Annotated in this window: 54 protein-coding genes and 3 pseudogenes (1 of these 57 running past the window's edge); 3 read left to right on the top strand and 54 right to left on the bottom strand. The window is 44.4% G+C overall.

The window, feature by feature from the left end; translation table 11 throughout:
• From ACERC7_RS02810 to ACERC7_RS02625, 38 genes and pseudogenes are all read right to left on the bottom strand, one after another.
• On the bottom strand, positions 1 to 23 hold the start of the coding sequence (locus ACERC7_RS02810; protein ID WP_373666077.1) for a YjjG family noncanonical pyrimidine nucleotidase. Its footprint begins 667 nt before the window's first position; only the first 23 of its 690 coding nucleotides appear in the window; the start codon lies at positions 21 to 23; the stop codon falls past the left edge of the window.
• Complete coding sequence (locus ACERC7_RS02805; RefSeq protein ID WP_373659427.1) at positions 23 to 397, bottom strand: CvfD/Ygs/GSP13 family RNA-binding post-transcriptional regulator; 375 nt, start codon at positions 395 to 397, stop codon at positions 23 to 25. Before ACERC7_RS02805 ends, ACERC7_RS02810 begins: the two co-directional genes overlap by 1 nt.
• Positions 397 to 1,797 (bottom strand): Cof-type HAD-IIB family hydrolase, encoded by a 1,401-nt coding sequence (locus ACERC7_RS02800; protein ID WP_373666076.1) that lies wholly within the window; start codon positions 1,795 to 1,797, stop codon positions 397 to 399. The genes ACERC7_RS02805 and ACERC7_RS02800 overlap by 1 nt, the downstream gene beginning before the upstream one ends.
• A 129-nt stretch (positions 1,798 to 1,926) precedes the next feature.
• Positions 1,927 to 2,568, bottom strand: coding sequence for a response regulator (locus ACERC7_RS02795; protein WP_373659425.1), 642 nt, complete (start codon positions 2,566 to 2,568; stop codon positions 1,927 to 1,929).
• Positions 2,552 to 3,562 carry a sensor histidine kinase gene (locus ACERC7_RS02790; protein WP_373659424.1) on the bottom strand — a complete coding sequence of 337 codons (1,011 nt, stop codon included), beginning with the start codon at positions 3,560 to 3,562 and terminating at the stop codon, positions 2,552 to 2,554. Before ACERC7_RS02790 ends, ACERC7_RS02795 begins: the two co-directional genes overlap by 17 nt.
• The gene (gene liaF, locus ACERC7_RS02785; RefSeq protein ID WP_018368469.1) at positions 3,559 to 4,257 is read right to left on the bottom strand and encodes a cell wall-active antibiotics response protein LiaF; all 699 of its coding nucleotides are present in this window, start codon (positions 4,255 to 4,257) and stop codon (positions 3,559 to 3,561) included. The genes ACERC7_RS02790 and liaF overlap by 4 nt, the downstream gene beginning before the upstream one ends.
• Positions 4,258 to 4,394: 137 nt before the next feature.
• On the bottom strand, positions 4,395 to 6,302 hold the full coding sequence (pknB, locus tag ACERC7_RS02780; RefSeq protein ID WP_373666075.1) for a Stk1 family PASTA domain-containing Ser/Thr kinase: 1,908 nt from the start codon (positions 6,300 to 6,302) through the stop codon (positions 4,395 to 4,397).
• A complete protein-coding gene (locus ACERC7_RS02775; protein WP_018368467.1) occupies positions 6,302 to 7,045 on the bottom strand; it encodes a Stp1/IreP family PP2C-type Ser/Thr phosphatase in 744 nt (247 codons plus the stop codon). Before ACERC7_RS02775 ends, pknB begins: the two co-directional genes overlap by 1 nt.
• 52 nt (positions 7,046 to 7,097) lie before the next feature.
• The gene (gene rsmB / locus ACERC7_RS02770; protein WP_373666083.1) at positions 7,098 to 8,405 is read right to left on the bottom strand and encodes a 16S rRNA (cytosine(967)-C(5))-methyltransferase RsmB; all 1,308 of its coding nucleotides are present in this window, start codon (positions 8,403 to 8,405) and stop codon (positions 7,098 to 7,100) included.
• A 4-nt stretch (positions 8,406 to 8,409) separates the two neighbouring features.
• Positions 8,410 to 9,342 (bottom strand): methionyl-tRNA formyltransferase, encoded by a 933-nt coding sequence (gene fmt / locus ACERC7_RS02765; RefSeq protein ID WP_373666074.1) that lies wholly within the window; start codon positions 9,340 to 9,342, stop codon positions 8,410 to 8,412.
• 270 nt (positions 9,343 to 9,612) lie between these two features.
• The gene (locus tag ACERC7_RS02760; RefSeq protein WP_373666073.1) at positions 9,613 to 11,997 is read right to left on the bottom strand and encodes a primosomal protein N'; all 2,385 of its coding nucleotides are present in this window, start codon (positions 11,995 to 11,997) and stop codon (positions 9,613 to 9,615) included.
• A 36-nt stretch (positions 11,998 to 12,033) separates the two neighbouring features.
• The gene (gene rpoZ, locus ACERC7_RS02755; protein WP_373659418.1) at positions 12,034 to 12,351 is read right to left on the bottom strand and encodes a DNA-directed RNA polymerase subunit omega; all 318 of its coding nucleotides are present in this window, start codon (positions 12,349 to 12,351) and stop codon (positions 12,034 to 12,036) included.
• A 191-nt stretch (positions 12,352 to 12,542) separates the two neighbouring features.
• Entirely contained in the window at positions 12,543 to 13,157 is a 615-nt protein-coding gene (gene gmk, locus ACERC7_RS02750; RefSeq protein WP_373659417.1) for a guanylate kinase, read from the bottom strand.
• Positions 13,158 to 13,464: 307 nt separating this feature from the next.
• Positions 13,465 to 14,469: pseudogene (locus ACERC7_RS02745) on the bottom strand (ISAs1 family transposase); the annotation flags it as partial.
• Positions 14,470 to 14,962: 493 nt separating this feature from the next.
• Entirely contained in the window at positions 14,963 to 15,202 is a 240-nt protein-coding gene (locus tag ACERC7_RS02740) for a hypothetical protein (protein WP_373666072.1), read from the bottom strand.
• 144 nt (positions 15,203 to 15,346) lie between these two features.
• Positions 15,347 to 15,534: pseudogene (locus ACERC7_RS02735) on the bottom strand (hypothetical protein).
• 323 nt (positions 15,535 to 15,857) lie between these two features.
• The gene (locus ACERC7_RS02730; protein WP_373666071.1) at positions 15,858 to 17,090 is read right to left on the bottom strand and encodes a nucleotide sugar dehydrogenase; all 1,233 of its coding nucleotides are present in this window, start codon (positions 17,088 to 17,090) and stop codon (positions 15,858 to 15,860) included.
• A gap of 9 nt (positions 17,091 to 17,099) precedes the next feature.
• On the bottom strand, positions 17,100 to 17,615 hold the full coding sequence (locus ACERC7_RS02725; RefSeq protein ID WP_373666070.1) for a serine O-acetyltransferase: 516 nt from the start codon (positions 17,613 to 17,615) through the stop codon (positions 17,100 to 17,102).
• Between the two features lies 1 nt (position 17,616).
• Positions 17,617 to 18,678, bottom strand: coding sequence for an NAD-dependent epimerase/dehydratase family protein (locus ACERC7_RS02720; RefSeq protein WP_373666069.1), 1,062 nt, complete (start codon positions 18,676 to 18,678; stop codon positions 17,617 to 17,619).
• A gap of 17 nt (positions 18,679 to 18,695) precedes the next feature.
• Positions 18,696 to 19,238: an acyltransferase gene (locus ACERC7_RS02715; RefSeq protein WP_373666082.1), complete on the bottom strand. Its 543-nt coding sequence runs from the start codon at positions 19,236 to 19,238 to the stop codon at positions 18,696 to 18,698.
• A 4-nt stretch (positions 19,239 to 19,242) separates the two neighbouring features.
• On the bottom strand, positions 19,243 to 20,733 hold the full coding sequence (locus tag ACERC7_RS02710; protein ID WP_373666068.1) for a lipopolysaccharide biosynthesis protein: 1,491 nt from the start codon (positions 20,731 to 20,733) through the stop codon (positions 19,243 to 19,245).
• Positions 20,730 to 21,389, bottom strand: a complete 660-nt coding sequence (locus ACERC7_RS02705; RefSeq protein WP_373666067.1) for a DUF1919 domain-containing protein — start codon at positions 21,387 to 21,389, stop codon at positions 20,730 to 20,732. Before ACERC7_RS02705 ends, ACERC7_RS02710 begins: the two co-directional genes overlap by 4 nt.
• Entirely contained in the window at positions 21,382 to 22,821 is a 1,440-nt protein-coding gene (gene wzy / locus ACERC7_RS02700; protein WP_373666066.1) for an O-antigen polysaccharide polymerase Wzy, read from the bottom strand. The genes ACERC7_RS02705 and wzy overlap by 8 nt, the downstream gene beginning before the upstream one ends.
• Positions 22,822 to 23,898, bottom strand: coding sequence for a glycosyltransferase (locus ACERC7_RS02695; protein ID WP_373666065.1), 1,077 nt, complete (start codon positions 23,896 to 23,898; stop codon positions 22,822 to 22,824). It lies immediately after the preceding gene.
• Positions 23,899 to 23,901: 3 nt separating this feature from the next.
• Entirely contained in the window at positions 23,902 to 24,867 is a 966-nt protein-coding gene (locus tag ACERC7_RS02690) for a glycosyltransferase (RefSeq protein ID WP_373666064.1), read from the bottom strand.
• Positions 24,868 to 25,665 (bottom strand): glycosyltransferase family 2 protein, encoded by a 798-nt coding sequence (locus ACERC7_RS02685; protein WP_373666063.1) that lies wholly within the window; start codon positions 25,663 to 25,665, stop codon positions 24,868 to 24,870.
• On the bottom strand, positions 25,658 to 26,830 hold the full coding sequence (locus tag ACERC7_RS02680) for a glycosyltransferase (RefSeq protein WP_373666062.1): 1,173 nt from the start codon (positions 26,828 to 26,830) through the stop codon (positions 25,658 to 25,660). The genes ACERC7_RS02685 and ACERC7_RS02680 overlap by 8 nt, the downstream gene beginning before the upstream one ends.
• A 35-nt stretch (positions 26,831 to 26,865) precedes the next feature.
• Positions 26,866 to 27,840: a GNAT family N-acetyltransferase gene (locus tag ACERC7_RS02675; protein ID WP_373666061.1), complete on the bottom strand. Its 975-nt coding sequence runs from the start codon at positions 27,838 to 27,840 to the stop codon at positions 26,866 to 26,868.
• Positions 27,841 to 27,880: 40 nt separating this feature from the next.
• A complete protein-coding gene (locus ACERC7_RS02670) occupies positions 27,881 to 28,354 on the bottom strand; it encodes a GNAT family N-acetyltransferase (protein ID WP_373666060.1) in 474 nt (157 codons plus the stop codon).
• Positions 28,329 to 28,946 (bottom strand): sugar transferase, encoded by a 618-nt coding sequence (locus ACERC7_RS02665; RefSeq protein ID WP_373666059.1) that lies wholly within the window; start codon positions 28,944 to 28,946, stop codon positions 28,329 to 28,331. The genes ACERC7_RS02670 and ACERC7_RS02665 overlap by 26 nt, the downstream gene beginning before the upstream one ends.
• A 20-nt stretch (positions 28,947 to 28,966) precedes the next feature.
• Positions 28,967 to 30,193, bottom strand: a complete 1,227-nt coding sequence (locus ACERC7_RS02660; protein ID WP_373666058.1) for a DegT/DnrJ/EryC1/StrS family aminotransferase — start codon at positions 30,191 to 30,193, stop codon at positions 28,967 to 28,969.
• A 455-nt stretch (positions 30,194 to 30,648) separates the two neighbouring features.
• Complete coding sequence (locus tag ACERC7_RS02655) at positions 30,649 to 32,442, bottom strand: polysaccharide biosynthesis protein (protein ID WP_373666056.1); 1,794 nt, start codon at positions 32,440 to 32,442, stop codon at positions 30,649 to 30,651.
• Positions 32,443 to 32,554: 112 nt separating this feature from the next.
• A complete protein-coding gene (locus tag ACERC7_RS02650; protein ID WP_373666055.1) occupies positions 32,555 to 33,280 on the bottom strand; it encodes a tyrosine-protein kinase in 726 nt (241 codons plus the stop codon).
• 11 nt (positions 33,281 to 33,291) lie between these two features.
• Complete coding sequence (locus tag ACERC7_RS02645; protein WP_373666054.1) at positions 33,292 to 33,987, bottom strand: Wzz/FepE/Etk N-terminal domain-containing protein; 696 nt, start codon at positions 33,985 to 33,987, stop codon at positions 33,292 to 33,294.
• A gap of 8 nt (positions 33,988 to 33,995) precedes the next feature.
• Positions 33,996 to 34,727, bottom strand: coding sequence for a capsular polysaccharide biosynthesis protein Cps4B (gene cps4B / locus ACERC7_RS02640; RefSeq protein ID WP_373666053.1), 732 nt, complete (start codon positions 34,725 to 34,727; stop codon positions 33,996 to 33,998).
• Entirely contained in the window at positions 34,724 to 36,181 is a 1,458-nt protein-coding gene (locus tag ACERC7_RS02635) for an LCP family protein (protein ID WP_373666052.1), read from the bottom strand. The genes cps4B and ACERC7_RS02635 overlap by 4 nt, the downstream gene beginning before the upstream one ends.
• Positions 36,182 to 36,485: 304 nt before the next feature.
• Positions 36,486 to 37,241 (bottom strand): TIGR00266 family protein, encoded by a 756-nt coding sequence (locus ACERC7_RS02630; protein WP_373659148.1) that lies wholly within the window; start codon positions 37,239 to 37,241, stop codon positions 36,486 to 36,488.
• 86 nt (positions 37,242 to 37,327) lie between these two features.
• Positions 37,328 to 38,041 (bottom strand): MerR family transcriptional regulator, encoded by a 714-nt coding sequence (locus ACERC7_RS02625; protein ID WP_373659147.1) that lies wholly within the window; start codon positions 38,039 to 38,041, stop codon positions 37,328 to 37,330.
• A gap of 139 nt (positions 38,042 to 38,180) precedes the next feature.
• Between ACERC7_RS02625 and ACERC7_RS02620 the strand changes: the two genes are divergently transcribed.
• Positions 38,181 to 39,143, top strand: a complete 963-nt coding sequence (locus ACERC7_RS02620; protein WP_373659146.1) for a S66 peptidase family protein — start codon at positions 38,181 to 38,183, stop codon at positions 39,141 to 39,143.
• Positions 39,144 to 39,333: 190 nt separating this feature from the next.
• Here the strand turns inward: ACERC7_RS02620 and ACERC7_RS02615 are convergent.
• Both ACERC7_RS02615 and treC read right to left on the bottom strand, forming a co-directional pair.
• Positions 39,334 to 39,989: pseudogene (locus ACERC7_RS02615) on the bottom strand (DUF1349 domain-containing protein).
• Between the two features lies 1 nt (position 39,990).
• Entirely contained in the window at positions 39,991 to 41,619 is a 1,629-nt protein-coding gene (gene treC, locus ACERC7_RS02610; protein ID WP_373666051.1) for an alpha,alpha-phosphotrehalase, read from the bottom strand.
• Positions 41,620 to 42,187: 568 nt separating this feature from the next.
• On the opposite strand from treC, the gene ACERC7_RS02605 reads away from it, so the two are divergent.
• Positions 42,188 to 42,484 carry a hypothetical protein gene (locus ACERC7_RS02605; protein WP_373666050.1) on the top strand — a complete coding sequence of 99 codons (297 nt, stop codon included), beginning with the start codon at positions 42,188 to 42,190 and terminating at the stop codon, positions 42,482 to 42,484.
• 242 nt (positions 42,485 to 42,726) lie between these two features.
• Here ACERC7_RS02605 and treP read toward each other — a convergent pair whose 3' ends face one another.
• Positions 42,727 to 44,733, bottom strand: coding sequence for a PTS system trehalose-specific EIIBC component (treP, locus tag ACERC7_RS02600; RefSeq protein WP_373666049.1), 2,007 nt, complete (start codon positions 44,731 to 44,733; stop codon positions 42,727 to 42,729).
• Between the two features lie 187 nt (positions 44,734 to 44,920).
• Between treP and treR the strand changes: the two genes are divergently transcribed.
• Positions 44,921 to 45,634, top strand: coding sequence for a trehalose operon repressor (treR, locus tag ACERC7_RS02595; RefSeq protein ID WP_373660418.1), 714 nt, complete (start codon positions 44,921 to 44,923; stop codon positions 45,632 to 45,634).
• A gap of 257 nt (positions 45,635 to 45,891) precedes the next feature.
• Here the strand turns inward: treR and ACERC7_RS02590 are convergent, their stop codons facing one another.
• The 13 genes from ACERC7_RS02590 to ACERC7_RS02530 form a co-directional block, all read right to left on the bottom strand.
• Entirely contained in the window at positions 45,892 to 46,788 is an 897-nt protein-coding gene (locus tag ACERC7_RS02590) for a ribonuclease D (protein WP_373666048.1), read from the bottom strand.
• A gap of 22 nt (positions 46,789 to 46,810) precedes the next feature.
• On the bottom strand, positions 46,811 to 47,005 hold the full coding sequence (locus ACERC7_RS02585) for a hypothetical protein (RefSeq protein WP_373666047.1): 195 nt from the start codon (positions 47,003 to 47,005) through the stop codon (positions 46,811 to 46,813).
• A gap of 75 nt (positions 47,006 to 47,080) precedes the next feature.
• On the bottom strand, positions 47,081 to 47,716 hold the full coding sequence (locus ACERC7_RS02580) for an exonuclease domain-containing protein (protein ID WP_373666046.1): 636 nt from the start codon (positions 47,714 to 47,716) through the stop codon (positions 47,081 to 47,083).
• A 63-nt stretch (positions 47,717 to 47,779) separates the two neighbouring features.
• The gene (locus tag ACERC7_RS02575; protein WP_373666045.1) at positions 47,780 to 48,736 is read right to left on the bottom strand and encodes a helix-turn-helix transcriptional regulator; all 957 of its coding nucleotides are present in this window, start codon (positions 48,734 to 48,736) and stop codon (positions 47,780 to 47,782) included.
• A 199-nt stretch (positions 48,737 to 48,935) separates the two neighbouring features.
• Entirely contained in the window at positions 48,936 to 49,337 is a 402-nt protein-coding gene (locus ACERC7_RS02570) for a Mini-ribonuclease 3 (RefSeq protein WP_373660422.1), read from the bottom strand.
• The gene (gene cysS / locus ACERC7_RS02565) at positions 49,330 to 50,673 is read right to left on the bottom strand and encodes a cysteine--tRNA ligase (protein WP_373660423.1); all 1,344 of its coding nucleotides are present in this window, start codon (positions 50,671 to 50,673) and stop codon (positions 49,330 to 49,332) included. The genes ACERC7_RS02570 and cysS overlap by 8 nt, the downstream gene beginning before the upstream one ends.
• Before the next feature lie 210 nt (positions 50,674 to 50,883).
• The gene (locus ACERC7_RS02560) at positions 50,884 to 51,651 is read right to left on the bottom strand and encodes a nucleoside phosphorylase (protein ID WP_373666044.1); all 768 of its coding nucleotides are present in this window, start codon (positions 51,649 to 51,651) and stop codon (positions 50,884 to 50,886) included.
• A 30-nt stretch (positions 51,652 to 51,681) separates the two neighbouring features.
• Positions 51,682 to 52,305, bottom strand: coding sequence for a serine O-acetyltransferase (gene cysE / locus ACERC7_RS02555; protein ID WP_373659133.1), 624 nt, complete (start codon positions 52,303 to 52,305; stop codon positions 51,682 to 51,684).
• Between the two features lie 130 nt (positions 52,306 to 52,435).
• Positions 52,436 to 53,197 carry an SseB family protein gene (locus tag ACERC7_RS02550; protein WP_373660425.1) on the bottom strand — a complete coding sequence of 254 codons (762 nt, stop codon included), beginning with the start codon at positions 53,195 to 53,197 and terminating at the stop codon, positions 52,436 to 52,438.
• Between the two features lie 161 nt (positions 53,198 to 53,358).
• Positions 53,359 to 55,539, bottom strand: a complete 2,181-nt coding sequence (gene pnp / locus ACERC7_RS02545) for a polyribonucleotide nucleotidyltransferase (protein WP_373666043.1) — start codon at positions 55,537 to 55,539, stop codon at positions 53,359 to 53,361.
• A gap of 267 nt (positions 55,540 to 55,806) precedes the next feature.
• A complete protein-coding gene (rpmB, locus tag ACERC7_RS02540; protein ID WP_018369200.1) occupies positions 55,807 to 55,995 on the bottom strand; it encodes a 50S ribosomal protein L28 in 189 nt (62 codons plus the stop codon).
• 316 nt (positions 55,996 to 56,311) lie between these two features.
• Positions 56,312 to 57,238: an alpha/beta hydrolase gene (locus ACERC7_RS02535; protein ID WP_373666042.1), complete on the bottom strand. Its 927-nt coding sequence runs from the start codon at positions 57,236 to 57,238 to the stop codon at positions 56,312 to 56,314.
• 342 nt (positions 57,239 to 57,580) lie between these two features.
• On the bottom strand, positions 57,581 to 57,671 hold a 91-nt coding region (locus tag ACERC7_RS02530), incomplete at its 5' end, for an IS3 family transposase (protein WP_373660429.1).

The following is a 57,671-nucleotide window of genomic DNA, read 5'->3' as shown; positions in this document are numbered from 1 at the left end:
AAGAATAAATTTGTATAAGGCATCAGCTTTCTTGCCCCTTTTGTTGTTCAGATAGCCGCTTTATCCCTTCCGCAATCCATTTAGGAAGCTGGTCGCGTAGAGGTGCGAAGCCTGTACGATAGCGGTGGCGGGAAAACCGATGAAAGTTTGCCAGCGGTTGACCTTTTGAAGCAAGGCTGCGCATGGAAAAACTCACTTTTTTACTGTACTCATCAATGTCGATAATCTGTACGATCACTTCTTGACCTATCGCGACTTGCTGATAAATGTTATCAACATATCCTGACTTTAGTTCCGAAATATGAACCAGACCAACCAGATTATTTGGAAGTTCAACAAAAATACCGTAAGGCTTGATGCCAATTACCGTGCCTGTTAAGGTATCGCCAACTTTCATCAGTCAATCACCTCAACATGCTCAATGACAACGTCTTCCAAAGGTCGGTCAGCATAATCCGTTTCAAGAGCAGCAATCTTGTCTAGCACCTCAAAGGAAGTAGCGTCAGCAATTTGCCCGAAAACGGTATGGCGACGATCCAAATGCGGGGTGCCGCCCTCCTTTGCATAAACCTCTGTAATGGCTTCTGGCCACCCACCGCGGGTCAACTCCTTTTTGCTAAAGGCTAACTTGCTATTTTGCACAATGAAGAACTGGCTACCATTGGTATTTGAACCGGCGTTAGCCATAGACAGAGCTCCTCGAATGTGGTAGAGCTCCGCAGAGAACTCGTCCTCAAAGCGATCACCGTAGATAGACTCGCCACCCATACCGGTGCCTGTTGGGTCACCGCCTTGAATCATAAATTCCTTGATAATACGGTGGAAAATCACACCGTCATAGTAACCTGACTTAGCAAGGGCAATGAGGTTGGCCACCGTTTTTGGCGCTTGCTCTGAGAAAAGTTTGAGGGTCATGTCCCCTTGGTTGGTATGGAAGGTGACGATTGGTCCTTGATGTTGGTCCAAATGTAGCTGAGGCAGGGTTAATTTTTCATCAATCAGACCCAGTTTTACTAATGCCTTGTAAATGCCATCTTCTTCAACAGAATCAGTCACCAAATCGGCTTTTTCTTTAATGGCTTCAATCGCACCACCCATAGCGACTGACAGACCTGCGTAATCAAAAACTTCCAAGTCATTTCTCTCATCGCCAAAGACTAAAATATTTTCAGGTTTGAGGTCAAGGGCTTTGGCAACTTGTTCTACCCCGAGGGCCTTGCTAACATGGGTCAAAACGACATCAGATGAGTTCTTATGCCAACGCACCAAACGAAGGTCTTTGGCTAGAGCTTCTGGTAGTTGCAGGTCATCACCGATTTCCTCAATCGTCCACATCTGGTAAACCGCATGGTCTTTGTGAAAGTCTGGCTCAACGGCTAGTTCCCCATAGACTGGATCGAGGGCAAGTTCAACAATAGCGGTGCGTTTAGAGACGACAGCCTTTTGGCTACCTACAAAACCGTAGTCAATCCCAACTTCATCACACCAAGCAATAAACTGCTCAACCAGCTCCTGTGGAATTGGCTCTGAAAACAATTCCTTACCTTTTTTGTCCTCAACATATGACCCATTGATGGTAACAAAATAGTCCGGATTGAGTGCTCGAATTTCTGGCACAACACCGTAAATCGCTCGACCAGAAGCAATGCCTGTCACAATCCCTTTCGCTCGTAGTTGGTCGAAGACATAGCTGATGGTTTCTGGCATGTAGCTGGTCGCCTTGACACGTAAGGTATCATCGATATCAAAGAAAACAACCTTGATTTTTTTGGCTTTATAACGTAATTTTACCTGCATATCATTTCCTCACTTTTAACAATTTCTCTCTATTATACCATAAAGCTAAAAACCAGTCGTTCCAAAAGAACGACCAGTTGATTTGTTTTATTTTTTTCATCAGCAACTAGCTTGGTGGTACGCACTAAGCTAGTTATCTTTTTCCACCAAATTATGCTGAAATGCATAGACAACTGCTTGTGTACGGTCTGATACGCCTAACTTAGCTAAAATGTTAGACACATGGGTTTTCACTGTTTTGAGCGAGATGAAGGACACATCAGCGATGGTCTGATTATCATAACCTTTGGCTAGCAATCCCAGAACTTCACGCTCACGGGCAGTCAACTCATCATGAGGCGCAGGCGTGTTTTTGTGGTATCGGAATTTACGATCAACTTCAGTTTGGATAGCTAGCTCCCCTTTGGCCACTTTTCGAATCGCATGGAGAATTTCTGCAGCGCTGGAGGTTTTTAGCATGTAGCCTTTTGCGCCTGCTTGAATAACAGGGTAAATTTTTTCATTATCTAGGTAAGATGTCAACACCAAAATGTTGACATCAGACCAGCTCTTGAGAAGTGTCAACGTGGCTTCAACGCCATCTATCTCAGGCATAACCAAATCCATCACCACGACATCAGGTCGCAACTCTAACGCCATCTCAACACCAGCTCTGCCATTATCAGCTTCCCCAATAACATCAATATCAGCCTGCATGTTTAAAAAACTGCTAAGCCCCAGGCGCACCATCTCGTGGTCATCCACTAAGATCACATTAATCTTGTTCATCATCGTTTTCCTCCAAAATAGGGACGCGAATATCCATAGATACTCCCTTACCTTTGGCGCTTATGAGTTGTACACTGCCAGCCAAATCCTCAATACGGTCTTCGATATTTTTCAAACCGTAGCTCAAACTCCTCACTTCATCAACATCAAAACCAACACCGTTGTCAATCATTTTTAACTGGACTTCGTTAACTGTCTGCTTGAGATAAACATCTAGCTGACTGGCCTTAGCATGTTTGAGGGTGTTGCTGATAAATTCTTGAGCAATACGGAAAAGCTGTTCTTCAATCACTTTAGGCAGGCCTTGGATATCCTCATGATAGCTAATCGCCATATCGCTTTTGTCCCTTAACTCTGTCAAAATCATGGCAAAGCCTTCTGACAAGGTTTTGCCTTCCAACTCCGTCGGACGCAGATGCAAAAGTAAAATCCTTAAATCTTTTTGAGCATTTTGCAAAATATCTTCCACCGTAACCAGCTGGTGTTTGATTTGCTCTATATCTAAATCTCCCACTACCTGAGATAACCCAGATACAATCATCGTTGCTGCAAACAGCTCCTGACTGACCGTATCGTGCAGGTCACGCGCGATACGCTTTCGCTCACGCTGGACAATCTCTTGACCATTGTGAATGTAGGCATTTTCTGTTTTTTGCAGACTAGCTGTCAACTGCTGGATTTTGTTAGACAATCGTGTGATATTTGTTCCCAGCTCTGTATTTGGCTGTTTGGAGATGGTTTGATTAGTCAACATTCGCTTGAGGTTTTTATTGAGGTGGCGTTTTGCCACTTCATCTGACCAATACCAGACCATCAAAAATAGCAAGGTTAAGGAGAGACTCAAAGAGACAATCGCAAACAAGAGACGCCATACCCCAAAAGGATTGGCAGTCAAGTCCGGAAAACCTAAGCCAAAGCTGGTCATAATGATATAGGCAACTGCTGAGATGATGACGACCGCATACAAAAACATGACTAAAATGGTTTGTTTTTTCATCGTCGAACCACCTCAACTTGACCCGCAATAAGATTAACCATTATCTTGACTGACCGATGAGCCGAGGCATAAGATTCCTCCTCAAGTTTCAGTGACTCGTTACGTAAATCATACTCAGGAAAATCAAAAAACGTCACTGTCCCATACACTGCACTAACATTGAGGCTAACAGCCACATCAACCGGTACACGAATGACTGTCGGACCATACACCTTACGGATGATGATGACATTATCACACCCTGCCAGAATGACCTTTGACAAGTCCAGTGTATCTGAACCGCTCACACGAATAATATTCACATCATCAAAAGCGTAACTTTCCGTTAACACAGGTTCGCTAGAGCCAACCCAGTCATTTGGTCTGGGCGTTACCGACAGGTCTTGAGACTTAAATTCAATCAAAGCGAGCTGATTTTTTTCTTTGACCTGTGAAAAAGAGTTGATAATGGTATAAACAACCCCGAGTACCACAGCTGCAATCACGAAAGGATTCAGCATAAAGATCAAGAATAGTAATAATAAGCCCGCGGTCAAGAGAAAATTACTTTGATTGCCTTGGTTATAAAAGCGAAGTGCCAACAAGACAACGACTAAAATTAACAAAAAACTGTAGAGGCTCTCGGATAAAATCGTCATCAGCGCCAAGGCTAGGAGAACCGCTTCGACCAGTAAAAAGAATTGAAATTTTTTCATGTCTCCCTCCTTTCTTGCATTTTACCAGAAATTAGGCATTTTTGCAGAAATAAAACAACTTATCCGCAAAAAAAAGAGGGAAATCATAAACCGTTCAGGTTTGATAACTCCATCTTCTATTCAAACTAACGTTAGCATTAACTGCCTTCCGTTTGAGTTGATGTTGTCGTTCCAGTTTCAGAAGTTGACGATGTACTTGTGTCGCTAGTTGTCGATGAGGGCACATAAGCTTCACTTGATGACGAGCTTGATGAACTGCTAGCTTCTGCTGGGTCATCTTCCAAATAAAGCTCGATATAGCCTGCTTCTGATAAATTAAACAGTTCCCCTGAGTAAGGTGTCTGACCAGCAACTAATCGTCCTGCCACTGGAGTTTTAACTTCTAAGCCAGCCAGAGTGTAGTATTTAATCTTAGAGGAGTTGACACCTAGGTTCTTCAGTAGAGCCGTCGCCTGCTCCTGCGTTGTGCCGATGAGATTAGGCATAGTGATATAGCTACTTACAGCCACTTCAAAGGTTATCTTACCTGACTTACCAATGGTGTAGGTTGAACCTGCTTTTGGACTCTGACTGAGAATCGTCCCTGCTTCTTCCTCTGTCGTCTTCACATTCTTCACAACAATTTGTTCAGATGTTATCCCATAATCTGACAACAAACGAGAAGCAACACTCTCGTACGTCTCCCCAACATAATCTGGCATTTCAAAGCTCAGCCGGCCTGCGGAAACATAGAGATTGACCTTGGCACCTTTTTTGCGGTTGGTGCCTGCGACAGGATCGGTTTTAACCACATGACCTTTTTCAACCGTTTCGCTTTCAACCTCGACCACCTGACCTAGAGCAAGCCCTTCATCAGTCAACCTCTGGATGGCTTGTTCTTGGGGCACACCGATGAGTTCTGGGACTTTAATTGTTGCAGGGCTGCTCAATACTAAATAAGCAAAACCTGTCATCACAAGAAACATCAGTGCAACTAGAATTTTAGCAAGCGTTGAAAAGAGCGATGGTTTAGGTCGTTTAGTGGTGTGCGCTGCCTTTTCCTCAACGGGTTTATAACTACTGGTCTGCTCCACGCGTGGCGACCGACCTGGAATGGTTTGTGTCATCTGGCTGACACGGGTTTGCTGACGAGGCGGTGGCACTGGCGTTGGTTCAACCTTCGGCAGAGGTTTTGTTACCGTTGTCTCTTCAAAGCTCAGTCGCCGTTCGTTGCGACGACTAGGATAAAGGGCTGTAGCAAGGTCACGACTCATTTGGAAGGTTGAAATATAGCGGTCAGTCAGTTTTTTGGCTGTCGCTCGAATCACGATATTTTCCAAGGATTGAGGAACCTGAGGATTTTCAGCTAAAATAGACGGTAGTGGCTTTTGAAAATGCTGAAGCGCAATGGTCACCGCACTATCTCCGTCAAATGGAATGTGACCTGTCAGCATCTCATAAAGCATGATCCCCATAGCGTAAATGTCACTCTGTACAGTCGCTTTTGACCCACGCGCCTGCTCAGGTGACAGGTAATGAACCGACCCCAGCATCGAATTGGTCTGTGTCAGGCTGGTTTCTGCAAAAGCAACAGCTATCCCAAAATCCGTTACCTTAGCACGACCTGATTTGGTCAGTATGACATTTTGTGGTTTTAAATCTCGGTGAACAATGCCTTGTTGATGCGCTAGGGTCATCGCAGACAAGACTTCTGTCATGATGCGACTAGCTTCCTCGCTAGTGAGAGGACCTTTTTCTTGGATATATTTTTTCAAGTCCCAACCATCAATGTATTCCATGACAATGAATTGCTGTCCTTCGTCTTCACCAATGTCACGGATACCAACAATATTGGGATGATTGAGTTCAGCCATGGCTCTAGCCTCACGTTGAAAACGTGCAACAGCGACTTGGTCCGTCTGGTAGTTGGTTCGGAGGATTTTGATAGCGACTTCTTCATCATCTAAAATCAGGTCACGTCCGAGATAAACATCCGCCATGCCACCTCGTCCGATTGATTTAACAATGCGGTAACGACCTGCAAATAGTTTTCCTGTAGCAAGCATCAGGCCACCTCCCCTCCGACTTGAACCAAGGCAACCGTGATATTATCCAAGCCTCCTGCAAAATTAGCTTCATTAACCAGCAATTCCGCTTTGCCTTCAAGGCTCAACTCATCTGTGATAATACGGGTAATGACTTCGTTAGAAACAAGGTTTGTCAGCCCATCACTATTGACCAAAAGATAATCGCCTGGGAACAGTTCTTGAATGGCTAAATCAATGTCTAATGGCTGCGATTGACCAACAGATTGCGTAATGATATTGCGTTGAGGGTGAGTCTGTGCTTCCTCAGCAGTGAGCTGACCTGCCTTAACGAGCGCATTAACCAAGGAATGGTCACTCGTCAGCTGATGGTAAATACCTTCTCGGACTAAGCCAACACGAGAGTCACCAACATGGGCAAAAATGGCATAATTGCCGACCAGAGCTAACGCTTCGATGGTTGTCCCCATGCCTTGGTAGTCTTCCGTTTGCCCCATCTCAAAAATCTTTTGATTTTCAACTTGGATGGTCTCTAAAAGCCAAGAACGAATAGGCTCCCAGTCGCCCTCTGTAAACTCTGTACTAACCCAGGCACGCCCCAAATCTGTCACAGTCACCTGACTAGCAATGTGACCAGCCTTGTGACCACCCATACCATCAGCTAAAACAATTAAAGTCTGCCCACCTTTGTTTACAAACTTGTTGACATAGTCTTGGTTGTTCGACCGTTTTTGACCAATGTCCGTTTTTAAAGCTATTTTCATTTGTCATCTTTCCTTTCATTCAGATACGAGAAGTACCAGCACTATATGGCCCTTAATAACGGCGACACAACTGGGCAATAAAGAAACCATCTGTCCCAAACTGCTCAGGGGTAATGACTAAACAGCCCTCTGAGACGATGCTCTCCTGCTCGTGGCTAAGAGGCACCTGTTCAAAATTGGGATGGCTGGCCAAAAAGGCTGCGATCACCTGCTGATTTTCCTCCGCCACAATCGTGCAAGTACTATAGGTCATTATACCACCAACCCGTAGGGTTTGACAAACACTAGCTAGAATCTCTAGCTGAATGGTCTGCAAGGCCATGAAATCCCCTGCTTCCTTGCGGTATTTGAGGTCTGGCTTGCGGCGCATGAGCCCAATCCCTGAACAAGGCGCATCCACCAAGATTTTATCAAAGTGATCTTTGGGAAAATAGCGGTGCACCTGACTGGCATCCAGTTTGAGTAGCTTGACACGGTCAGTCACTCCGAGACGCTCAGCATTCTCCGTAATCAAGTCCAGTTTGTGGTCATAGAGGTCCAGAGCTGTCACCTGACCTGTGGTCAAATAGCTGGCGATGTGAACTGTCTTGCCACCTGGAGCTGCACAAGCATCCAGCACCTGCTCCTGCCCTTGCAGGTTTAAGGTCGGTGCAACCAGCTGGCTAGTCTCGTCCTGAATAGTCACTAAGCCTTTAGCAAAATCAGCCGTCCCAGCAAAATGCCCGCTAGGCTTGGTCAAGCCGACAGGTGACAGGAGCGACTGGTCAGCCCCTGTTTCAGCCTTAATCCGCTCCAACTGATTAGGATCTGTCAATCGGATACTGGCCTTGTTACGGACGTAGAGGCTTGCCATGATGGCTACGGCGCGCTCCTCCCCAAACTGGTCTATCAGCTTTTTGACCAGCCAGACTGGCAGACTGTATTGCACAGCATAGCGCTTATTGACCCGCTTGATCTGAGCAGGGTTTGGGCGCTCTTCACGCAAGAAACGGCGCAGAACCGCATTGACTAGCTTGTCCGCCCCTGAGTTTTTGTGCCGTGCTTTCGCAAGGTCAACTGCGGCATTAACCACCGCATGGTCTGGAATTTTATCCAAATAGAAGATTTGGTAAAGGCTGGTCATGAGCAGGTAGTAGACCCAGCTGTCTAGCTTGTCTCGGTCGGCGATGTAGTGCGCCAAGTACCACTCCAGTGTGATTTTCCGAGCGACGGTGCCATAAACCAGCTCGGTGACCAAACCCTTATCAGCTGGTGAGAGCGAGGTCTTAGTCAGGTGCTGGTTGAGGACGATGTTGCTGTAAGCCTCTTGGTCAAAGATTTCCTCGAGAATCTGCAGGGCAAGTCCCCTTGCGGTATCCATCTGCCTAGCCAAAGTAGTCACCTACCTGCAAGTCACGCCCAGCCCCATTGAGAAAGTCTGCAATCGGCATTTTTGGCTTGCCAGCAGGCTGAACACTCAGGAGGCGAACAGCGCCAGTTCCTGCCGCCACAATCAGGTCTTTCTTGGTTTTTGCGATGATTTGACCAGGTTGGCCTTGACCGTCTACTGCGGCAACCTCGTAGAGTTTGAACCGTTCCCCAGCTAGGAAGGTATGGGCAACTGGGAAGGGATTAAGCCCTCTGACCTTGTTGAAAACCTGACGGTTGGTCAGCTGCCAGTCGATAACTTCCTCCTCTGGTCGAATGTTGGGAGAAAAGGTGACTTGGCTAGGGTCTTGGGGTTCAGGGGTAATCTCACCTGCCAGATACTTGGGCAGGCAATCCAGTAGTAAATCACGTCCCAGCTCTGCCATTTTTCCAAAAAGCGTGCCGACGTTGTCACTCTCCAAAATCGGGGTTACGCGCTTGGCGACCATATCCCCAGCATCCATCTCCTTGACCATCTCCATAATGGTCACGCCGACCTCCTCGTCACCGTTGATGAGGGCGTAGTGGATAGGCGCCCCGCCACGGTATTTGGGCAAAAGGGAGGCATGAACGTTGAGGGCAAAACTCATTGACTTGAGCAGGCGTTCAGGCAAAAACTGCCCAAAGGCTGCCGTGATGATGCCGTCTGCGCCCAGGGCAATCAGGTCTTCTAGCTCCTGACTGCCAGAGAGTTTCTCAGGCTGGTAGACAGGGAGCTTGTTGGCAAGAGCCAGCTCCTTAACCGGTGTCATGGTTAAGGTTTTCTTACGCCCGACAGCACGGTCAGGCTGGGTCACTACAGCCATAATCTCGTAGCGGTCGTCGTTGAGCAAGCCTTGGAGAACAGTCGCGGAAAAGGCAGGTGTCCCCATAAAAATCAGTTTAGTCATCTCTTCTCTTTTCTATTTCTAATGGTAATCTTACCGGCCCTTGCAAGGCCGTCTTGTCTCTACTATTATATCATATTTGACAAGGAAACCCTCACCAGTTGGTTTGCTGACAGGGCAAGCACTTCAAGAAAAGCACTCTGACGACTTAATTGTAGTACCACAAGTGCTTTACTGAAATTTTTCAAAACATCTATAACGATTGATAGACTACTTAGCAACATCATCTCATCAGCAAGAGAGCTGCTGGTGGAGGACTATAACAAGAGATACTCACATGATATTCTGCGGTTCATAGTCAATGCTCACCCTCAAATCCTTATTGGTCTTGTCTTGAGTCAGGTCAAGGAGTTGATTAAGAGCGTCTTGGAGCTTGGGTTCTTGTTTGAAGGTCAGTAGCAACTGGTAATGGTAAAGGTTGTGGGTTCTGGAGACAGCTTTTGGGACAGGACCCAGATACCTGACTTGATCAGACAGGTGAGTTTTGAGCAGGTCCAGAAAAGCATAGCTGGCCTTAATGACTGCCTGCTCGTCCTTGTGGGAAATGGTCAGGGCAACGGTGTAAAAATAAGGTGGGTAGCCCAGCGCCCGTCGTATACCCATCTCGTAACGGTAAAATCCCTCGTAATCGTGATGTTTGGCAAAGGTAATGGCATAGTGATCGGGGTTGTAGGTCTGGATGATGACCTCCCCAGCCTTGTCCGCCCGACCAGCCCGACCAGCCACCTGGGTCAAGAGTTGGAAGGTCCGCTCGGATGCCCTGAAATCAGGCAGGTTGAGCGAGGTATCTGCATTTAAGACCCCGACCAAGGTCACATTCGGGAAATCCAGTCCCTTAGCAATCATCTGGGTCCCCAATAAAATGTCTGCTTTCCCATTGCCAAAAGCTTCTAACAGTTTCTGGTGACTACCTTTTTTCTTGGTTGTGTCCACATCCATCCTGAGAACTTTGGTTTCTGGAAAGAGCTGTTCCAGCTCATCAGCAGCCTTTTGCGTGCCTGTCCCGTAGTAGGAGATGGAGGCACTCTGACAGTTCGGACAGGTTCTGGGAATACCCTTGGTAAAGCCACAGTAGTGGCAGTTCATGGTGCGAGTGGTCATGTGTAGGGTCAGGGAGATGTCACAGTTAACACAATTATCCACATAAGAACAATCCCGACACATGACAAAGCTGGAGTATCCCCTGCGGTTGAGGAGAAGCACCACCTGCTCACCCTTGTTCAAGCGGTCACGGATCTTTTCGACCAAAGGCGGCGTAAAATTGCCCATCTCCTGCTGACCGATATAATCCCTAAAATCAACGACCTCCACCGTCGGAATGACCGCTAAGTGGTTAGCACGTTCGGTCAAGGTCAAGAGCTGATAAACCCCTTTGCTAGCACGAGCTCGTGATTCGATGGCGGGTGTCGCTGATCCGAGCACCAGAGCAGCCTTATGGTATTTGGCACGTAGCACCGCCACGTCTCTAGCGTGGTAGCGAGGGTTGGATTCTTGCTTATAGGTCGCCTCATGCTCCTCATCGATGATGATGGCTCCAATATTCTCTAAGGGAGCAAAAATAGCAGATCGGGCACCGACGACGACCTTAGCCTGTCCACGGCGGATTTTCAGCCATTCGTCGTACTTTTCCCCATCCGATAGCCCGGAGTGCATGATGGCCACCTGTCGACCAAAACGCGAGATAAAGCGACTGGTCATCTGTGGGGTCAGGACAATTTCAGGCACAAGGACAATAGCAGTTTTGCCCATCTTCAAGGTCTGGTCGATGATGTGGAGATAGACCTCGGTCTTACCAGACCCAGTCACCCCCTCTAGCAAAAAGGGTGAGCTCTCTTGACCGATGGCAGCAGTTACTGCGGTAACTGCCTCTTGTTGCTGGCTGTTGAGCTGGATAAACTCGGTCTGTTTGACCCCTTCAAAATAGGCCCGACTACGACTCTCCTCGCGCTCAGTCACTAGCAGCACCCCTTGCTCTATAAACCAGTTAACCACAGCAGGCGAGAAGGTCTTATTGAGGTCACTGACCTTACCGTCATCTGGGTGTTTAGTTAGAAACTCAGCCAGCTCCAACCGTTTTGTTGCTCTTGAGGAAATAGCTGAGCGGTCGAGCTGGTCAAGATTGACCTGATAGTAGCGGACCGTTTTGATCTGCTTTTTATCTGTTGCCAGATAGACAACTTCAGCTTGACCAGTCTTAACCAGGTCTTTGACCTGAACCTGCTGGTCAGCAGTCAACTCTGCCAGCCTCATCTCTTTTTTCCCAGTTGGGAAAAGGTCTGAAACAAGATCAATCGAGGTAAGCTTGACCACCTTGTTATAAGCTGAATTGAGAAGGCTGGGCAGCATGGCTTTAAGCAGACTGATTTTATAAGAAAAGACTGTCCGACGCAAAGCGTCAGCCAAATCCAACTGTTCCTGATTGAGGACAGGCTCTAAATCCAAGACTGCTAGAACAGGCTTTAACGTCATGTCCTGATCAGCTATTTCTTCAAAACCAACCACAAAGCCTTGCAAGGGACGGTTTGTCGCTCCAAAGGGAACATGAACCCGTGAGCCAACTGCAATCAGAGCCACAAGCTCGTCAGGAACCAAGTAAGAGTAAGGCTGGTCGGTCTGTTTAAGTGGCAAATCGATGATAATCTGGGCAATTTTTGGCATGATGTGATACGGAAAAATCTAAGATTGGGGACAACCTTAGATTTTTTCTCCTTCTTCTTTTTCTTTTGCGATTTGTTCCTTGATTTTACGCTCTTCCTCTTCACGTTTGAGGCGTTCTGCTTCGATACGCGCCAGCACAGCTGCCCGTTTAGCATCTGGCTCTGGGTGAATGGTCACGAGACCCGCTTCAATTTCTTCCAAAGCACGCAGGGTTGATTTGACAGAGCTGAAACTTTTAGTCGTTGGCCTGGCACCCGCTTCAAGTTCGTGCGCTCGCTTGGCTTGGAGAACGCAAAGGGAGTATTTTGATGGCACCTTGTCCAGCAAGGTATCGATAGAAGGTTTTAACATCATATATCATAATCTCTTTTCTGTAAATATCGGAAAAATAGCAGAGCTAAACAAGTCTGAATCGACGATTAGCACTTATTCAGTATCTTTGCTGTTGTCTCACTTTGACCAAGGGCCTACTAGAGACAGCAGTTAGTTAGGCGAGGAGAGGTGGCGTATTCCTTTGACCAATTCCAGCAATGAGCAAAAACAACTTAAATGTCATTAATCATGTCATTGTAGTGACCGATGCAACGCTCTACGCGGAAATGCTCAACTTCAATAATTTTCTTAACCCGTTCAGCAGCCAGATGAACTTCATCGTTAACCACTGCGTAATCGTATTCTCGCATGAGGGCAATTTCCTCTTTGGCTCGTGCGATACGTTGGGCGATGACGTCTTCTGAGTCAGTCCCTCGACCGACCAGACGGTCTTGTAATTCTTCTAAATCAGGCGGTGTCAAAAAGATAAAGACCCCATCTGGCACCTTTTTCTGAACTTGAAGCGCCCCTTGGACCTCGATTTCGAGAAAAACGTCTATGCCCTTGTCCAAGGTTTCATTGACGTAGGTCAAGGGTGTGCCGTAGTAATTACCGACGTACTCTGCATACTCCAACATTTGACCGTTACGAATGAGCTCCTCAAACTCTTCGCGCGTGCGGAAGAAATAATCAACACCGTCAACCTCCCCAGGTCGTTGGGGACGAGTCGTCATCGAAACAGAGTAGGCAAATTTATTATCTGGGCTTGAAAAAATGGCTTCCCTTACTGTGCCTTTCCCGACACCGGATGGACCAGAAAAGACAATCAGCAATCCACGTTCAGACATGATAGGCTCCTTTTATGTTCTTCCCTCTAGTTTAACAGATAGAGGCTAAATTGGCAAGTAGGTTACTCTTTTCACACGANTCAACAATTTGTTGCTTAAAGTCATCACTAAATTGACGACGGATTTTTCTAGACATAGAGTTCTCCTGTTTTCTTTAGTGTAGAACACTTTATAAATTCTGTCTAGTTTAGTGTAACCGATTCAACCCAATTCTCGACCACTCACTTGAGTGCTCAAGATAAAATAACGTGTTTCAACTGTTTCCTTACTGCCCTTCTGGTAACGACAAGTCACCCGTCCCAAACCNCTTATCCATGACATTTCGGTTAAAAGCGAGTTGTTTGTTTAAGGTTTTATTGGCATCTTCTCTAAAAACGACATCTAATTGCCAATGAAGACTTTTAATAGCCCAATGCCCACGAACACAAGCAGCCAATTCTCGACCACTCACTTGAGTGCTCAAGATAAAATAACGTGTTTCAACTGTTTCCTTACTGCCCTTCTGGTAACGACAAGTCACCCGTCCCAAACCCTGAATGTGAGCCCAATCCGAGTGTTCCCTTCTCAACCAAGCAGCATCTGTAACAACCTCATAGAGGCGTTGTTCAACCTGTCCGTGTGCCTTTTCAATGGTTTCATAGGTATCCGAAATGGCCTCCTTATCCTCAAAGAAGGGGATAATATCTTCTAGCAGGTTCTTTTGATTTTCCTTGACCGCTAGGCAATAGTTGCCCTGCTTTTGGATAATCTTATTAGCGATGGCCTTTTGGGTTCCCATAGCATCTATACTAATCAGACAACCTTTAACAGAAATGTTGTCTAATAGGGCTGGAATAGCTGTGATTTCATTACTTTTTTCATCGGTTGCGACTTGACCGTAACAGATGCCCTGATCTGTCGCATAGGCAGACACAATGTGAAGGGCTTTTTGAGCGGCACTACCATTGCCCCTGATTGTTTTCCCATCAATAGCCAGAAGATTTTTGGCAAAGGTCGGAAAAGTGGTCGCAGACAGTCTAGCCTCTTCAAGTAGGTTTGACCACATCAACGTGACGGTTACCAAGACTTGAGGATCCAAGGTTGCGAAAACACGCTGCATGGTGTCATGAGAGGGAATCCCATTATCCAGTTTAAGAAGGGCACGCAAGGAAGACTCATAGGCCTTACCGAAATCTTCGATTTCCTCCTAGTATTCTGCTCCAGCTAGACGGGCAAAGAAAATGAGCAGGATAATATCAGACAACAGGTGATGGACTTTGCGATGGTCACGCAGGTCGTGAACAGACATTAAGAACTTGACAATCTCTGGCATAAAAACTCCTCCTCTAACTATTATAGCTAAAAAGAGGGAAAGTAGTCTGTGAAAGATGTTAAAAACGATAGTTTCTTCGTACGTTTGTCCTGTGTCTTCTATAGGTCCAGTGTACGAAAAAAGACCTACCTTTCTAATTGTGAAAGATAGGCATTTTCAGAAAAAGGCAAGACCATTTTCGAATCATTGTCTAGTTTTCCCATATCGAAACTGATCATATTGAAATTTATAGTCAGAGAAAATCAATCTAGTCTAGGAAACAAAGCTGGTGATAGAACAAGAGTCATCTAAATGAGTGCCAACGCCTATCTTTAATTTTCAAAGAGTACTATTCTCAAGATCCGGCAGACTCCTAGTACATCATGCTCTTCTATTTGTCATCATCAGCCCAGCCGTAATCACCCGATAATGCAGTATTTCTAGTATGATGCCTATCGCAGTTGTCACAAATACGACCGCCTAGCAATAGGAGCTTTTAACCGATGGTCACAGATCATGGAAGTTTCACCCGCAAGCCGATGGCAGTTGTTTCCATTTTGGAAATAACTGAATATTCATCGAGCTCCCCCTCGTCAAAGATGTTTCGGAGATGCTTACTGATGGCAGGTACACCGACACCAAACAATCTAGCCAACTCTTTCTGACTAGCCCAAATGGTCTCATCGCCGATAATCACCTTAACCGCTTCGTCCGTATTATCAGCAGTATAGATTAAAAACTGTAATTCATTCATACCATCACCCTTCTATGGAAAAATGCAAAAATACTCGACACCTTCATTATATCATACCCTATAGAAAAGGCTCTATAAGACTGTAACGGGTAATTCAATCGCAATATTATGGATCTATTTGGATGTAGAAAAAACTAACCTAACTCATTGAGTCGGATGGTCATAGCGCAACACCTTATCTATGATTGTTTCAAGCATACCGCTGTTAATAGACTCAAATATACTGAGTTCCAGTTTTCCAAGACGTACCCGGAGTAGAATATTATTTTGCTTTTTCTTCTCAAAGGAACGAGACTGAGGGCTGAATTTAAAGGGACGATAGGTTGTGTTATCAAAATAACCTCCAGTAATATTTTCTAGACATAGTATACTGGAGGTCTGGGTTTTACGATAGATACCTTGTTATGGGGCGGTTAGGAATGAAACCATTCAACGGAACTGTAAATAGAAAAACATCCCAGAGTCAAATATAGACTTTGGGATGTTTTCAATATACTCTGTCATGGGGCGGTTACGGCATTGACATGATGAAAACCCTCCATTTCTGTTTTCTACTCAAAGTATAATGGAGGGTTAGATAATAGAATAGATATCTTGTTATGGGATGGTTACGGTGATGACAGAATATAATTATTACTGATAATACTTGCAACCATCAGTCTCGTCTAAATATATCCCTCGTATAAACCTTGTCTATCACATCTTCTAAAATGTTATCATAACGATTGGCAATGATAACCTGTGAACGTAACTTGAAAGCCTCTAAATCATTAACCACTTCACTACCAAAGAATGTCGATCCGTCTTCAAGAGTTGGTTCAAAAACAATCACCTTGGCTCCTTTAGCCCTAATTCGCTTCATTACCCCCTGAATAGAGGATTGGCGGAAATTATCTGAATTTGACTTCATTGTTAAGCGATATACACCGACAACAACTTCTTTTTCCTTATGAGGATCAAACTCGCTACTCCCCACATAGGCATCCGCAATTTCAAGAACACGGTCAGCAATAAAGTCTTTACGTGTGCGATTACTTTCTACAATAGCAGACATCATATTTTGCGGAACCGCATCATAATTTGCTAGAAGTTGCTTTGTATCTTTTGGTAAACAGTAGCCACCATAGCCAAATGATGGGTTATTGTAGTGATCTCCGATACGAGGATCCAAACCAACCCCTAGGATAATCTCCTTGGTATTAAGCCCCTTGAGCTCCGCGTATGTATCCAACTCATTAAAATAAGAGACACGTAGTGCTAAATAAGTATTTGCAAAAAGTTTCACTGCTTCTGCTTCTGTGAAGCCCATAATCAGAACAGGGGTGTCCTCATCCAGAGATTCTGCCTTCAAGAGTTGGGCAAATTCACGAGCTTTTTCTGTCAATGCTTCATACGACATATCTGTTCCAACGATGATCCGAGATGGATGCAGATTGTCATAGAGCGCTTTTGATTCTCGCAAAAACTCGGGGCTAAAAATAATTCTATCACAATTGAACTTTTGACGAACTTGCTCCGTGTATCCAACAGGAATTGTTGACTTAATGATAATAGTGGCCTGGTCATTCACTGGAAGAACCTGCTCAATCACTGATTCCACCGCAGACGTATCAAAGAAATTCTTCTTACTATCATAGTTGGTTGGAGCTGCAACAACGACAAATTCGGCATCTTTGTATGCTGCATCACCATCTAAGGTTGCGGTAAGGTTCAAGGCCTTGGTCGCAAAATATTCCTCAATTTTATCATCTTGGATAGGCGATTGTCTACGGTTAATCATCTCAACCTTCTCTGAAATGATATCCACAGCAACAACTTCATGGCTTTGAGCCAGGAGAGTTGCTAAAGAAAGGCCTACATAACCTGTGCCAGCTACTGCGATTTTCATATACTACTCCTATTCGATTCTATTATTGATGTAAGCCTCTGTTGCATTTTCTTTGGACTTGATTATGCAGGGATTCCCAAATACGACCGAATGTGAGGGCACATCACAATTGACATAGGTGTTTGGAGCTATCAAAACATCATCGCCAATAGTAACTCTTCCAACAATCGTACTATTGATTCCAATCCAAACATTATCACCAATAATCGGACTCCCCCTTCTTGAACCACGATTTTCTTGGCCAAGTGTCACACCTTTGTGAATGTTGACATTTTTTCCAATAATAACATCGGGGTTAAAGGTGATGCCAACTATATGTCCAAGATAGAGACCTGGACCTATTTTTGTATTTGGGTGTAGCTCAACATGGTACCTATAGCAAAGCCTCTGAAAGATAAATCGATAAAAAAACTTTATAATAGGGTTTGTCGCCACTTGCTGTTTTCTAAAATAAAGTTGTAACCTTGGCATTTTATAGGCACCATAACGATGTTGGTCTAGTTGAACTAGATTTATTTTTTTCATATTACCTGTCCTTATAAAAATGTCGATACCAGATAGCAAACTGCCTCAAGCCATGTCTTAGAGGGGTAGAGGGTTTAAAAGCAAAGTCCCGTTCCAAAGCCGAAGTGTCTGCATAGGTGATAGGCACATCGCCCGGTTGCATGGCAACCAAGTCCTTATGAGCTTCAAAATCATAGTCTTCTGGTAAAATCCCTGCACGAACCAGCTCCTCTTGCAAGATGTTGACAAAGTCAAGGAGTTTTTTTGGCTGGCTATTACCTATATTATAGATGGCATAAGGGGGAATAGGTAGGCCATCATCCCCCGTCTTGCGCTTCGGTGCACCAAACATGACACGTCGCACCCCTTCAACGATGTCATCGATATAAGTGAAATCCCGTTTGCAATTACCGTAGTTAAAGATTTGGATGGTCTCCCCTTGACGTAATTTATTAGTAAAGCCAAAATAGGCCATGTCTGGGCGCCCAGCAGGTCCGTAAACTGTAAAAAAACGTAAGCCTGTGGTCGGAATATCATAGAGTTTACTGTAGGCATGGGCAAAAAGTTCATTGGACTTCTTAGTCGCTGCATACAGCGAGACAGGATTGTCAACCTGGTCTTCAACACTATAAGGAACTTTGGCATTGGAACCATAGACCGAAGATGAAGATGCATAAACCAGGTGTTCCACGGAGTTGTGGCGACAAGCCTCGAGAATGTTTTGGAAACCAATCACATTGCTTTCAATATAAACTTCCGGATTTGAAATAGAATAGCGCACACCTGCCTGAGCTGCTAAATTGACTACAATATGGGGCCTATAACGTTTAAACAGTTGATCCACTAAGTGCTTATCAGCCAAATCCCCCTTGATAAATTCCCACTGAGAAACTGATTTTTCAACCTGTCCCGCAATCTCCCCTAAGCGAAACTCTTTCAAAGAAACGTCATAATAATCATTAAGATTATCTAGTCCAATAATCCGTAAAGAATCTTGTTCGGCCAAGAGTGCCTTTACTAAGTTAGCGCCGATGAAACCAGCTGCTCCTGTGATTAAGATTGTCTTCCTATTTAAATCAGTCATTGTTTGCCTCGTTTCAGTCATTGTTTGCCTCGTTCTAAGATGGTTTTTTCTAGAAACTGTCTCTTTTCTTCACTTGTCATCCCTTTTGTAAGGACAATTTTGCCTTCCATTTTGCTGGCGTATTCATCTAAACTTTCAATAATGCGTGCTGGCACACCCCCTACAATGGTGTTTGGTGGCACATCTTTTGTAACAACAGCACAGGTTGCAACAATCGCATTTTCGCCTATGGTAATCCCTGGCATAATCATAGCATTTGTGCCAATATGAACATTGTCTTTCACAAGGATCTTACCAAAACGATCTGCCTGTGCGAAGACTTCCTTGTATTTGGGGTGATTTCTCAACACCCAAAGGCCGCCATCATGGGTAACAAAGTTAACACCTGCATTGACTCGTACATGATTTCCCAGCTGAATCAGATAGGGTTCACTACCAAACTGGGCACTTTTATAAATTTCACAGTTATTGCCAATCTTAACACCTTGACTCCTAAGGTAATCAGGATATTTTGACATAGGTAAGAGAGATAGTCTAAGGTATCCTAAAAGTCGCTTCATCATATTATTTCTTTCTAAAATTAGGCAGCATAGCCAAAAAGGATTGACGGTAGAAAAGGCCACTCATGAGGAAAAACAAGAGGATCGAGACCAGTCCGCTGATAAGGGAGCTGGTAATAAGCGTCCAGTAACTATTTGGCGACAGCTTCAAAAAAGGAATCAGCCAAAGGTAGAGTAAAAGAGTGGATAGGTCTACTAAAAAGACCTTGAAACTCTCTCTGATGGCTCGTTTGAGAATGTTTTGCCTAATGTAATATAGGGAGGCTGCAATACGATAAAGCATGGAAAGGGTCGTTCCAATAGCAACACCTGTCAGGCCATACTGGCTAACTAAGATGAGGGAGACAAGCATATTGATCATAATCTCAATCAAACTGTGAGACTGAGTTTCCCTGAAATGACCAGCCGAATTGATCACAGTGGTATAGGGGATCTTAATGCTCATCAAAAAGTAGGCTGAAATCATGAGGAGGGCAAAAAATTGATGCTTGTAGTTCTCATCCTCAATGCCCCTTGTGTAAACCATGACAAAAGGAACAAGAACGGTTAACATGACACAACTGATAACAACCGAGAGGAAGTTGACAAGCCATTCAAAACGAGAAAAGTCTTCTTGAAGTGTTTTATCTCCCTCCCTTCCTTTAGCCAGCAGATGGCCAAAGTGACTTCTATAGCCCATGCACAGGCTCTCTATCAGGAGGCGAATCCCATTTAGGGGAAAGGTATAGATATTGTAAATAGACACATTGCCTAAGGTAGACATCAAGGTCAAAATAATGGTATCTAAAGATGATGTCAGTGTGATAGCCACGTGCTGAATCAAACCGCTCCATTGATTAGGGATAGGCTTATGCCCAACCTCCGAAAGCGGCAAGAGTGGGTAATGCTTTTTGACATAGAGCTGTAGGGAGATAGGCCTCAGCAAAAAGATAATGGAAGAGACCAGTTTGACCATTTGAATGCTATGGCCTAACTTGACTAAAATATAGGTAACCAGGATGTTGATAAGGACGGTCAAGATATTCATGGCCGTGTAGATATAAAGTTTCTGGTCTGCTGCTAGGATGACTTGATTGCTGATGCCTAGGACATATTGGCCAATAAGACTGATGGAGATAGCGAGAACTAGGCTGGTTGTATAGAGCCATGAAAATTGATCTGCTTTTGTTAGACCGTAGTAGAGACAAAGCATCAAAATATAGAACAGTAAGCCTATCGTCAGTCGGCTAAAATAGCGTTTGACGGCATTAAAAATAGCTGAAACCTGATAGTAGTCCTTCTGATAGAGGGGTTTATAGAGGGCTGCCTGGGCAACTGCTGCCACTCCAAAATCAAAATAGCTAATCACCGACAGCAACTGGGTAATAGAATAATTTAGACCATTGACCTGTGTGCCATAGGCACTTAGGAGGAGCCTAGGGATAATTAAACCCGAGAGCAGGGTTATCAATTGAAACATTAGTGATGTCAGACCATTCAGTCTTAGTTTATTCATTCAGTTTCATCCTTTTTAAAACTTGCATTCAAAAATGCCACATAATCAAAATCATCCAAGTAACGCCGGCCACTGAACTTGGTCTTGAATTGGCAGAGGTCCATTAAACTGTCCCCCAGGCGGTAGGCCTCTCCCATATCATGAACACTGGCTAAGCCCTCATAGGGTTTAGAGGTCAAGAGAACCTTATTAGGGTAAGGAAGGCTATCAAAGTATGCTGCGTCCTCTCTGGTCAGACCATCTCGATCAGTGAGAATCAGATAGAGGAGGTTTGGATTAACCCTCTTCGCCCTCTCCTCCCATTTGGCCTTTGCTGTAGCAAAATCCTTGTAGTGGAAGAAGTGGATGACCACCTTTTCATCCAAATAACCGACAGGATACGGCTTATTCTCGCCTAATTTTTCCTTTAGGGGAAGCTTGAGGTAATGGTCCAAATCCGTGACAAAGGCTAAGTAAGATTTTGGTTCAAAATAAAGATTAATGGTAGGAGTGGCAAAAGGAAGACCTAAATCGTGGAGTATAACCCCTCCAATACAATTGGAAGAGATAATAGAAATGGGTTCACTAATAGCTAACAAGTTGCTTCGATTGCGACGGGTGAGGTCTCTTCTTAACCAGTTGCGATAAGCTTTTTTCACTCGCTCTTTATTAAGCATGATGACGCCTCCCTGCTACTTTTGAGGCAAGCCAAACCAGGATCACCATAAACAAAACCACCTGAACCAATTGTCGGAAGCCCGTCAACGAGCTATCCCGCATCATGGCACAGAGGATAACACAGGAAGTGGTCGCAACATAGCGTTGCATAATCCCTTTGTCATCACTAATGAGTTCCGCAAACAGCATACCAAAAAAGAACATATAGATAAAGCCTAACCAACCCGCATTGATAAAGGTTTCTGCAAAGAACGTAAATCCTGTCCCCCACCTGATCTTTAGCAAGTCTTGGGACAAGTAGTTGCCCAGATAGACGTGGCTCACTCCCAATCGAGTCGCCAGAGCAGTGGATACCGATGTTAGGGCAGAGGAGACAAAGGTATTGCCAAAATGGCTGAAAACTCCCTGACCAAAACTGAGAACGATAACCGTCACGCCTAAACTGCCCCCCATCTCCTGAATAAAACGAACAAGGACATTCTCACTGACACTCATCACCTGTCCAAGGTCTGACAGAGATAGATTGGCTAAACCTTGATTGCGAATGTTAATGATGAAAGACAATACGGACAAAGAGATAAAACCTGGTACTGATAATTTGATAAATTTTATCCAGTTAATTTTTTTATAATAGGTGCTATGCATCCAAATCAAGACGATCAGCTTATAAAACCAGTTGCCACGCTCACCAGCCAGAGTATAAAAAAGCATATAGGCGCCAAATAAACTATAGGCCAGTTTAACCTTCCTGTAATTGCTCCCAAGCAAGAGACCGACAATAACAGGGAAAAAATAATCCTCCGAACGACCAATCAGAGAGTTGACCGAAAAATCTGAATAGTAGAGGGAGCCATAGCCGTGTAAAGCAGACTGCCTCAAAACCAGCCAACTCTTATAAAAAGTTGCTGGGACTATCACAAAACTGAGCCAGAGGCTGACTTTATAAATGATACGCTGTAGCATGTCTTGGCGGCTATCATCAAAAGAATGCAAACAAGAATAATCGAGACGGAAGATCCTGATGCTACAAATCCCTACCACCATGGCCACATAGCAGTAGATAGAAAATAGGGCCGCATTATAAATTTGCTGATCATTTGGTGCTGGGAAATTAGCATACAAGGTGACCTTGCCTATTTCTGTATCAGTCCTGATTCCTAGGGCCCACAAGAACAGTTGCCCAAAATTAAAGAGAAAGGCAATCATCAACAAGATGCTTGTTAAGCTAAAGGTTCGCTGTTCTAGTTTTGACAAAACAAAGAGGGACAGACCAAATAAAAAGGTGGCAACATAGGAGAGAAATAAAAGATCTGAAAATTTAGCTGGATGCCCGGCTGTCAAAAGATTGGTCACCATAAGGGCAAACAAGGACAGCATCACAAAAATCAATAGATAACCCAGTCCTGTTTTGGACAGTCTTAGACTAAGCATTTATAACTCTCCTATCAGTTGACACCATTGCCCTACGATGAGATCTTCACTCAATCGTTCCTTGATGACTTGGGAGTTTTGCGAGAAGGCATTTCCTAAGTCATCATTTTCTGCCAGTGTCAACATTTTTTCTAGTAAGGCTTCCTCATGACCAACTGGTATTAAAAAGCCTGATTTACCATCTTCAATGAATAGCCGCCCTCCATAAGCGGGGCAATCCGTACAAATGGTCGGTATCCCCATCGCCAAGGCCTCCAACATCGCATTTGAAATTCCTTCATAGTCGGAGGGAAGAATAAACATTTTGGCCCTATGGATTTTCGAGTGGACATCCCTTGTAAAACCATGAAAAACCACATTATCTTCCATGTCTAAGGTTCTGGTCAAGGCTTTTAGCTCAGCTTCTAAAGGACCCTTGCCAAAGAATTCCAACTGATAGTCAGGATGAGACTTTTTGAAGCGGTGAAAGGCCCTAATCAACAGGGGTAAATTCTTTGCTGGCTCTAAGCGCGCCACGCAGACAATCCTTTTTTCCCTTGTCCCTTGATAGGCAGGTAAGATTTCCTTTTTCAAAGGATTGAAGATAATGACACTATTTTTTTCCGTCATCCCCTTAAAGCAATCCTTAGCATATTGGGTCTGAAAAACAAAAAAGATACGTTTACGACTGTAGTAGCATATATCCCTAATCAGACGACCCAACTTAGTCGGTGTTTCAGCATTGGGGTCATTGCGTTCAGAGACAACAATCGGATAAGAAGTAAAGGCTAAGGCCGCAAGAACCATAATATTGATTGGGGTCAAGAAGGAAATAACCACATGTGGGTTGATGGCCTTAATGGTCCGCCTAATCTGACGCAAACGTTGTAAATTGCGCTTGATGCCTTTGAGCTGCTCAGGAAGATCAAGCACCTGGTAACGAACACGACTATCAAGGTCATAAGCCACTTCATCTTTTAAAAGAGCTAGGATAGTGACATCATAGTCCTGACACAGGTGATTGGCCAAAATTGAAATCACGCGCTCGGCTCCCCCACCAGATAGAGAACCGATGGTAAATACTAATTTCTTTTTCATGAGTTACCTCTTATATCTTGCTATTTTTTTGATGCACTTTGTTAGACCAGGTAAGGCTTTAGGACAGAGACTAAAAACAAGGGCCTGTCCTCGACTTTTTAAGCTCCGTGCATGGCGCATCACATACTGCTTATCAGTATGGGTTATAGGTATTGTCGCCGGTTCATAAAAACTACCCAACATTTTACGGGCCAAATAGTCCATCAAAACACGCTTTTGACCTGACGAAAGCCCATAATAATCATAAATGCTTTCTAGGCGATAATAGATGCTACGGGCATCTTTGACATTTTTATCCCTGTTTTTTTGGTGCATAATGGAACCTGGACGTTGAACATAGTTATAAAAGGGGATATCCAGATACATAATGCGCTGAGCCTTGAGGTAGAGTTGAGGCGTCCATAATTCATCTTCGTGTAATAGACCTTTTTCAAACGATAATTGACTATCAATCAAAAAATTTCTGCGGATAACCTTAACCCAAACAGCAGAATACATACAACCAGCCTTGACATTATCTACAAAGTAATCTCGACCATTTTTCACTACACCACTATCGATATAGTGGTTATTAAACAATGATGTTTTTTCCCCGTTTTCAACATACCGGCCATTAAATTCTAAAACATCAAGGTCATTGTCTTTTAGGTGTGATGCTAAGACGTCCAAAGTATTATTTTCAAGATAATCGTCACCGTCAATAAAAAGGACGTAGTCGTGCTGAGTCTGTGCAAGACCAAAATTTCGGGCATCAGACAGGCCTCCATTTTCCTTTCGAAAATAGTGAAAGCGCCTGTCTTTTTCCGCGTAAGACTTGGCTATCAGATGACTATCATCCTTGGAACCATCATCCACCATGATCACTTTAAAATGGGGGTAGGTTTGACTAGCAAGACTGGCTAAACAGGCCTCCAATTCATCTTGGATATTATAAATAGGAACGATAATATCAAATCGTAAGTGGCTCATCTAACCTCCTTGTCTTAGTCGTGCCAAGTTTCGCAATGTTTTGCGACGGATTAATTTTAAGCTATTCATCACAAAGGTCAGGTACATAAAGGGTTTAGAAATCAAGCCCATCTCGTATAAGTTCTTGACATTTTGATGTCTGCCCTTGTGCATCCCATCTAAATTAGAGGACAGTCCACTCATCCCATGGTAAGCTTTTCCGATATCAATCCGAACAAGATCCTCTGCCAACACATAATAACTATCTTTGAGCAGGAACTTTTGAAAGAAATTGATGTCCTCACAATGTTTCATGCCTTCGTTAAAAAGGCCTAGTTCTATACCAACATCCTTTTTAAACACAATACTTGGGGTTGATGGCATGTTGCGCCAACACAGGTCTCTTGCTGTTAACTTGCACAAGCCCTGCCTTGGTCGCCAGAGTATTTTTAAGGGAAAACTACTTCCTAAAAAAAACATAGCAGGCGTTTTCTGTATCACATCGTATTGCCGTTCTAACTTTTGAGGCATCCAGAGATCATCTGAATCCAAGAGGGCTATCCAGTCTGCTTTCGCCATTTTGATGGCCTTATTACGCGTGTAAGAGACCCCGTGATTGGATTGATGATGGTATTGAATCGGCAAGGTTGGGTATCGAGACATATAAGCCTTGACAACCGCTTCGCTACCGTCACTTGAGCCATCATTGATAATGATAATTTCCTGGATTAAGTCCAGGCGTGTTTGCTGTCTGACCGAGTCTAGGGTCATTTCAATAGTCTCTTGGCAATTATAGGCAGGAATGACTACACTAAACACATCTATCTCCTTTGTCTAATACGGCCGTCAGAAACTGTTTGATCTGGTCTTCAAATGCTTCTCTAGTGAATTGACTCATCAAGACTTCCCAAACCTTGGCACGCATGTTACGATAATCCAGTTTTTGGCAGACCGAGACAACCCGGTCTGGTTGACCCTCGTAATTGATTCCAATCCCATGAGTTTCAATGATATCCCAGGTATCTCCCTTAATGGAGTTAATCATAGGCAAGCCCATAGACAAATAGTCTAAACTTTTCATGGTCAAGCCAACTGTCACTTGATCGATCATCATATTAAAGGCAAAATCACAACCAGCCACCAGTTTAATCTTGCTTGGCTTATCAAAAATCATGCCGTGATAATAAACTTGACAGCCTGAGGAGGTTAAGTCAGACAGAAAACCTTCTCGCTTTTGGCCCTCTCCAATGATATGGAAGACCACTTGCCACCCCTTGGTTATAAAAGCCTTCACAATCGCCAAAATCCCATCATAGTCCGTGATGCTGTTGAGACTGCCAACATAGGCAAAGTTGATGGTTTTTAGCAGAGGGTCAAAGGTTTGTTGATCTGCTACCTCTTTTGCCAACAAGAGTTCTTCTTGGCTGTAGTCCGAGAAGAGGCGAAGGGTTTGGTTGGGACATAGGCCCGAGTCCAAGGGTAGGCTTTTACGGTAAAGATCGCATTCTAGAACAATCCCATCTGCCACTTTGAGGCTAGCATTTCGCATCTCTGCCCATTTTCGGGCCAAAAAGCTCTGCTTGAGAAACTTAAGAGGCATGGACTCCGGCCACAGATCGATGACATCTACAAGGTAAACAAGGTCCGGATGTTTGTCCTTATAGGCCAAACAGGCTCTAGCCACATTGTTTGGTGGAACAAGGGCATAAACTAGATTAGGTGCGTGCTCTTCCAGAGATTGAGCTACCGCTTTACCAAAGGCAAAATGCGACTTGATTCTAGCTAGAGAAAGGTTTTTAGCATAGGGCGAAACACTGAGATAGGTGCATTCTTCATAGCGTTTTTCAATCGGTGCTTTGGTGATATGGTCAAAATCAGAAAGGAGCACCGCCACCTCATAGCCACGACTAATCAAGCGCTCTCTAATGACCTGCAATCTCTTCTCATACCAGTTAAAGCAGGAGATTAACATAGCTTTTTTCATAATCGTTTAATAACTTTCTATAGATAACTCAGTTATCATTTCCGATAAGCTGGGAAAAATAGCTCATCTACTGAAACACCTTTTAATTGGCAAAGTTTCTCATAGATATCAGGTTGGTGAATTTTCTTGGCAATATAGAAGTCAAATAAGGTTTGCCGAGTAAAATTCTTTTTAAAAAGGAACAAGGGGTCATCATCTGCATTGGTCAGACCACCTCCGTGATGGATGACTTCAATACTATTTTCATAAGCCCAGTCTGACAAATCTCTTTCCAGTAAGTAAACTGGATTCATTTTTAAATATTCTGAACGAGTTCCTAATAAATGACCGTGCAACACACCACTGCTAATAAAATAATAGCCTGCGCTGATAACCTCATTTTCGTATATCACTTCAATAATCAAGACTTGATTCCCGAATAACTCTTGACAGTGGTTAAAATAACTTTTTTCAAAGTAATAGAAATCACTAGCACCATTTCTATCCATAGTGGAATAGTACAAATCTAAAAAGTCATCAATATTAGAAGGATTGACAGTGATTCGGGTTTTTAAACCCAAACGTTCCGCCTTTCTAGCTAACCGTCTTGAGTTAGAGTTAAACTCTCTTTCAAATGGTCTATCAAGTTCTGCCTTCGTACTAGTCCCAACAGTCTTTCTCATATAGATCGGATGATAAATTTCTTTAAAATCTATAGCATTATTGACAATAGGATGGAAACGGACAAACTCTGATACAATGTTATTGTCACGACAGTATCTACTAAACTCACTTTCAAAAGTCAATAACAACTTTTCTCTATCCTTTTCTTCAACAATCAAAGGACCACCAAAGCCGTAAGGTGTTATCAAGTCATAGTAAATTTCATCCAAATCACTCTCTATTTCTCTTTTAATAAATGAATAAATAATTTTACCGTATTGGCAATCAAGTTCCCAAAATTCTGAACTGCCACTTTCAATACTTTCATGGACCTTCCCATATTCTCTCGTAAAATAAATATCAAGCATTAGTTTTCCTTCCTACCGAATAAATAATCAACAAATATCCTCATTTCCCATCGTTAATAGGTTTAGACATCAACAAACGTTCTGGTTGAAATCCAAATTTACCGTATAAAGCGACAGCAACCTTATTATGACAGGTTACATTTAGTTCTAACGCTTTGCATTCTTTTTCTTCTGCAATTGCAATAACACTTTCCAACAGAAGACTACCAAGTCCTTGAGAACGACTCTTTTGATTGATAATTAGCTCGTTGATATGCAACCTGTTAGCCTCTGTTATGAAGTACCACAGTATACCCAAGAGTTGTTTGTCTCTCAAAACCCCCAAGGCCTGAGCCTTGCCATGCGAAAGATAGTTTAACAAGGCCTCAAAACGTTGCTGCCCTAAAACAGGTGCTAGGTCTTGATGAGGAAAATTTTGCCTATAGGCTTCATAAAACCATTCCGATAGTTCTCCTTGATAGGGTCTTAGGTCCTTTTCAAATAAAGGTTTAATGACTATTTTGTCTTTCAACATCCAAATCCTTCATCATTAGTTCTGTCCCACTCGCAATATCCGATCGTTTAATCACCTTAACAAAAGTTTTGAATAAAATCTTAAAATCTAATAGAAACGAGCATTCTTTTACATAGGTAACATCCAGTCCGAGGCGTTGATCCCAATTCAAATGATTGCGCCCATTGACCTGAGCCAAACCTGTCAAGCCAGGTCTGACACTATGCCTCAATCTCTCCTCATCTCGATAGTAGAGTAAATATCGGACAAGCAAGGGCCTTGGCCCCACTAAGCTCAAGTCACCTTTTAATATATTGAGAAGACTGGGCAGTTCGTCTAGACTGGTTGAGCGTAACAATTTTCCAAACCTAGTCAACCTAACTTGATCAGGCAGCAGGTTACCTTCTTGGTCCTTTTGGTCTGTCATGGTACGAAACTTATACAGCTTAAAGATTTTCTCATCTTTACCCGGTCTCTCTTGGGTGAACAGAACTGGCGACCCTAGCTTGATCTTGACCAGCACAGCCACAATAGCCAATAACCAACCAAAAAGGATCAAGCCAATCAAAGCGGCTATAATATCCAAAGCTCTCTTGATATATTTTTCATACATGGGCTTCTTTCCTCCCATCCCTAATCAAAGCAAGAACGAATGACTTGGATAATCTTATCCTGTTCTTCTGGAGTCATCTTATTATCAGAAGGCAAACAAAGCCCACGTTCAAAAATATCTTCTGAAGCATTAGTGAAATCACTAGCAATATAAGCATTGCTATTTGCTCGACCACTCCCCTTAGCTGTAACAAATTCATGATTACGGAAAATAGGTTGCATATGCATTGGCTTCCAAATCGGACGCCCCTCTGCATTCAGCTTATCAAGAGCCTCCAAAATTTCAGTCGGTGTCGTTTTGCCCTCTTCCTGAATATAAAGGGCTTCTTGATCAGAACGTACTTGCTTAGCCATAGCCTCTTGATCAATTATCAGACAGCTAAGCCAATAGTTTGGAACACTATTCTCCACATCAAAAGGATTCATCCTGATTGGCAAACCTTTCAATCCTTCTCTGTAACGTTCATAAATCGCTTTTTTCTGCGCAATATGTTCTTCCAAATAAGGCAACTGCCCGCGTACAACGCCAGCAATGACATTACTCATACGATAGTTATAACCAATTTCTTCATGTTGGTACCAGCTAGCTGCTTCTCTTGCTTGAGTAGACCACTTCCGAACTTTGTCTGCTTCTTGCTTCGTCCCAGTAATTAAAGCACCTCCGCTTGAGCCAGTGATAATCTTATTGCCATTAAAGGAAATAATCGCATACTGCCCAAAGGAACCCGTCTGCTGTCCCTTATAAGTCGCACCAAGAGATTCAGCAGCATCCTCCACTAAGATAGCTCCATGCTTGTCACAAATCGCCTTGATTTCATCAAGCTTAGAAGGTACCCCATAGAGATGAACCAAAACGACTATTTTAACATGAGGATAAATTTCAAAAGCCTTTTCAAGTGCTGCTGGATCCATATTCCAAGTATCATATTCGGAATCAATAAAAACAGGCTCCGCCCCCTCATAAACTACAGGATTCACTGTTGCTGAGAAGGTCAAATCAGAACAAAAAACTTTGTCTCCCCTTTTCACACCGGCTAATTTCATGGCTAGATGAAGAGCGGAGGTGCCAGAAGAGAGAGCAACCACTTCTTTCCCCTCTAGGTAGCCTGACAATTGCTTTTCAATCTCAGTGATATTGCTACCTGCAGTTGTCATCCAGTTTGTATCATAAGCTTCTTGCATAAACTTCAACTCATCCCCATGCATCGTTGGAGATGACAACCACACTTTACATTCAAATGATTCCATTAAATTGTTATCCTTACCTTATTGCTATTCAATCCTAAAATACTCTAAATATGCCTCAAACCTGTCCTGAGCAGTGAGGCAGATGTCGATAAGATAGCCGTTGACTTCACCATATTCGTTTAAGACATGGTAATAGAAATATTTCAAAGCATCTATAATAATAAATGGGGTAACCCCGTACTTCAAGCATTCCTTTAACATGATAAGACGCCCGATATATCCCTTTCTATTTTGAAGGGAGTGGATACGCTCAAATCATAAAAACTCCCGATCCAATATGATACCCCTTGATGGCTCTGCTATGAAGGTGCCTAACCTTAAGGTATCTCTGTACTTCCGTCAAACGACACCTTCAGTAAGATTCGAGCTGTCAATAATCTTCATTTATAATTTTTGGTAGAGCCTCCCTTTGAGGTTAACGTTTCTTTCTTTTCTGAATCGTTCAAATATCATGTTTATTCCTGCCTTGCAAAATCAACGAGTTGTCTTTTCAATTCATCTTCAGGTAACGTCAGTAAACTATCCACAAATGTTTGAACAATTGCTGGCGATTGGTTTTGAACACGACCCACAAATATCTTATCATATACTTGCTGACTGATCCGTTCTTCGCTGGAAAGAAGTTCTTCATAAAGCTTTTCCCCTGGTCTAATCCCTGTCTCAACAATACCAATCTCTTCTACAGTATGACCACTGAGTTTTATGACCTTGGTAGCTAAGTCTTTAATCAAGACGGGGTCTCCCATGTCAAGTACAAAAATCTCTCCTCCCTTGGCCAAATGGCCAGCCTGTATCACCAGACGACTCGCTTCTGGAATTGTCATAAAATACCGTGTCATCCGAAAATCTGTTACAGTTACTGGTCCACCACTGGCAATCTGACGTTTAAAGAGAGGAACAACACTGCCTCTGCTTCCCAAAACATTACCAAACCTTACAGCAGAGAACTGTGTCTGACCAGCTTCGTTCAGATTGGTTACGATCATCTCTGCCACACGTTTAGTTGCACCCATCACATTCGGAGGATTAACCGCCTTATCTGTCGAGACCATGACAAACTTTTCAACTCGGGCTGCTTTGGCTGCTTCAGCAACATTTTTTGTCCCAAAGATGTTATTTTTAACGGCTTCTTTAGGATTGTATTCCATTAGAGGGACATGCTTATGTGCTGCAGCATGGTAAACCACCTGCGGACGATAGGCTGCTAACAACTCAGCAATCAGCTCCCGGTCCTGTATATCAGCAATTAAAGGCACAATATCAATCACCTGACCATACTTATTAACTAGTTCTTGATGAATCAGATAAATGGAATTTTCCCCATGTCCCAACAATAGGAGCTGTTTGGGTGAAAACTTGGCTATTTGACGACAAATTTCTGAACCAATGGAGCCACCCGCCCCTGTGACCAAAATTGTCTTGCCAGAGAAGTAAGCATTGAGGGATTCCTGTTCCAGCACCACTTCATCTCGCCCCAGTAAATCAGCAATATCTATCTCACGCAAGGATGAAGTAGAGACTTTTCCCAAAATAATATCTTCAACATTTGGCATGCTATTAACCGTTACTCCAGCCAAATGACAGATATCAACTAACTTCTGCCTTGCTTCTTTTGTTAAAGATGGAATTGCAATGGTAACCTGTTCTATGCTGTATTCTTGCACTAAATGCGGAATATCTTCCACATCTCCCAACACTTTCTTCCCTTGTATGTAGGTCCCTTTTTTATTTCGATCTTGATCAATAATGCCAATTATCTCAATGTCGCTATGGTTACCAGATAAGGTTGATAAGAATAAATGACCTCCAGCGCCTGCTCCAACTAGTAGGGTTCGCACTGTTCTTTGACTGGATTTCCCGTAGCGTTCACGTTCACTTAATGTTCGCCATAACATCCTGGGTGTTATGATATAAAGAAACGAGAATAAGAGAGATAATAGAATAAAACGGCAACTCAGTTGCCCTAATATAGAAAGCGAGTAGGCAACCAAAGCCAAATGAGCACCAGCAAGCGATAAACCAATCGTCAGCAAAGTGCTGGAACTTGTGTAACGTGTTAGTACAGAAAACACATGGAGATAACGAGCAAGTATTAAGTAAACCAAGCTAATGATTAACCAAGAAACCACAAAAAATCGACTTGTTATCACTGTAAATGCCTCAGAAAACATGCTACTAGTCAGTAAGGCTAAAAAAATCATTAGAAGATCAACGATTATCAATACCATTCGTTTTGTCGAACGTGACAAAGTCTCGCTATAGGTAATCAATCTAATTATTATCTCCTTTCAAACAAGTGCATTCAATTGAGAACAACATCTTCTCTCAGTCTTTTATCTAGCGTTTTTTGTAAAAACAACTTTATTTTCTGGCACGCTTCGTTACTTTGCTTTCCTGCTGTTTCCTATAATTCCCATAATCACCATAGTGCCCATAAGAGCCGTAATTATCAACAGTCTGCTTCACCTTATTCAAAATGACTCCTAGAAATTGAGCACCACTCTGTTTCATTTGGTCAACAGCCTTGGTGATAAATTTCCGTTTGATTTCGCCTGCTTCTATAACAACAATACTGGCATCACATTGCTGTGCAATAATAGCAGCATCAATCACCTTACCAATTGGTGGTGAGTCAATAATAACATAATCGTACCAACTTCTAGCATTGGTCAATAGCTCCTTGAAATTGTTGTTTTGCAACAACGCTGTTGGATTAGGTGGAAAAGGTCCTGTTGGAATGACAGATAGATTTTCCACATTGGTATCACAGATGACTTCCAGCAGTTCGCTATTGCCTGATAAATAGGAAGTTAGCCCTGCAATTTTACCATTAGCCCTAAACGTCCCTGACATGGTAGAGTTACGTGTGTCCGCATCAATCAGGAGCGTTTTGAAGCCAGAACGCGCAAAAGACACTGCTAAACTCGTCGCTGTAGTACTCTTGCCTTCGTTCGGTTGCACTGAAGTCAGCACAATGGTCTTAAAATGAGCACCACTAAAGCGAATGTTGGTGCAAATAGCATTGTAATATTCTTCTGTTTTTTTGATGTCTAAAGCCTTGTTTCTAGTCAGGTCTAATTGTGGCATGTTATAATCTCCTATTTGATTTGAGCGGTATCAGGAACCAAGCCTAGAAGGGTTAATCCCAGCACTTCTTCCACATCTTCAGGACGGCGGACGCGGTCGTTCAAAATCTCAGTCAACATCACGATGACAACAACTAAAAAACCACCTGTCAAGGCACCCAGAAGGGCATTTCTCTTGAGATTTGGAGACGATGGAGCAGAGGCATCCTCTGCTTCTTCCATTGTCTTGACTGTTTCAACCTGCGTGATGTCCATAATTTTCTCAGATGCGACCTCGCGCACAGCATTGGCTAGACGAGTCGCTTCGCTTGGGTTCTCATCCTCAATTGAGATTGAAATAATCCGCGTGTTGGTTGGGATAGAAACTGAAAGTTTGCCCAGTAGAGCTTCTTTGCTGAGGTTCAACCCTTCCTTTTCAATGACAGTCAACAGGACATCTTTAGAGGTGATAATCTCCTTATAGTCCTTGACTAGATAGTCACCGACCTGAAGGTCCTGTGTCGTGATTTTTCCTTCAGCTTGACCTCGCTGATTACCAACATAGATACGAGTAGTCGACGTATACTTTGGCGTTAGCACAAAACTACTAACCGCTAGAGCCGCCGTGGCAAATAGCAAGGACGTGAACAAAATCATAAATTTTTTCGCCCAAAGTTTTTTCAACAAGAATAGCACATCAATTTCAATGGTTGAGGAATTATTTTCCATGGTATCTCCTAAATGTATTGATTATCTAATAACGATTGCGGGTTGGTCATAAATAAATGTTCTGCCCGCTCAGCTCCATAGGCTTGCGCAACGATGTCATAAGCCTCTTTCATAAACGGTTTACGGCTATCTAGATTGTGCATATCGCTAGCCACGCAGTGAACCAGATTTTTATCCAGAAAGAAACGCGCACGTTTCTTGTACTCTTTCAGACCATCTCCAAATAATTTTGGTTTAGTGACATGTACACTGTTGATTTGCGTATAAGCTCCCATTTGAATCAGGTCTTTTACTTTTTTGTCATCAAAAGCTAGCGCATGATAGCGCTCGATATGGGCTAAAACTGGTGTGATGCCGATCAAAGAAACCTTGCTCACTGCTTGGTGAATATCCTTGTAAGGCGTATTAGAACTAAACTCAACAAGAGCAAATCTTGTTCCATTCAAGGTCGGAAAATAGCCTTTTTCTAATTGCTCCATCATCGGGGAACTATAATAAAGTTCCCCACCGTAAAACAGCTGCAAATCAGGTAACTGCTCTTTGACCTGAGCTTTAACCACTAAAAAATGACTCAATATGGTTTCTTCAGGTGTTTCAAACATGCCTTTTCGCCTGTGAGAGGTTGCAACAACTTGACGAACCCCTTGACGATAGGCTTCTTTTAAAAGGTTTAATGACCCATCAAGGGTTTTAGGACCATCATCAACGCCATAGATAATATGCGAATGAATGTCAATCATCCACGACCCTCCAACACATCCAACATTGCTTGTTTAGCTTGAGCAACACTAGATTCATCCAAACTCACCATATAAAGCGCGGCAGTTGGCATGGCATAAGATGATAGCTGACCCGTTGAACCATAACCTGTCACTGCCTGAGAAGTCACCTGATATTGACCACCGCTATCTAGCTGACCATTTGCCAAATCCATCATGGTTGACAGTGGCATATCTGTCTGAACAGAGCCACTCAAGCCGTCAATCAAACTCTGATATTTTCCGATAGATTCCAGCGAAGCCAACTTGTTGACCAAGGCTGAAACAATCTTCATCTGATTTTTCGCACGGTCGTTGTCGCCACCTTGTAAACTATAACGCTCACGAACAAAGGTTAAAGCTTGTTCTGCATTTAGCTGAATGCTGCCGACTGGAAAATGAGACCCTCCTGCCGTAAAAGCTTGATCATTGTCGACTTCAATCCCTCCAACTAAGTCAATCAGCTCAACAAAGGAGGTAAAATTAAGACGAACATAGTAATCAATCGGCAGACCATAGAGATTCTCAAGTGTTTGAACAGAGGAGCCAACACCATATATACCTGCGTGTGTCAGTTTATCAGACTGACCGTTTCCACCACCTGCGATTAGCACATAGGCATCGCGCGGCGTTGTTGTCAGAAGCACTTTTTTGGTTTGACGATTGACAGTCATGATGATGTTAACATCTGAACGTGAAACACCTGAAATAGGTCCATAAGAGTCGATGCCGCTGATATAGATGTTGAAGGCATCGCCATTTGTTGCTGTTTGTTTAGGTGGTGCAGGAGTTTCAATTTTTGTGCCGTAAAGGGTTCTAATCTTACTTGTAAACTCGGAATCAACTGCCTCCAAAAGCGGGATGTAGGCTTGATTGAGTGCCATCGCTTTTGAGTGGTCTGACATGATCTGGTTGTAAGCCGTTTGATAAGCATCAACCGTGTCAACATTTGGTGTCAGTGACTTCTCAGCTTTGAGATTGGCTAACAATTTATCAAGATTTGCCGCGTCATTAGCAGGTGCAAGAAGGCTTGTGACTTGGCTGATGTCCGTCAGCGGGCTATCGTTTGCTACGATAACGGTCATCTCAACCTGTGAGAAGCTCGCGGTTTGATTTAATTGTTTTGATAAGTCAATAGCTGAATGGGCAAAAAAAATCCCTGCACCAACTAGTAAGCTAGACAAAAGCAAGAGAACACTGTTAAATAGTTTAGCTTTTTTCGTTACAATAAGCAACAAGCCTAGGCAAAAAACAAGAAATAGAAGACCTATGGCTATCCAGTTGACCGACCGAAAGGCTAGAAAGTTATAGGTTACTATTAAAAAAGCAAGATAAACGCTCGCCAAAGTGTATAAAGCTAGTAAAAACAAATTAAACAGATTAGTTAGTCCATTTGCAGACTTTGCTTGGCGATGCCGTTGTGAACGCTTGTTCATCGGTTCTCCTATAATGATTATTATTTTACTCACTCAAATTATAGCACCTTATAACTTTTTTTACAAGTCATTTATCGTCTAAATCACGCTATGTCTCTTTTGTAAACGCATTACCGCCAACAAATGTTTTCCTTAGAAAGACACAAAGAACGCCACTGCTGATAAGGAAAGTAGCAACTCCTGACACCAGACAAAACTAGATAACTAAAAAAACAGATACAGCAATCAAATAATGTTCGTTTTTAGGTATCGCAACTAAAAACACAGAAACAATTGTTTATTGCTTCTGTGTTTGATGTGTTCATCAGAGAAATTCGTTAATCAAGCCACCGATACCTGATGAATTGTTGGATTCGGTCGTTCCGACAAAAGTACCTAGATGACTAGCAAAGGTACCTAAATTAAGACTTTGCACGTAGATGTCTCCTGTCCCACGGAAAGTGTTAACCACCCCTTCACCTGTTCCGACTGATTGCAGCCAGCCGTTTTCGAGGTGAATATGGTAATCAAGACTAGTGCTCCAAGCAACCACATGGGCGTTATCGATGGTCATTTCTTGATTGGTTAGGCTGATTTTTTTGATAGAACCGAACGCATTCGCTAGTAAAATCCCTTGCCCCTGTGTGGTCATGACAAAGAAACCACCTTGCCCACCAAAGAGGGCACGACCAACACTCTGGAGCTCAAGGGTATAGTGCGCTGAGCCATCCATGGCTAGAAAGGCACCGTCATTGAGACGGTACTGCTCTGCTCCCAATTCTAATGCAATCACTTGACCAGGCATCGACGGAGCAATAGCTAACTTGCCATCATCCGCCGACGAGATCGCCTGCGTGATAAAAGCGGACTCCCCTGACACCATAGAACGCCCCACTGCCTTAATCAACTTCCCAAGACCACTGCCTTGGGCATTGAGCTTGGTGTTGAGACTGATGCTGGGGGTGTGATAAACCATGCTGCCACGCTGAATATAGGCAGACTCACCGCGTTCGAGAGCGATTTCCACCAGCGGAAAATTTTCGTTGCTAGAAATGGTGTAATTCATACGATTGTCTGACATGATAAATCTCCTTTGTTTGATGTTGTTGATACAGAGATTGTACCGCTTTCTTTTTTTGTTGTCAAACAGTAATCACGACCCTTTTATTAACTTAGACTTTCCTCAATCGCTTCGTAAACAAACTGGGCAGTCCCTGCACCCGCTACTTGGTCAATGGTCTGGGTGAAGCGGTTGTCCTGGGCATACATCATGCCAAGTCCTCGTAAAATTTCTGATGTGCAAGGGTAATAATGTTCAGAAATCGTATCTTGCAGTCGTTTAACCTGCTCTTGCACCGCAGGGGCTGTAACAGTTAAATGTCTGAGTTTACCAAATTCCTCAAAAATCGTCATCAGCTCATGATGACTGGTCTGCCAATCGTCAGCGGCTGTTTTGGCAACAAAGTCTTGGTAGGCTTGAGTATTGCCCCAACGGTTTTGAGCTTCTTCTTGAAGCTGTTTGAGTTCTTCCTGGTTAAAAATGTCTAGTGTCATGGTACCTTCTCCTTTGATTAAGTCCTTGGTGAGCGATAGGAGCTTGTCCAAGCGCTCACGTTTGAGTTCCAATAGATGGACATACTCCCTTAGCACCGCCCGCTTCACCGCTGGTGGTCCATCTAGTAGCTCCGCTATGGTTTTCAGAGGAAGCTCTAACTCACGAAAGAGCAAGATGTCTTGCAAGCGCATCAAGGCCTTATCGTCATAAAGCCGATAAAGACTTGCAGTCACTTGACTTGGACGCAAAAGTCCAATCTCATCATAATAGTGCAGGGTGCGTACGCTCACCCCTGTCAGTTGACTGACCTCTTTGACTGTTTTCATGACAGATGTCCTCCTTGATACCCATTCTACACCCTGACGCGACGTGAGTGTCAAGCTTTTTTTTTTAAATAAATGAGCAAAGGCTAGTTTTTTCTTCCTAAATCTGCTATACTGGTCAAAACAAAAAGGAGGCTCTGCTATGTTCCCTAAAAAACCATTGACAAAAGGTTCCCACATCCGCGTGCTTAGCCCATCTAGCTCCATCCATCGTCTAGGCGGCTTTGAAGCGAACCTAGCTGCTAAAGAGCGCTTGGAAGCCTTGGGCTTTCATCTGTCCTTTTCGTCCCATTATCTGGTACCTGCTGATGCGCTGGACTCAGCCCCGATTGCCGATCGGGTGGCGGACTTACACGAGGCCTTTGCGGACGAGTCGGTGGATGCGATTTTGGCGACGATCGGCGGTAGCAATGCCAATGAGCTCTTGCCTTATCTGGACTACGCGTTGATTGCCCAAAACCCAAAAATCCTCTGTGGCTACTCGGACACAACAGCCCTCCTTAATGCCATCTATGCCAAGACAGGGGTTATGACCATCATGGGACCCAGCTACTCGAGTTTCAAGATGGTGGAGGGACAGCCCTACCAAACGGCGTCTTGGCTAGCAGCGACCAGCCTTGCCCCTTACGACCTAACGCCTAGTCCTGAGTGGTCCAGTGATGCCTGGTATGACCCTAGCCTACCACGCCAGTTTTTCCCAACAGCTTGGAAGGTTTATGCCCATGGCAGAGCTGCTGGCACAGCCATCGGTGGCAACCTGTCGACCTTCGGTCTCTTGCGTGGCACCCCTTATGCCCCACAGCCAGACCGCTATGTGCTGTTCTTAGAAGAGGCCGAAAGTGATGATTACATCGAATTTAATCGCCATTTGGCAGCCATTCTCCAAGCCTATCCTAACCCTCAAGCCGTCTTGATTGGACGCTTTCCCAAGGAATGTCAGATGACGGAAGAGACCCTTCTCTACATTCTGGACAAGCACCCTGTCCTCAAGACCATCCCAGTGCTTTATGACTTGGACTTTGCCCACACCCAACCGCTCTTTAGCCTGCGGATTGGTGGGCAGGTGACCGTGGACACGTCAAATCTGAGCATCCGATTTGATTAGATTGCAAAAAATCCGCCACAGAGCGGATTTTTAGTTTGTGTATACTCAAAGAAAATCAACATCAGACGAGGTCAAATTCTACAAGTTATCAACTACAGATTGCGCTAACTCAGTCGTTGAGGCAGTGTCATCTTCAACACTTATCCGTCACAGGGGAGTTGACGACGGCTGGCGAGAGAGAAAGAGCGTATCAATCTGGCTGCTGTCCATCGTGGGCTTGCCAGAGGCAGTCGGTCAGCTGGAAATTGCTAAAGCAGGCAGTAAAGCGAGAGTCTTCTGGGCTGCAAGCATAGACGCCGAAGGAGACCTGCTTGCTGGCAGCTGCCATGTGGCAAATCCGCATCTGGTGGAAGCGGATGCCGTCCAGAGAATACTCGATTTTGAAGTCGTCCTGTCGTCTGCTCAGGCGGTAGACGACCTGTTTGGTCGTGGTTGGAAACTCGGCGGTTGCCCAGTCGGAATAACCGCCGTTGGTCACGACACTGCCTAAGTGTTGAAAATCGTCGTTTTCATATTCTACAGACGCTTTTAACCAATTCTGCTCGCTTTTTCATTTCAAGGCTCGCACCTTCCACAGTCTTTCCCTAGACTGTGGAAGCTATCCTGATAGAGGACGATGCCTGCTTGGTCAAAGCGGTGATGGCTGTCCTTAAAGTCGACGGTGACGGTAAAGGAGAAAAAGGGGTCATCCGTTGTCATCTGAAAGAGTGGCGCGTTGTCGTTTTGGAAATGGTAGTAGGTCCGTTGCCAGAGATCGGTGTGGGGCTGGGTGGTCAGGGTCAAGCTGTCCTCCTTGACTGTCCAATTCTCAGGCTCTCGTGTCCATGAAAAAGCGGTTAGAGCCATTTTATTCTCCTGTTAAAATAGCTAGGGTTTGATAGGGTTGCAGGGTCAGGCGTGCACCGAGCTCGGTCGACCTATAGTTGCTGATGAGGACACGTCCTGCTTGATAAGTAGCAGCTAAGTCCAAGGTCACGTTTTCAGCAAAGAAGTTATTGATCACCAGCAAGCTCTGTCCATCCAGCTGTCGCTCGAAGGCATAGACCTTGTCGCTGTCGGTGTAGGCGGCTCGGTAATCCCCCTCTGATATGATAGGGTATGCTTTTCGGAGTTGAATGAGCTGTTGGTAGAAGGGGAAGATTTTACCATTTTTCTCGGTTTCAACATTGATGGTCTCATAGGACTTGCCGACTTTTAGCCACGGGGTAGCTGTTGAGAAGCCTGCATGTTCGCTACTATCCCACTGCATGGGTGTGCGTGAATTATCACGGGACTTGGCCTTGATAATAGCAAAAGCTTCTTGCGGAGCTTTGCCATTTTCCAAGAGCATGGCATAGGCGTTGAGGCTCTCCACATCCACGTAGTCGGACATGGCGTCATAATCAGGATCCAGCATGCCAATCTCCTCGCCCATGTAAATGTAGGGGGTGCCACGAGAGAGGTGAATAGACGCCGCCAGCATGGTCGCTCCCTCTTCACGGAAGTTGTCCACATCCACAAAGCGATTGAGGGCACGGGGCTGGTCGTGGTTGTTGTAGAAGAGGGCATTCCAGCCATTGCCTGCACTCATGCCTTCTCCCCAGTTGTGAAAGAGCTCTTGTAAGGCCTTGAAATCAAAGTCCATAATGGTCCATTTTTGCCCGTCCTTGTAGTCCACCTTAAGGTGGTGGAAGTTAAAGGCCATAGCCAGCTCCTCCCGCTCTGGGGCAGTGTAGAGGATGCAGTTGTCAATGGTGGTCGCAGACATCTCGCCCACCGTCATAAAGCTGGGGTCAGTGCCAAAGCTAGCTTGGTTGAGGGCGTGGAGGTAGTCGTGGGTGATGGGGCGATCGGTGTAAGCAGGTTTACCGTCGTTTATCGGGCAGTCCTCTAGCACCTCGTCCTTGCCGATGAGGTTGATGACATCAAAGCGGAAGCCTTTGACGCCCTTGTCCTTCCAGAAATTGACCACCTTGAACAGCTCCTTGCGGACATAGGGATTGCGCCAGTTGAGATCAGCCTGCGTCTCGTCAAAGAGGTGGAGGTAGTATTTTCCTGTATCGCCAAAAGGCGCCCAGGCAGAGCCACCAAACTTTGATACCCAGTCGGTCGGCTGGTCTCTCAAGATAAAGAAATCTTGGTAAAAAGCATCGCCAGCCAAGGCTTTCTGAAACCACTCGTGTTCGGTCGAGCAGTGATTGAGCACCATGTCCAGCATAAAGTCGATGCCCAGCTCTTTACCTCTAGCAACCATCTCCTCAAAATCGGCCATGGTTCCAAAAAGCGGATGAACTGCCGTGTAGTCAGCAACATCATAGCCGTTGTCCCGCTGAGGGCTAGGGTAAAAGGGATTGAGCCAGACCATATCAATGCCCAGCTCCGCCAAATAAGGGAGTTTGTCGATGATGCCACGCAGGTCGCCGATACCGTTACCAGTCGTATCTTTGTAGGATTTGGGGTAAATCTGGTAGACCACCTTTGTCTTGTCCAGTGTCATGAGGTGTCCTTTCTTTTTTGAAAAATAGCAGAGCAGGTAGTTGACCACATCATGGTCCAAACCACAAAAAACAAAATATTAAACGATAAAAATTGACAAATAAGAGAAAATTCTGTAAACTAGAAATGTAAGCGAATCTGAACTTGTTTTTCGTTAGAAAGGAGAACGATAAAATCGAAAAACAGCCCTATCTGACTAAATACAATCGGAGGAAAACAATGATACCATCAGCAAAAATAGGCAAACTTTTAGCCGCTTGCTTCATCACATCATTAGCTCTCGCACCCTCTATATCAGCAGATAGCATAACAGTGACCGACCGCTATCAACCACGTGCCATAGTTCTTGACGATCCAGGATACAGAAGTGGATGTTGGAAATATTTGTACACCATTGAATCTTATAGCTATTATCAACATACTGGAACAGGTAGACGAACTAGTCTACAGACGACATCGACAGTTAATTACACGGTCAATACCGTAATAAGTGGCTGGGCAACTCATTCAAGTTCTTGGCCTATTCCAACATACAATCCTGCTTTTGCTGGCTTAATGGGAGGGTGTCCATGATATCAACTAATAAACTAAAATCTCACAGCGATTGGCAGGATTGGCTCAACAACCAGCTAAACTTGCCCCTAAACCAAGCAGAGCAAATAGCCCTCACTAGATCCATAGACCAGCTCGAAACAGGAGACTACCTCCCCAAAGTCGTCCAGCAACTCAAAGACAAACTAGCCCCGCTGGCCTGGGACGGCAACCTGTCCCAGCATGGTCTAGCCCTCTACACAGAGGTCTGCCGGCGCATGCCGACAACAGGGGCTTCCAGTTGGTGGAATCGCTTCATCAGACCACGCCGATAAAATAACTTGAAACCTTATGACCTATGTATTCACATCTCAGCACGCCCCTGACTGGCTAATTCGTGTCCACTCTTTGTCATATGCCCTTGCAATACCAACCGTATTACTCTTTCTTGATTGAACTCAAGCTTGCCTAGTCAACCGAACACTTCGATTACGAATACAAGTTCTTAGTTTGAAATAAAGTAGCAGTTTTATCATTTGGCGAAACTGCTACTTTTTTATAATCATCTGATGATCCTTTAACAGTAACCAGCTGTCAGCAAGTGCTCACCATGAGCAATAGCACGCGGCAAATCACCGATAACAGTGATATTAAATTGCTCTGTATTGGTCACGATGATCGGCGTTTCTGTAATCAGACCAGCAGCTGAGATGACCTCTTGGTCAAAGCTGATGAGCTTATCTCCAGCTGCCACTCGGTCGCCTTGCTTGACGTGAGCCTCGAACCCTTTACCCTCTAGGCTAACCGTGTCCATACCGATGTGGATAAGCAACTCAATCCCATCATCGGTTGTTAACCCAATGGCATGTTTGGTCGGAAAGAGCACAGATACCGTACCAGCTACAGGCGCTGTCAACAGACCTTGACTCGGTTCAATCACCACACCTTGTCCCATTAGCCCTTGGGCAAAGACAGGATCAGTTGCCGTGTTAAGAGCCTTGACCTGACCTGCTAAGGGGCTTTGGACAAGGATGTCCTTACTTGCAACCTTAGCAGGACTGGGCTTTTTTACAGTCCCCTCACGGTCTGCCTTAGCCTCGTCTTCTGACTTGGTCAGGATACCAGCCTTACGGAAGAAGAAGGTCAACACAATTGGGACAGCGATGGCAACAGCCATTGCTACGAGGAAAGCTCCCCAGTATTGCGCTTTAATCGCTAAGATACCTGGCAAACCACCGACACCGATGGAATTAGACTGAATGCCTAGGGTTGTTGACAAGAGACCTGCAAAACCAGAACCTGCAAGACCTGCAACAAATGGGTAAACGTACTTGACGTTAACACCAAAGAGGGCTGGTTCAGTCACGCCAAGGTAGGCTGAGATAGCTGCTGGAAGCGAAATTTGAGCTTCTTTTTCATTGTTGCGGTTCATGAAGTAGTAACCAAGCACTGCTGAACCTTGCGCAATGTTTGACAAAGCAATCATCGGCCAGAGACCTGTACCACCAGCATCTGCAATCAACTGCGTGTCAATGGCATTGGTCATGTGGTGAAGACCAGTGATGACAAACGGTGCATAAAGCGAACCAAAGATAAGACCGAACAAGGCTTTCAAGGGACCAGTCAAACCAGCTAAAACAATGGTTGACAAGCCTTGACCTAACCACCAGCCAAATGGTCCCAATACGGTGTGTGCCAAGATAAGCGCTGGAAGCAAGGACAAGAATGGCACGAAAATCATAGAAATCACTTCTGGGATACGTTTACGCCAGAAAATTTCAAGGTAAGATAGGGACAAACCAGCCAAGAGAGCTGGGATAACCTGAGCTTGGTAACCAATACGGTTAATTGTAAAGCTACCAAAGTTCCATACCCACTCCTCAGCAATGACAGAAGCATCTGTGCCAGGCACTGCGTAGGCATTGAGCAATTGCGGTGACACCAAGCAGATACCAAGGACGATGCCAAGGATTTGAGAGGTTCCCATCTTACGCGTAACAGACCAAGTAATCCCTACAGGCAAGAAGTGGAAGATCGCTTCACCTGGTAACCAAAGGAAATGGTTAACCCCATTCCAGAATGGAGAAACTTGTGTGATGGTGTTCCAGACAGGATTACCATCTGCGTCAAATACAGGCTTGCCGTCTGCCATGGCTTGACCTAGCCATTCCATGCCGACACCTTCAAGCAGGTTACGGAAACCTAAAATCAAACCGCCGACGATGATGGCTGGTAAGATTGGGGTGAAAATCTCTGCCAACATGGTCATGACACGCTGGATAGCGTTTTGGTTGCTTTTAGCTGCTGATTTAGCAGCTTCTTTTGAAACGCCTTCGATACCAGATACGGCAGTGAAGTCGTTGTAGAAAATCGGCACATCATTACCGATAATCACTTGGAACTGACCAGCGTTGGTAAAGGTTCCTTTGACCGCTGGGATAGCTTCGATAGTCTTGATGTCTGCTGCTTTATCATCTTTTAAAACAAAGCGCATACGGGTGGCACAGTGGGTAACCGCTGTGATGTTCTCTTTACCGCCAACAGCTGCTAACAGCTGTTTCGCGTCTTCTTGGAATTTTCCCATTATCTTTGTGCGCTAGATAACTAGCTCCTCCTATTTTTTTGAAAAAGGTCGTACAACTTTTTACACCCTCATTGTAACCGACAACAAAATTGTCTGCAAGTTGTTTGGTGCTATTTTTTGACTTTTTTGTTAAAATAAGATAACTTGTCTGGAAAAACAACAACATTTGAAAGAGAATGCTACGTTTATGAAAAAATATGAGATTATTTTCAAAAAGTTGGAACAAGACATTCTAACAGGCCATCTAGCGCCAGGAGATTATCTACCAACAGAAATCGAACTCAGCCAGCACCATCAGGCCAGCCGAGACACTGTCCGGAAAGCTCTGCAATTGCTCACCGATACTGGTCTCATCCAAAAAATGCAGGGTCGCGGGACCCAAGTCAGCAAGCGAGAGCGGTTCAACTTTCCGGTATCTGATCTCATCAGTTACCAAGAATTGGTCACAAACTTTGGCATCAATTCAACGACACGGCTGGTTAGTATCGACAAGGTCATCATTGACGACAAACTCCACACACTGACAGGCTTTCCAAAACACACCATCATCTGGCGGGTCACTCGCCAGCGCATCGTTGATGGTGTTGCCGCAGTGGTCGACATCGATTACCTCCTCAAGCGTCTAGTCCCTGAGATGACACGAGAAATAGCCGAGCGGTCAATTTATGCCTATCTGGAAAATCAATTAAACCTTGACATTGCCTCTGCCCAAAAAGAGATTACCATCGACCATGTCACCGAAAGTGATAAACGGTTGCTTGACTTAGGCAAGGATGCCCACGTCGTTTCTGTCAAGTCACAGGTCTTTTTGGCAGATGGACAACAGTTCCAATTCACCGAGAGCCGCCATAAACTGGAAAAGTTCAGATTTGTTGATTTAGCCAAGCGAAAGCGATTATAGCTTAAGACGAAACAGGAGGCATTTCTGCCTCCTGTTTCGTCTTATTTTTCGGTCAATAGCTGCGCTTCTAACATGGCTTGGTGCCTAGGAGAGTATTTTTATTAATCTTTTTTAACTTACAATAGTGCTAACTATCAAGTATATTTCCCATATTGGCACGAAAGCTCTCCGTAACGGTATAACTACCATAAACTATATCTTGATGTTAGATGCTATTATACTATAAGAAAAAGTGGCGAATGCCACTTTTTATAAAACTAATATAGATTTTCCCATTGCGTAATAGAGTTCGGAAGAACAGTCTTATACTGTGTATAAAACTCCATTAATTCGTCACTAGAAATACAAATAATATTATTCAATTTTTCAGCATTTGAAATACTAGGAGCAAATAAGTAAACTACATATCCATTCTTGATATATTCTGCATAATCCATAGCATTTAATGTCGGAGCTTTTCTTCCCTTTACTTGTACAACTGCCTTTTCCTGTTTTTCAGGATTTCTAGACATCAATTCACACTCAATCTTAATGGTTGTTGATTTATTGGCTATAGAATTGGACAAGACGTAATAATCTTTAGTAATCTGTAAGTAGGAAATAACTAGCTCTTCCAAATCAAAATCTGGCAGATTATCTAAAATATTTCCTTTTAACTTATCAACTGTGTAATGTGTCCTACCCGAAGCAGTATTAAAAACGGATTTCGAGTACTCGATTATCAATTTATCCCAAATCCTTTGACTAGTACCTCCTCTAGCTCGGTTAAAAGCAGCTTTAATTTGCCCTGGAACTTGTGTCCCAACAAGATAAGCCTCAACCGGAACAACTGCTCCAATATCTAAATCAGTATCATGGTAAGCTTCTGCTACTCCTTTTGCTCGACAAATCCAATAAACACCATCCAAATCTCTCGTCCAAAATAAATCATTTTCTATTGTATCTCTAAAAATATTTAAGACACTTGGTGTCTTTTTCCTCTGTTTCTTTAACGTACTCTGAATGGCAATATAATACTCTTGGTAGCTATCATATGTATCATAGCTCCAACCAATAGCAACGTATTGATTAGAATTTCTCAGACAAAAATCAATCAATTCTTTTCGATTTTTCGTTGAACCCGTTTTCAAGTGAATCCGTGTAACATAGTCCATAACTTCTAAAACTCCTTTACATTTAGATACCTAAAATCCGATTGATGGTTTGAATAGCATCATCCAAGCTGTGACAATAGCTAACACTTTGCCTGATGTGATCAATCTGAAAATCAGATACAAACATCGAGGTTGTCAGAGTTTGCTTATCCCAATAATTAGAAACTGTAAAAGTATAATCACCATTCCATTCTTTTTTAACCACTAATGAAATCATTCCTCTTCTCCTTCTTAGATTATAGCAGTGATTGCTTGATAAAGCAATACTTTTTATGCTTAGTATAACAGCGATTTACGCTATTGCCGATCTGCTAAAAAATGCTTGAAGATCTTTTGCTGTTGAAATTTTTTGAGTGCTCTGTAATTCCTGACAGATAGCCTTAAAAATAACCTGAATACGGTACGGATAATCGAGGTGTTCTAGGTCTAGTTGATACTGTTTCGCAATACCTTTAGAACTTGTTTTTCTCTTCCATTCAGGATGTAGTTGTGTGACCATTTGCCCAGTGTCCAACCTTGGCACTTCCAGTTCTGGCAAGCTGCACTCTTGCATCTTTTCAGCCAACATCCCAAATACATAGACAGCATTATGACAAACGAGAACTGTATCTTGGCAAAAGTGTACTAGACCTTGTAGGGCTTCTGTCAAGCTAACTGCTTCCTTGAAATTCGCCTCTATTATCCCTGTAAGTTCCCGAGTGAAGTCGGATAGGGGCTGGCTGGGCTTGATAAAAACTTGATAATGTGCCAAGTTCTCAGACAAGGTAAAAGTCACAGCAGAAATTTTTATCAGGTCACGTTCACATGATAGGTTAGCAAACTGCTTACTATTTTCCCTGTTCTTCTCTAAGCATCCCACAGGACTAAGCCACTGATCTTCTATGGTTACAACTGTAAAGACAGTCTCTGACAACAGTGTTTTCGGCATAAGGTACCTCTTTTCTTCTTGATGATACTAGAATATCAAATTAGATGGACAAAAATCGTCCATCTATTTATTTTTATATAACTGCTGCATCTCATCAATCAATTGTCGCAGCTCATCTACCAAAGGTTGAGGGGACAAAACTTTGAGGGACGCTCCTTGGCTGAGCAACCAGCGTTTGAGACCTGGAGTATCCTGGGTATGTACTTCTAGCATTGCGCTGCCATTTCCCAAAGAAAGAAGCCTCGCATCAGGAAACTGATCAAGGACAATGGTAGGATCGGCACCAAATAGTAACTTGACCCTAATATCTTTTCCAAGAAAGGCGTCAACGTGGCGATTGCGGACGTCACCATCACGGAATTTCCGACCATAGGACAGGGAAGGTTTTCCCTCATCAGAAGGGAACCATGAGAGGATTCGATCTAGCTTAAAGGTCGTATAGGTCTGATGAAACAGATGATAAGCCACCAAATAAAAATAGTGGTTGTCATAGTAGAGCGAAACAGGAAAAATCGTGTGCGACTTGGCTTGATCGCGATAAGGCGACTTGTAGACAATCGTCATAACCTGTTCTTTGTAAATCGCTTGCGACCATTCCCAAATCTTCTCAATCCTATCCTGCTCGTCACTCAAGGGAGTGTAATTCAAAAGCTCACTAGCAATCGTATCCTGAATCTCTTGACGCTCTTCTTTGCTTACCAGACCAAGCAAGCTATCAAGCAAAGCTTTGTTTTCTGCCTTGTTCAGGGCTCGATTTTCCAGTAAAATCTTGGTAACGATTAGAATATCCTTCTTGTTAAACAGAGATTTTCCCTTGAGGTAGCGGGTGTGATGCTTGGCATCATAGACCAATTCTCCCGCTATCATGGGCTGGGTATCTATAAAGTCACTCAAACGAGAAAAGTCTCTCTGAATCGTTTTCGGATCCACTTCAAACTCATCCGCTAACTGAGCTTTCGTTAGGTGAGCTCCAGCCTGTAAACGGATAAAAATGCTCAATAGCCGCTCTTGGTCGTTCATAATCTGCTCCTCTTGAGGCTATTATATCATATTTCATCGTTCTCAAAGACCTTCTAAATAAAGAATCTCAACAATAACATACAAACTTAGGTTGCAGAATTGAAAGATAAAAACAAATCATTCCTATACACATTCAAAAAACTTTAAGTAAACAACTCCTTAAAATATTATCCAACAAAAAAGTAGCTCTTCAAAGCTACTATTTTTGGTCTTCCACCTTTTCAATACACCACGCCACCAACTCCTCCAAGCGCTCGATTTGATCGGTCATGTGAAGGTAGCCGATCACCGCTTCAAAGCCCGTCGAGACCTTGTAGGTGACAATGTCTGTGTTCTTGGCCTTGGTTTGGCTGTTGGCGTTGCGCCCACGCTTATAAATCTCGATTTCTTTTTCGGTCAATAGCTGCGCTTCTAACATGGCTTGAACCAGCATGGCCTGTGCCTTGGCGGACACATAGTGGGTTGCTAGGCGGTGCAGCTGGTTAGGCTTGGTCTGCCCAGTCATGATGAGGTGGCGGCGAATGTACATGGCGTACACAGCATCTCCCTCAAAAGCCAAGGCAATCCCGTTGATCAGATTGACGTCTACTGGTCTAGTCACGCGTCCACCTCACCCCATCCTTGGTATCCAAAAGCTTAATGCCTCTGCGAGCCAATTCGTCCCGAATGCGGTCTGCGGTAGCAAAGTCACGGTTGGCACGTGCTTCCTGCCGCTCGGCAATTAGCGCTTCGATAGCACTGTCGAGGACTTCCTCTTCAAAGACGATGCCAAAGACCTCCAGCATGGCCGCAAAGGCTGTCTTGACAGCTGGTGTGTAGTTGCCTGAGTTGATCCACTTAGCCAGCTCGAAAACAACCGTAATGCCGTTGGCGGCATTGATGTCATCATCCATGCTGTCTGTGAAGCGAGCGACAAAGTCCGCCAACACTGCCTCGTCAGCTGTCGCTGTCAGAGGCTGGGTATAGGCATTTTTCAGGTACTTAAGGTTAACTTCAGCATCATAGATGGCTTTTTCCGAAAAGTTAATCGGCTTTCTATAATGCTGGGTCGCTAGGAAGAAGCGCAAGACCTGACCATCAATCTTATCCAACAAGTCACGGGCAAAGACAAAGTTACCTAGCGACTTGGACATCTTTTCATTGTCCACATTGACAAAGCCATTGTGGAGCCAGTAGTTGGCAAAGGTGTGTCCTGTCTTGCACTCACTTTGGGCGATTTCGTTGGTATGGTGCGGAAACTCAAGATCAGCTCCTCCACCGTGGATATCAATCGTATCCCCCAGTAGCTCTGTCGCCATGACCGAGCACTCGATGTGCCAGCCTGGTCGACCTGCTCCCCAAGGACTATCCCATGAAATCTCACCTGACTTGGCAGACTTCCAGAGGGCAAAATCCAGCGGATTTTCCTTGCGGGCTGTTTCCTCGTCAGTCCGACCACTAGCACCGATTTCGAGGTCAGCGAGGGTTTTATTGGCTAGTTTGGCGTAGTTAGTGGCCTTCTCGACACGGAAGTAAACATCCCCATCTGCCTCATAAGCGCAGCCATTTCCCAAAAGCACCTCGATAAAGGCAATAATCTCGGCCATATAGTCCATGACGCGAGGGTTCTTGGTCGCAGGCTTGACAAAGAGCTGGGCAGTATCTTCCTTAAAAGCGGCGATGAACTGGTCAGCCAACTCCTTTGGCGTCATTTGGCTTTCCGCAGCCGCCCTTATAATCTTGTCGTCCACGTCGGTGAAGTTGCTGATGTAGGTGACGTCGTAGCCACGGTACTCCAAATAGCGGCGAATGGTGTCAAAAGCGACCGTCGAGCGGGCGTTGCCGATGTGAATGTAGTTGTAAACCGTCGGTCCGCAAACATACATCTTGACCTTTCCCTCTTCCAAGGGCAAAAAGTCACGCAAGCTGCGGGTCATGGTGTCGTAGAGTTTAATCATATAGTCCTCATTCATTCTTTTGAAAAATAGCAGAGCAGGTTAGTTTTTAGAGTGCTGATAGATATAAGACAAATAATCATACACTGCTGAAGAGCTCTCAGCAGCAGAAAAGGGAATGTGAACAACATTTAGGTATCTTGCTTCTCTATAAATGCTTTCTTTTCCCATTATAACACAAAACCCTGCACCATGACAGGTGCAGAGAGTTCTTTACATCGCTAAATATCTCACTATCACCAACGCCACGTCAAAAAAGGTCATGACATCTGCGGTGCGCTCGTCTGCCCGCTTGTCCCACTGGTTGCTGGTATGATCAACATAGTCCGCTGAGTAGAAAAACTGGTAGACCTTGGCTTGTCGATACTGCGCCCACGCCATGATAGCTGAGGCCTCCATGTCCACCACCGTCGCTCCAGCCGCCAAGCGCCTCGCCACCTTGTCCGCCGTCTCGCGGTAAAAAGCGTCCGTCGTCCAGCTCTTTGCCCGCACATGTGGGATCCCTGCGGCATCTAAGGCCTTTTCCATGGTCAATAGCAAAGCTGGATCATAGGCAATCTCATCGCTAGCAGGAGCGTAGTGGTAGCTTGTCCCCTCATCCCGTAGGGCAGAGGCTGGCAAGATAATACGGTCAGCCTTGAGCGACTTGTCCAAGACCCCACACGAGCCCAGAACGATAAAGTGTTCAAATCCAAATGCCTTTAACTCCTCCAACTGACCAACTGCCATCGGAGCTCCAACTACCGCCAGCATGACAGCAACCTGGACCCCATCGTGTTCGTAAAGGTAGATGGGATTGTGCCCGTTGATGCTGTTCATATAGCCAATCTGCCTGACACCTGCCATCTGACGCACCCGCTCTACGATTTCCCCATTAAACGAGTAAATCAAGGTCGAACAGGCCTCATCCACACGATGGCTGAGCCCTAGATTATCTGGTTCGATAACCGCAGGAATCGGATTAAATTCCGTTAATAACATACTTCTCACCCCCTCCACATTTACTCTATCTTACAACTCCGATGACTGGTGACTGCTTTCTTTCAGCTGTTCCAGTTTAGACGTGTAATAGAGCGACTCACGTTCCTCCTCAATTTGATGAATGACCAGATCATCTTTTTTACCGTGCACCCGAACGACACGTGCTGGAACACCGACAACCGTCACATCAGCAGGAACATCGGCAAGCACCACAGAAGCCGCTCCCACTTTAGCATTTTCCCCAATCTCTATCGGACCAATCAGTTGCGAATGAGCCGAAATCAAGGCCCCTCGCCGTATGGTCGGGTGACGCTTACCCGTGTCTTTCCCCGTGCCACCAAGTGTCACCCCGTGGTAGAGCATGACACCTTCCTCGATGACAGCAGTCTCACCGATTACCAGACCAGACCCATGGTCAATGAAGACCCCAGCCGCAATCTCAGCTCCTGGGTGAATCTCTATCTGGGTCCAAAACCGCCAGAACTGACTGTGCATACGTGCTAAGAGCTTGAAGTCACGTTGCCAAAGCCAGTGGGACAGGCGATGGGCAGCTAAAGCTTTGACGCCAGGATAGGTCAAAAGAACCTCCGCCGTTGTCCGCGCCGCAGGATCTAGCTGTTTGATGATCGCAATCGTTTTTGCCCACCAGCCCATATCTTCCTCTCCTTTATATCATATCAGTAATCAGTTTAAATCGTGTATCAAAAATGAACAACGTCCACCAGAGAGCTTCAGGATGTTGGCTATTCACTCTGACATCGAGCTAGCCGAACTTACATCCAGACTAAGCTTTCGGCTCTAGCTGTTCCCATAGCAAAAGTTCCATCCCCTCGTCGAAAGGGTTAATGGCAATCCCTGTCGTCTCATCTAGGATATTTTTCCCGGCTGGCGGGGTCTTAAACCGACTCAATTCCCAGACCATAATGACACCTTCTTGTTGACGGAAAAAGCCACCAAAATTCTCATCGTTGTACCATCTCGCAAAGCTGACGAGGTTAGAAAAGACAGGGACGTAGTGCTGCCCTTCTGGATTGGTCATCATGGCAAAAATCCGCACCAGATTACCATCCTCGTCCTTGCGATGATAGGCAGGGATCAGGTAGGTCTTATCCAGTTTATCAGCAGCCTGATTGTCCTCTCCTAACACCCGATTCAGAACCTGCGTGTGGTGATTGACAAAAGTGATCATATCACTGGTCTTAATCAATGTGGAGTTGCCTCCGTCGCCTGACTTCTTCAAGTTGAAGACCAGTCCTGCCAGCTGTTTTTCAATCGCTTCACGCAAGACATCCAGCGCCGAACGATCGACCCAGTTCTGTTGGTTCGCACTGGCTTGCAGTGCTTTAAATTGATTCAAGTCAGCGACATCTGTAAAAACCGGAACAACCTTTTGACCTTCAACCTCGATAGCATAGGGTTTATCACTGGCAAGTACAGTTTCACCATGAAAAGCATTGACCAAACCCAAGGCATCCAAAAAATTAGTCGGGTCAGCGATAAAGGCACGCAGGCGCTTATCTAGTTCCTTGGTTAGTTTTATTTTCATCATATTCTCCTTAAAAAGCGGGAAATGGGCAGAGTTCAGTCATCAGAAACTGGCTCAACACGATTAAGCCTATCTGTTCACTGATGATGACGCTAGAGCTAGCTAAACAGAAACAATGAACAGAACAATCACGCCCAACTTCCCTTATCTCGGTAATGAGTTTAGTTTTCAGCAGATCCAGTTGCAGGACGGTCAGCTTTTTCACGGCGTGGTTTACGTTCGCCATCCTTGCCTTCTGGTTTTGGCGGACGTGGCAATAAGGCTTTCATAGAGGCATCCACACGACCACGGTCGTCAATCTTGATAATCATGACATCCACTTCGTCACCGATTTCCACCAAGTCCTCAACACGGTTCACTCGGTTCCATGCCATCTCAGAGATATGCACCATAGCATCTGTTTTATCAAAGAGGTTGACAAAAGCACCAAATTTTTCAATGCGGACAACCTTGGCCTTGTAGACCTCACCGACCTTGGCTTCACGCACCAGACTTGCAATAATCTCCTTGGCACGGTTCATGGCAGCTTGGTCGCTAGAGAAGATGGACACCAAACCGTCTTCTTCGATGTCAATTTTGACACCTGTCTCAGCGATAATCTTGTCGATGGTCTCACCACCCTTACCGATGACCACTTTAATCTTGTCTACATCAATCATGATGGTGTCAATCTTCGGTGCAGTCGGTGCCAATTCTGGACGAACAGCTGGGATAGCCTCGTGCAGCACATCCAGGATTTCAAAGCGAGCTTTCTTGGCTTGTGCCAGAGCTTCTTCCAAAATTTGCGGCGTAATACCCTCAATCTTGATGTCCATTTGCAGGGCTGTAATCCCTTCACGCGTCCCCGCTACCTTGAAGTCCATATCACCAAAGTGGTCTTCCAGACCTTGAATGTCGGTCAAGATGGTGTAGTTGTTCCCATCTGAAATCAGCCCCATGGCAATCCCTGCGACAGGTGCCTTAATCGGCACCCCACCAGCCATGAGCGCCAGCGTGCCTGCACAGATAGAGGCCTGTGAGGAGGAACCGTTGGATTCCAAGACCTCTGCGACCAAACGAATGGCATAAGGGAACTCCTCAAGGCTCGGCAAGACTTGCTCCAGAGCCCGTTCACCAAGTGCCCCGTGACCAATCTCACGGCGACCAGGTGCACCGTAACGTCCAGTTGAACCGACAGAGTACTGCGGGAAATTGTAATGATGCAAGAATCGTTTCTTGTATTCCGGATCTAAACCGTCAACGATTTGGGTATCTCCCATCGGAGCAAGGGTCAAGACGGACAGGGCTTGGGTCTGCCCACGCGTAAAGAGACCAGAACCGTGTACCTGTGGTAAAAAGTCCACTTCCGCATCCAGCGGACGGATTTCATCGACACGACGACCATCTGGACGAATTTTGTCCTCGGTGATGAGACGACGCACTTCGGCATGCTCCATGAGCTCCAAGATTTCCGCCACGTCACGCATGATGCGGTCGTAGTCCTCATGGTCAGCGTAACGCTCTGCATAGACAGCTGTCACACGCTCACGGACGGCGTTGGTCGCATCTTCACGCGCCAGCTTTTCCTCAACTTGAACAGCAGCTTGGAGGTCGGCGTTGTAGGCAGCGATAATCTCCGCCTGAAGTTCAGGATCGACCTGCAAGAGCTCCACATCTGCCTTTTCCTTGCCGACAGCGGCCACAATGTGCTCTTGGAAAGCAATTAGTTCTTGGATGGCTTGGTGGCCCAATAGCAGAGCTTCCAGCATGATGTCTTCTGACAATTCCTTAGCACCAGACTCCACCATGTTGATGGCTTCTTTGGTACCAGCAACGGTCAATTCCAGCAAGGATTTTTCCTGTTCTTTCTTGGTTGGATTGATGATAAAGCGACCATCGACATAGCCCACCTGTACCCCAGCAATCGGCCCATTGAAAGGAATATCTGAAATAGACAGAGCCAGCGAGCTACCAAACATGGCTGCCATTGGAGCGCTAGCATTTTCATCATAGGAAAGAACCGTGTTGATGACCTGCACCTCGTTGCGGAACCCTTCGGCAAACATTGGGCGAATCGGACGGTCAATCAAGCGAGCAGTCAGGGTTGCATCCGTTGACGGACGACCTTCCCGCTTGTGGAAGCCACCAGGGAACTTGCCAGCTGCATACATTTTTTCCTCGTAGTTGACTTGGAGAGGGAAAAAGTCGCCTGTGGACATTTTCTTAGACATGACCGCAGCGGTCAGGACAGTTGAGTTACCGTAGCGGGTCACCACGCTACCATTGGCTTGCTTGGCCAGCTGACCAACCTCAACCACGAGTGGCTGACCAGCAAAGATTGTTTCAAAAACTTGTTTGGACATGAGTGTCTCCTTATAAATGTAGTATTAAGACACGTCCTTCAATAGACCGGTTCCAATACAACGGCTAGCTATAACGTAGCCGCTTAAGAAGTCAATTCCATTGAGGACAAGGTCTGATACTAGGTTTGCTACAAAGGTCAAGGCAGTTGCTCTGCTATTGCCCCAAAACCACCCTCAACTTTGTATCAAGCCACTAGTATCCCTTTTATTTTACCACAAATTCAACCTTATGAGGCAAAAATAAAAAAGCCCTAACGGACTTTTTTATTAAACGCGTTCAACTTTACCAGATTTAAGCGCACGAGCTGAAACCCAAACTTTTTTCTTTTTACCGTCAATCAAGACAGTTACTTTTTGAAGGTTTGGTTTTACAGTGCGTTTGGTTTGGTTCATCGCGTGTGAACGGTTGTTGCCTGATACAGTCTTACGACCTGTAAAGTAACATACTTTAGCCATTTGTGTTTCCTCCTACGTAGAATATATAAGGATGTGCTAGCACCACATACCCAACCATTCTACCAAAAAAGAAGAAACTTGGCAAGGGGTTAAACTGATTTTTTTATGGCTTAACTGTTCCACCAAAACAATCAGTTTTCTTCTTTTACTCTAGCTTAGACGAGAATGTTGGTCAAGCCTAACATAATCCCCCTGAGAAGCATAGCGCAATCGTTCCCAAAAACTAAAAGAACGAGATTAACTCACTTAGCAAAAACAGTGACAACAGCATGCTTGTGCGGATTTTCAATGTGTCATCACGACTATTCAGCCCGGTTTAATTCACACTTTTCAAAAATGCTTCAATCCTCGCCTCATAAGCTGCGACATCTGTTTGGAAGGTCTCCGAGTGATCTGCCCCCTTCACGATATAGAGTTCTTTATCGCCCGCTGTCGCCTCATAGTTGTCATAAACCATGTGAGTTGGGACAAAGTTATCATTATCACCGTGGATAAAGAGGATTGGTAAGGTATTTTTCTGAAGTTGCTTGACTGCGCTAGCTTCGCCATAAGTAAAACCTGCCCGTAACTTAGACAAGGCTGAAACTTGGTACAGGAGCGGAAAAGCTGGTAAGTTATACATGTCTTTGGCTTGAAAAACAAGTTCATCCCAAACACTGGTGTAACCCGCATCTTCGATAATTGCTGTCACCTGCTCAGGCAAGTTGCTCTCACCACTTGCCATCATAACAGTTGCACCCCCCATAGACAAACCGTACAGCACCAGTTCACTCGTCGGATTTTCTTCAACCAGAAGCTCTGCCCATCGAATCACATTCAACCGATCATTCCAACCATAGCCGATAAGCTGCCCGTCACTCTCACCGTGAGCGATATTATCCGGCATCAGGACATTGTAGCCTAACTTATGAAAAAGGTAGGCATAAGGCCTCATCCGCGCCTTTGTCTGACCAAATCCATGAACAACGATAACGGTCTTATCTGTTTTCTGCGCTGCTGGAACATACCAGGCCACCTGCTTCAAATTTTGATGGGTCATCTGGCGTTCTTCTTTAGGCAGTTTATCAAAAGCCTCTTGGTAGGCATAAAGGGGGCTATCCGCAGGGGTCTCATCACTAGACACAAACGATTTTTCGCCCCTCACCTGTGCGACATCAAAAAAGTAAAAGCTAGCAGCGACTGAGCCCAAAACTGCTACGACACAGAGAGCTTCTAAAATCTTCAAAAATATGCGTTTTTTCATAAGTTTCATTATAACGGATAATACCATTTTTGAAAAGTGTTATCACTTTTTGCTTTGATAGAACAAATAAAATTCAGTGTCAATGCTAATGAGGAATAGCCCTTATTTTTTGGGAGCATGTGGAAACCACGGACATGTTTCTATTCATACAGAAGTCTTTAAGGATTGGTTTAACTATAAGTTCTATCGTTGCCACCATAGTCTCAATCATTGCTACTATTATGTCTGTCATTGCACTCTTAGGGTGATATAATCAGTTAAAATTCAGTTATTTTGATAAAATCAAAAGAAAAAAGCCTAGAAACGTTGATGTACTGACCCCCAAAAGTTGGACAAGAAATATTATTGAAAGGATTTAATTCTGTATTGCACAGGACTAAGTCCTTTTAATTTTGTTTTGATTCGTTTGTTATTGTAGTAAAAAATATAATCG

The sequence above is a fragment of the Streptococcus sp. E17BB genome, assembly GCF_041807725.1.
GTDB lineage: Bacteria > Bacillota > Bacilli > Lactobacillales > Streptococcaceae > Streptococcus > Streptococcus entericus.
This window is presented reverse-complemented; position numbering and strand designations above follow the sequence as displayed.

Bases quoted from the DNA above. Each gene is read 5' to 3' on its own strand.
- ACERC7_RS02730 (WP_373666071.1), bottom strand. From the start codon at position 17,090: ATGAAAATCGCAGTAGCTGGCACAGGTTATGTAGGCCTTTCTTTAGCA.
- ACERC7_RS02605 (WP_373666050.1), top strand. From the start codon at position 42,188: ATGATATCAACTAATAAACTAAAATCTCACAGCGATTGGCAGGATTGG.
- treP (WP_373666049.1), bottom strand. From the start codon at position 44,733: ATGGGAAAATTCCAAGAAGACGCGAAACAGCTGTTAGCAGCTGTTGGC.
- ACERC7_RS02695 (WP_373666065.1), bottom strand. From the start codon at position 23,898: ATGAAAAAGAAATTAGTATTTACCATCGGTTCTCTATCTGGTGGGGGA.
- gmk (WP_373659417.1), bottom strand. From the start codon at position 13,157: ATGTCTGAACGTGGATTGCTGATTGTCTTTTCTGGTCCATCCGGTGTC.
- ACERC7_RS02625 (WP_373659147.1), bottom strand. From the start codon at position 38,041: ATGAAAACAGTCAAAGAGGTCAGTCAACTGACAGGGGTGAGCGTACGC.
- cysE (WP_373659133.1), bottom strand. From the start codon at position 52,305: ATGGGCTGGTGGGCAAAAACGATTGCGATCATCAAACAGCTAGATCCT.
- ACERC7_RS02800 (WP_373666076.1), bottom strand. From the start codon at position 1,797: ATGCAGGTAAAATTACGTTATAAAGCCAAAAAAATCAAGGTTGTTTTC.
- ACERC7_RS02590 (WP_373666048.1), bottom strand. From the start codon at position 46,788: ATGGACTATGTTACACGGATTCACTTGAAAACGGGTTCAACGAAAAAT.
- ACERC7_RS02670 (WP_373666060.1), bottom strand. From the start codon at position 28,354: ATGTTGAAAGACAAAATAGTCATTAAACCTTTATTTGAAAAGGACCTA.
- rpoZ (WP_373659418.1), bottom strand. From the start codon at position 12,351: ATGATGTTAAAACCTTCTATCGATACCTTGCTGGACAAGGTGCCATCA.
- ACERC7_RS02620 (WP_373659146.1), top strand. From the start codon at position 38,181: ATGTTCCCTAAAAAACCATTGACAAAAGGTTCCCACATCCGCGTGCTT.
- ACERC7_RS02535 (WP_373666042.1), bottom strand. From the start codon at position 57,238: ATGAAAAAACGCATATTTTTGAAGATTTTAGAAGCTCTCTGTGTCGTA.
- ACERC7_RS02715 (WP_373666082.1), bottom strand. From the start codon at position 19,238: ATGAAGCGACTTTTAGGATACCTTAGACTATCTCTCTTACCTATGTCA.
- ACERC7_RS02775 (WP_018368467.1), bottom strand. From the start codon at position 7,045: ATGAAAATAGCTTTAAAAACGGACATTGGTCAAAAACGGTCGAACAAC.
- wzy (WP_373666066.1), bottom strand. From the start codon at position 22,821: ATGCTTAGTCTAAGACTGTCCAAAACAGGACTGGGTTATCTATTGATT.
- ACERC7_RS02725 (WP_373666070.1), bottom strand. From the start codon at position 17,615: ATGAAAAAAATAAATCTAGTTCAACTAGACCAACATCGTTATGGTGCC.
- ACERC7_RS02550 (WP_373660425.1), bottom strand. From the start codon at position 53,197: ATGAAAATAAAACTAACCAAGGAACTAGATAAGCGCCTGCGTGCCTTT.
- ACERC7_RS02740 (WP_373666072.1), bottom strand. From the start codon at position 15,202: ATGAATGAATTACAGTTTTTAATCTATACTGCTGATAATACGGACGAA.
- ACERC7_RS02650 (WP_373666055.1), bottom strand. From the start codon at position 33,280: ATGCCACAATTAGACCTGACTAGAAACAAGGCTTTAGACATCAAAAAA.
- fmt (WP_373666074.1), bottom strand. From the start codon at position 9,342: ATGACTAAACTGATTTTTATGGGGACACCTGCCTTTTCCGCGACTGTT.
- ACERC7_RS02790 (WP_373659424.1), bottom strand. From the start codon at position 3,562: ATGAAAAAACAAACCATTTTAGTCATGTTTTTGTATGCGGTCGTCATC.
- ACERC7_RS02645 (WP_373666054.1), bottom strand. From the start codon at position 33,987: ATGGAAAATAATTCCTCAACCATTGAAATTGATGTGCTATTCTTGTTG.
- pnp (WP_373666043.1), bottom strand. From the start codon at position 55,539: ATGTCCAAACAAGTTTTTGAAACAATCTTTGCTGGTCAGCCACTCGTG.
- pknB (WP_373666075.1), bottom strand. From the start codon at position 6,302: ATGCTTGCTACAGGAAAACTATTTGCAGGTCGTTACCGCATTGTTAAA.
- ACERC7_RS02585 (WP_373666047.1), bottom strand. From the start codon at position 47,005: ATGATTTCATTAGTGGTTAAAAAAGAATGGAATGGTGATTATACTTTT.
- ACERC7_RS02680 (WP_373666062.1), bottom strand. From the start codon at position 26,830: ATGAAAAAAGCTATGTTAATCTCCTGCTTTAACTGGTATGAGAAGAGA.
- ACERC7_RS02660 (WP_373666058.1), bottom strand. From the start codon at position 30,193: ATGGAATCATTTGAATGTAAAGTGTGGTTGTCATCTCCAACGATGCAT.
- ACERC7_RS02760 (WP_373666073.1), bottom strand. From the start codon at position 11,997: ATGCCAAAAATTGCCCAGATTATCATCGATTTGCCACTTAAACAGACC.
- ACERC7_RS02690 (WP_373666064.1), bottom strand. From the start codon at position 24,867: ATGAGCCACTTACGATTTGATATTATCGTTCCTATTTATAATATCCAA.
- cps4B (WP_373666053.1), bottom strand. From the start codon at position 34,727: ATGATTGACATTCATTCGCATATTATCTATGGCGTTGATGATGGTCCT.
- ACERC7_RS02705 (WP_373666067.1), bottom strand. From the start codon at position 21,389: ATGCTTAATAAAGAGCGAGTGAAAAAAGCTTATCGCAACTGGTTAAGA.
- ACERC7_RS02720 (WP_373666069.1), bottom strand. From the start codon at position 18,678: ATGACTGATTTAAATAGGAAGACAATCTTAATCACAGGAGCAGCTGGT.
- treR (WP_373660418.1), top strand. From the start codon at position 44,921: ATGAAAAAATATGAGATTATTTTCAAAAAGTTGGAACAAGACATTCTA.
- ACERC7_RS02635 (WP_373666052.1), bottom strand. From the start codon at position 36,181: ATGAACAAGCGTTCACAACGGCATCGCCAAGCAAAGTCTGCAAATGGA.
- rsmB (WP_373666083.1), bottom strand. From the start codon at position 8,405: ATGGATACCGCAAGGGGACTTGCCCTGCAGATTCTCGAGGAAATCTTT.
- rpmB (WP_018369200.1), bottom strand. From the start codon at position 55,995: ATGGCTAAAGTATGTTACTTTACAGGTCGTAAGACTGTATCAGGCAAC.
- ACERC7_RS02630 (WP_373659148.1), bottom strand. From the start codon at position 37,241: ATGTCAGACAATCGTATGAATTACACCATTTCTAGCAACGAAAATTTT.
- ACERC7_RS02675 (WP_373666061.1), bottom strand. From the start codon at position 27,840: ATGCTTGATATTTATTTTACGAGAGAATATGGGAAGGTCCATGAAAGT.
- ACERC7_RS02575 (WP_373666045.1), bottom strand. From the start codon at position 48,736: ATGAACGACCAAGAGCGGCTATTGAGCATTTTTATCCGTTTACAGGCT.
- cysS (WP_373660423.1), bottom strand. From the start codon at position 50,673: ATGATTAAACTCTACGACACCATGACCCGCAGCTTGCGTGACTTTTTG.
- liaF (WP_018368469.1), bottom strand. From the start codon at position 4,257: ATGAAAAAATTTCAATTCTTTTTACTGGTCGAAGCGGTTCTCCTAGCC.
- treC (WP_373666051.1), bottom strand. From the start codon at position 41,619: ATGACACTGGACAAGACAAAGGTGGTCTACCAGATTTACCCCAAATCC.
- ACERC7_RS02805 (WP_373659427.1), bottom strand. From the start codon at position 397: ATGAAAGTTGGCGATACCTTAACAGGCACGGTAATTGGCATCAAGCCT.
- ACERC7_RS02560 (WP_373666044.1), bottom strand. From the start codon at position 51,651: ATGTTATTAACGGAATTTAATCCGATTCCTGCGGTTATCGAACCAGAT.
- ACERC7_RS02710 (WP_373666068.1), bottom strand. From the start codon at position 20,733: ATGAATAAACTAAGACTGAATGGTCTGACATCACTAATGTTTCAATTG.
- ACERC7_RS02665 (WP_373666059.1), bottom strand. From the start codon at position 28,946: ATGTATGAAAAATATATCAAGAGAGCTTTGGATATTATAGCCGCTTTG.
- ACERC7_RS02795 (WP_373659425.1), bottom strand. From the start codon at position 2,568: ATGATGAACAAGATTAATGTGATCTTAGTGGATGACCACGAGATGGTG.
- ACERC7_RS02580 (WP_373666046.1), bottom strand. From the start codon at position 47,716: ATGCCGAAAACACTGTTGTCAGAGACTGTCTTTACAGTTGTAACCATA.